Annotated in this window: 52 protein-coding genes and 1 pseudogene (1 of these 53 running past the window's edge); 22 read left to right on the top strand and 31 right to left on the bottom strand. The window is 62.4% G+C overall.

Annotated elements, in window-relative coordinates:
- Positions 1–20: 20 nt before the first annotated feature.
- Positions 21–593 (bottom strand): HutD family protein, encoded by a 573-nt coding sequence (locus APH28_RS12715; RefSeq protein ID WP_060509800.1) that lies wholly within the window; start codon positions 591–593, stop codon positions 21–23.
- Positions 590–1300, bottom strand: coding sequence for a histidine utilization repressor (gene hutC / locus APH28_RS12720; RefSeq protein WP_177326729.1), 711 nt, complete (start codon positions 1298–1300; stop codon positions 590–592). The genes APH28_RS12715 and hutC overlap by 4 nt, the downstream gene beginning before the upstream one ends.
- A gap of 145 nt (positions 1301–1445) precedes the next feature.
- Between hutC and APH28_RS12725 the strand changes: the two genes are divergently transcribed.
- Complete coding sequence (locus APH28_RS12725) at positions 1446–2810, top strand: formimidoylglutamate deiminase (RefSeq protein WP_060509802.1); 1365 nt, start codon at positions 1446–1448, stop codon at positions 2808–2810.
- A 34-nt stretch (positions 2811–2844) separates the two neighbouring features.
- Here the strand turns inward: APH28_RS12725 and APH28_RS12730 are convergent, their stop codons facing one another.
- Both APH28_RS12730 and bamE read right to left on the bottom strand, forming a co-directional pair.
- Positions 2845–3417, bottom strand: coding sequence for a lipocalin family protein (locus tag APH28_RS12730; protein WP_060509804.1), 573 nt, complete (start codon positions 3415–3417; stop codon positions 2845–2847).
- Entirely contained in the window at positions 3414–3668 is a 255-nt protein-coding gene (bamE, locus tag APH28_RS12735) for an outer membrane protein assembly factor BamE (protein WP_027921036.1), read from the bottom strand. Before bamE ends, APH28_RS12730 begins: the two co-directional genes overlap by 4 nt.
- A 223-nt stretch (positions 3669–3891) precedes the next feature.
- Here bamE and APH28_RS29490 point away from each other — a divergent pair.
- Positions 3892–4929, top strand: a pseudogene (locus tag APH28_RS29490) (cache domain-containing protein); the annotation flags it as partial.
- Positions 4930–5058: 129 nt separating this feature from the next.
- Entirely contained in the window at positions 5059–5784 is a 726-nt protein-coding gene (locus tag APH28_RS29495; protein WP_371263082.1) for a methyl-accepting chemotaxis protein, read from the top strand.
- A gap of 88 nt (positions 5785–5872) precedes the next feature.
- On the opposite strand, the gene APH28_RS12745 is transcribed toward APH28_RS29495, so the two are convergent.
- From APH28_RS12745 to APH28_RS12755, 3 genes are all read right to left on the bottom strand, one after another.
- The gene (locus tag APH28_RS12745; RefSeq protein WP_060509808.1) at positions 5873–6469 is read right to left on the bottom strand and encodes a DUF924 family protein; all 597 of its coding nucleotides are present in this window, start codon (positions 6467–6469) and stop codon (positions 5873–5875) included.
- A gap of 3 nt (positions 6470–6472) precedes the next feature.
- The gene (locus APH28_RS12750; RefSeq protein WP_060509810.1) at positions 6473–7483 is read right to left on the bottom strand and encodes a class 1 fructose-bisphosphatase; all 1011 of its coding nucleotides are present in this window, start codon (positions 7481–7483) and stop codon (positions 6473–6475) included.
- Positions 7484–7728: 245 nt separating this feature from the next.
- The gene (locus APH28_RS12755) at positions 7729–10179 is read right to left on the bottom strand and encodes a glycogen/starch/alpha-glucan phosphorylase (RefSeq protein ID WP_060509812.1); all 2451 of its coding nucleotides are present in this window, start codon (positions 10177–10179) and stop codon (positions 7729–7731) included.
- 185 nt (positions 10180–10364) lie between these two features.
- Between APH28_RS12755 and APH28_RS12760 the strand changes: the two genes are divergently transcribed.
- On the top strand, positions 10365–10769 hold the full coding sequence (locus APH28_RS12760) for a YkgJ family cysteine cluster protein (RefSeq protein WP_003249225.1): 405 nt from the start codon (positions 10365–10367) through the stop codon (positions 10767–10769).
- Positions 10770–11097: 328 nt separating this feature from the next.
- Here the strand turns inward: APH28_RS12760 and typA are convergent, their stop codons facing one another.
- Positions 11098–12918, bottom strand: a complete 1821-nt coding sequence (gene typA / locus APH28_RS12765) for a translational GTPase TypA (RefSeq protein WP_060509814.1) — start codon at positions 12916–12918, stop codon at positions 11098–11100.
- Between the two features lie 128 nt (positions 12919–13046).
- Positions 13047–14501 (bottom strand): tRNA uracil 4-sulfurtransferase ThiI, encoded by a 1455-nt coding sequence (gene thiI, locus APH28_RS12770; RefSeq protein WP_060509817.1) that lies wholly within the window; start codon positions 14499–14501, stop codon positions 13047–13049.
- 489 nt (positions 14502–14990) lie between these two features.
- Between thiI and glnA the strand changes: the two genes are divergently transcribed.
- The 4 genes from glnA (at position 14991) to ntrC (ending at position 19852) form a co-directional block, all read left to right on the top strand.
- Positions 14991–16397: a type I glutamate--ammonia ligase gene (gene glnA, locus APH28_RS12775; RefSeq protein ID WP_060509819.1), complete on the top strand. Its 1407-nt coding sequence runs from the start codon at positions 14991–14993 to the stop codon at positions 16395–16397.
- 150 nt (positions 16398–16547) lie between these two features.
- Positions 16548–17087, top strand: coding sequence for a chorismate mutase (locus APH28_RS12780; protein ID WP_060509821.1), 540 nt, complete (start codon positions 16548–16550; stop codon positions 17085–17087).
- A 246-nt stretch (positions 17088–17333) separates the two neighbouring features.
- The gene (glnL, locus tag APH28_RS12785; protein ID WP_060509823.1) at positions 17334–18419 is read left to right on the top strand and encodes a nitrogen regulation protein NR(II); all 1086 of its coding nucleotides are present in this window, start codon (positions 17334–17336) and stop codon (positions 18417–18419) included.
- Positions 18416–19852, top strand: coding sequence for a nitrogen regulation protein NR(I) (gene ntrC / locus APH28_RS12790; RefSeq protein WP_060484298.1), 1437 nt, complete (start codon positions 18416–18418; stop codon positions 19850–19852). The genes glnL and ntrC overlap by 4 nt, the downstream gene beginning before the upstream one ends.
- 304 nt (positions 19853–20156) lie before the next feature.
- Here ntrC and APH28_RS12795 read toward each other — a convergent pair whose 3' ends face one another.
- A complete protein-coding gene (locus APH28_RS12795) occupies positions 20157–20594 on the bottom strand; it encodes a hypothetical protein (protein ID WP_060509826.1) in 438 nt (145 codons plus the stop codon).
- On the opposite strand from APH28_RS12795, the gene trmL reads away from it, so the two are divergent.
- Entirely contained in the window at positions 20593–21054 is a 462-nt protein-coding gene (gene trmL / locus APH28_RS12800) for a tRNA (uridine(34)/cytosine(34)/5-carboxymethylaminomethyluridine(34)-2'-O)-methyltransferase TrmL (RefSeq protein ID WP_054884254.1), read from the top strand. The genes APH28_RS12795 and trmL overlap by 2 nt on opposite strands.
- Positions 21055–21215: 161 nt before the next feature.
- Here trmL and secB read toward each other — a convergent pair whose 3' ends face one another.
- From secB to APH28_RS12815, 3 genes are read right to left on the bottom strand one after another with little or no spacing between them, the layout of a single operon-like run.
- Positions 21216–21701 carry a protein-export chaperone SecB gene (gene secB, locus APH28_RS12805; RefSeq protein WP_012312355.1) on the bottom strand — a complete coding sequence of 162 codons (486 nt, stop codon included), beginning with the start codon at positions 21699–21701 and terminating at the stop codon, positions 21216–21218.
- Positions 21702–21741: 40 nt separating this feature from the next.
- A complete protein-coding gene (gene grxC, locus APH28_RS12810) occupies positions 21742–21996 on the bottom strand; it encodes a glutaredoxin 3 (RefSeq protein WP_060509828.1) in 255 nt (84 codons plus the stop codon).
- A 1-nt stretch (position 21997) separates the two neighbouring features.
- Positions 21998–22411 (bottom strand): rhodanese-like domain-containing protein, encoded by a 414-nt coding sequence (locus APH28_RS12815; protein WP_060509831.1) that lies wholly within the window; start codon positions 22409–22411, stop codon positions 21998–22000.
- A 206-nt stretch (positions 22412–22617) separates the two neighbouring features.
- Here APH28_RS12815 and gpmI point away from each other — a divergent pair, with 206 nt between their 5' ends.
- From gpmI to APH28_RS12840, 5 genes are all read left to right on the top strand, one after another.
- Positions 22618–24153, top strand: coding sequence for a 2,3-bisphosphoglycerate-independent phosphoglycerate mutase (gpmI, locus tag APH28_RS12820; RefSeq protein WP_060509833.1), 1536 nt, complete (start codon positions 22618–22620; stop codon positions 24151–24153).
- Positions 24154–24294: 141 nt separating this feature from the next.
- A complete protein-coding gene (locus APH28_RS12825; protein WP_060509835.1) occupies positions 24295–25596 on the top strand; it encodes a murein hydrolase activator EnvC in 1302 nt (433 codons plus the stop codon).
- A 78-nt stretch (positions 25597–25674) separates the two neighbouring features.
- The gene (locus tag APH28_RS12830) at positions 25675–27009 is read left to right on the top strand and encodes a S41 family peptidase (protein ID WP_060509837.1); all 1335 of its coding nucleotides are present in this window, start codon (positions 25675–25677) and stop codon (positions 27007–27009) included.
- An 8-nt stretch (positions 27010–27017) separates the two neighbouring features.
- The gene (locus APH28_RS12835) at positions 27018–27785 is read left to right on the top strand and encodes a divergent polysaccharide deacetylase family protein (protein ID WP_060509839.1); all 768 of its coding nucleotides are present in this window, start codon (positions 27018–27020) and stop codon (positions 27783–27785) included.
- A 77-nt stretch (positions 27786–27862) separates the two neighbouring features.
- Complete coding sequence (locus APH28_RS12840) at positions 27863–29257, top strand: trypsin-like peptidase domain-containing protein (protein WP_060509840.1); 1395 nt, start codon at positions 27863–27865, stop codon at positions 29255–29257.
- 72 nt (positions 29258–29329) lie between these two features.
- On the opposite strand, the gene APH28_RS12845 is transcribed toward APH28_RS12840, so the two are convergent.
- Complete coding sequence (locus APH28_RS12845) at positions 29330–31276, bottom strand: BCCT family transporter (RefSeq protein ID WP_256249311.1); 1947 nt, start codon at positions 31274–31276, stop codon at positions 29330–29332.
- Positions 31277–31810: 534 nt separating this feature from the next.
- Between APH28_RS12845 and betI the strand changes: the two genes are divergently transcribed.
- The 7 genes from betI to trxC all read left to right on the top strand — a co-directional run bounded on the left by betI (position 31811) and on the right by trxC (position 43051).
- Positions 31811–32467, top strand: a complete 657-nt coding sequence (betI, locus tag APH28_RS12850; protein ID WP_060509844.1) for a transcriptional regulator BetI — start codon at positions 31811–31813, stop codon at positions 32465–32467.
- Between the two features lie 37 nt (positions 32468–32504).
- Positions 32505–33977 (top strand): betaine-aldehyde dehydrogenase, encoded by a 1473-nt coding sequence (gene betB / locus APH28_RS12855; RefSeq protein ID WP_060509846.1) that lies wholly within the window; start codon positions 32505–32507, stop codon positions 33975–33977.
- A 78-nt stretch (positions 33978–34055) separates the two neighbouring features.
- Positions 34056–35753 carry a choline dehydrogenase gene (gene betA, locus APH28_RS12860; RefSeq protein WP_060509848.1) on the top strand — a complete coding sequence of 566 codons (1698 nt, stop codon included), beginning with the start codon at positions 34056–34058 and terminating at the stop codon, positions 35751–35753.
- Between the two features lie 254 nt (positions 35754–36007).
- Positions 36008–37750 (top strand): potassium/proton antiporter, encoded by a 1743-nt coding sequence (locus APH28_RS12865; protein WP_060509850.1) that lies wholly within the window; start codon positions 36008–36010, stop codon positions 37748–37750.
- 35 nt (positions 37751–37785) lie between these two features.
- On the top strand, positions 37786–41094 hold the full coding sequence (gene mscK / locus APH28_RS12870; protein WP_060509852.1) for a mechanosensitive channel MscK: 3309 nt from the start codon (positions 37786–37788) through the stop codon (positions 41092–41094).
- 45 nt (positions 41095–41139) lie between these two features.
- On the top strand, positions 41140–42600 hold the full coding sequence (gene selO, locus APH28_RS12875) for a protein adenylyltransferase SelO (protein WP_060509854.1): 1461 nt from the start codon (positions 41140–41142) through the stop codon (positions 42598–42600).
- Between the two features lie 16 nt (positions 42601–42616).
- The gene (trxC, locus tag APH28_RS12880) at positions 42617–43051 is read left to right on the top strand and encodes a thioredoxin TrxC (RefSeq protein WP_060509856.1); all 435 of its coding nucleotides are present in this window, start codon (positions 42617–42619) and stop codon (positions 43049–43051) included.
- A 3-nt stretch (positions 43052–43054) separates the two neighbouring features.
- Here trxC and APH28_RS12885 read toward each other — a convergent pair whose 3' ends face one another.
- The 4 genes from APH28_RS12885 to APH28_RS12900 all read right to left on the bottom strand — a co-directional run bounded on the left by APH28_RS12885 (position 43055) and on the right by APH28_RS12900 (position 45548).
- Positions 43055–43411, bottom strand: coding sequence for a type II toxin-antitoxin system HigA family antitoxin (locus APH28_RS12885; RefSeq protein ID WP_060509864.1), 357 nt, complete (start codon positions 43409–43411; stop codon positions 43055–43057).
- Positions 43401–43709, bottom strand: coding sequence for a type II toxin-antitoxin system HigB family toxin (locus APH28_RS12890; protein ID WP_060509866.1), 309 nt, complete (start codon positions 43707–43709; stop codon positions 43401–43403). The genes APH28_RS12885 and APH28_RS12890 overlap by 11 nt, the downstream gene beginning before the upstream one ends.
- 71 nt (positions 43710–43780) lie before the next feature.
- On the bottom strand, positions 43781–44554 hold the full coding sequence (locus tag APH28_RS12895; RefSeq protein ID WP_060509868.1) for a ParA family protein: 774 nt from the start codon (positions 44552–44554) through the stop codon (positions 43781–43783).
- A 94-nt stretch (positions 44555–44648) separates the two neighbouring features.
- Entirely contained in the window at positions 44649–45548 is a 900-nt protein-coding gene (locus tag APH28_RS12900) for a LysR family transcriptional regulator (protein ID WP_060509870.1), read from the bottom strand.
- A gap of 107 nt (positions 45549–45655) precedes the next feature.
- Between APH28_RS12900 and APH28_RS12905 the strand changes: the two genes are divergently transcribed.
- Positions 45656–46900 carry an MFS transporter gene (locus APH28_RS12905; protein ID WP_060509871.1) on the top strand — a complete coding sequence of 415 codons (1245 nt, stop codon included), beginning with the start codon at positions 45656–45658 and terminating at the stop codon, positions 46898–46900.
- 12 nt (positions 46901–46912) lie between these two features.
- On the opposite strand, the gene gspM is transcribed toward APH28_RS12905, so the two are convergent.
- The 13 genes in view from gspM to gbpA are tightly spaced (at most 57 nt apart) and all read right to left on the bottom strand, a layout consistent with a single transcriptional unit that may run on beyond the window.
- On the bottom strand, positions 46913–47383 hold the full coding sequence (gene gspM, locus APH28_RS12910) for a type II secretion system protein GspM (RefSeq protein ID WP_082432291.1): 471 nt from the start codon (positions 47381–47383) through the stop codon (positions 46913–46915).
- Positions 47380–48492: a type II secretion system protein GspL gene (gene gspL, locus APH28_RS12915; RefSeq protein WP_060509876.1), complete on the bottom strand. Its 1113-nt coding sequence runs from the start codon at positions 48490–48492 to the stop codon at positions 47380–47382. The genes gspM and gspL overlap by 4 nt, the downstream gene beginning before the upstream one ends.
- Complete coding sequence (locus APH28_RS12920) at positions 48485–49318, bottom strand: general secretion pathway protein GspK (protein ID WP_060509878.1); 834 nt, start codon at positions 49316–49318, stop codon at positions 48485–48487. The genes gspL and APH28_RS12920 overlap by 8 nt, the downstream gene beginning before the upstream one ends.
- A 20-nt stretch (positions 49319–49338) precedes the next feature.
- Complete coding sequence (gene gspJ / locus APH28_RS12925; RefSeq protein WP_060509880.1) at positions 49339–49920, bottom strand: type II secretion system minor pseudopilin GspJ; 582 nt, start codon at positions 49918–49920, stop codon at positions 49339–49341.
- Positions 49907–50290: a type II secretion system minor pseudopilin GspI gene (gene gspI, locus APH28_RS12930; protein ID WP_060509882.1), complete on the bottom strand. Its 384-nt coding sequence runs from the start codon at positions 50288–50290 to the stop codon at positions 49907–49909. The genes gspJ and gspI overlap by 14 nt, the downstream gene beginning before the upstream one ends.
- Positions 50268–50732: a type II secretion system minor pseudopilin GspH gene (gene gspH / locus APH28_RS12935; RefSeq protein ID WP_060509884.1), complete on the bottom strand. Its 465-nt coding sequence runs from the start codon at positions 50730–50732 to the stop codon at positions 50268–50270. The genes gspI and gspH overlap by 23 nt, the downstream gene beginning before the upstream one ends.
- Positions 50729–51175: a type II secretion system major pseudopilin GspG gene (gspG, locus tag APH28_RS12940; RefSeq protein WP_060509886.1), complete on the bottom strand. Its 447-nt coding sequence runs from the start codon at positions 51173–51175 to the stop codon at positions 50729–50731. Before gspG ends, gspH begins: the two co-directional genes overlap by 4 nt.
- 1 nt (position 51176) lies before the next feature.
- Positions 51177–52382 (bottom strand): type II secretion system F family protein, encoded by a 1206-nt coding sequence (locus APH28_RS12945; RefSeq protein ID WP_060509888.1) that lies wholly within the window; start codon positions 52380–52382, stop codon positions 51177–51179.
- 2 nt (positions 52383–52384) lie between these two features.
- Complete coding sequence (gene gspE, locus APH28_RS12950) at positions 52385–53848, bottom strand: type II secretion system ATPase GspE (RefSeq protein WP_060509890.1); 1464 nt, start codon at positions 53846–53848, stop codon at positions 52385–52387.
- Positions 53849–53850: 2 nt separating this feature from the next.
- Positions 53851–55686, bottom strand: a complete 1836-nt coding sequence (gspD, locus tag APH28_RS12955) for a type II secretion system secretin GspD (protein ID WP_060509892.1) — start codon at positions 55684–55686, stop codon at positions 53851–53853.
- Positions 55683–56159, bottom strand: coding sequence for a hypothetical protein (locus tag APH28_RS28595; RefSeq protein ID WP_156340881.1), 477 nt, complete (start codon positions 56157–56159; stop codon positions 55683–55685). Before APH28_RS28595 ends, gspD begins: the two co-directional genes overlap by 4 nt.
- A 22-nt stretch (positions 56160–56181) precedes the next feature.
- Complete coding sequence (locus APH28_RS12965; RefSeq protein ID WP_060509897.1) at positions 56182–56694, bottom strand: cytochrome b/b6 domain-containing protein; 513 nt, start codon at positions 56692–56694, stop codon at positions 56182–56184.
- A gap of 57 nt (positions 56695–56751) precedes the next feature.
- Positions 56752–57671: the 3' portion of an N-acetylglucosamine-binding protein GbpA gene (gene gbpA / locus APH28_RS12970; protein WP_060509898.1), read on the bottom strand. The gene runs 550 nt beyond the window's last position; 920 of the gene's 1470 nt are visible here — the last part of the coding sequence; its start codon lies beyond the right edge, outside the window — the gene reads right to left on this strand; the stop codon is at positions 56752–56754.

The following is a 57671-nucleotide window of genomic DNA, read 5'->3' on the forward strand; positions in this document are numbered from 1 at the left end:
GCGCAGCAGCCCCAGCTACCTCAACGTGGAATGAGCTCGATCAGGCAGAACCGCCCGTGCACATCCAGCCCCAGCAACCCATCATTGCCCTCAAGCCGCAGGCAGTCATACAGACCCAGCCGCTGTGGCTCATGCCCAGCCATCGCCACTTCTACCTGATTGCTCGCAGCAAACAGCAGCACCGTCGACGCCGAGCTGTACAACCGACTGGTGCCGTCGAACCACTGCAAGCGCGCCCGATAGCGCTGCGGCGCATAGATCAGGTTGAAATCACGGATCGCCCCACCCAGCAGCTTGCAGCTGACCTGGCTCTCGCCACTGAAGGCGAACGCATCGAACGGCAGCAACGGTCGGCTGGCCTGGTCGTCGACCAGCAAACGCATGCCATCACCCTGCAGCACGGTGATGATCCGCTGGTAGCCGGCAAACACGGAAAACCCGCCCGACTCCTCGATATCGGCAATCGACAGGCGCCAGCCGAAGCCGTCCAGCCCCTCGCCGTTGTCGCGGGTGATCTCTTCGGTGAAGCCGCCACCATTCTTCCAGGGCATGCGCGGGTAATCCTGCGCACGCAGCAACTGCAACTGGGTCATTTACTGAAACGTCCTTCAAGGCGATGACGGGAGCCAGGGTGGATCAGCCGCGCCGCCGTCACGGGCTGGCGGCCGGACCAGGTACGCCGGCGGATCAGCAGGCAGGGCTCGCCGCGCTCGATCTGCAGCAGGCGGCACTCTTCGGGCTCAGCGAGAATCGCCTCGACCACGTGCTCGCCCTCGGTCAGCGGTGCGACCTGAGAGAGATAGGCGTAGGGCGTCTGGCGGGTGAAGTCCTGCTTGAGGTAGTCGGGGGCAATGGCCGCATTGACGTAGCGATCCTCGATCTGCACCGGCACGCCGTTCTCGTAATGCACGATCAGCGAGTGGAATACCCGCTGCCCTTCACGCATGTCCAAGGCCAGGGCGCGCTCGGAACCCGCGGCTTCCTCGGCCAGCTTGATTACCTGGCAGCTATGCTGGTGGCCACGGCCAGCGATTTCGTCGGCGATGTTGTTGACTTCGAACAGCGCCGAGCGGCTCTTGGGCTCGGCAACGAAGGTGCCCACACCCTGCATGCGCACCAGCAGGCCCTCAGCGGTGAGTTCACGCAAGGCGCGGTTGATGGTCATGCGGCTGAAGCCCAGCTCGCTGACCAGTTCGCTTTCCGAAGGCACCCGGTGATGCGGTGGCCAGCTGCCGTTTTCGATCTGCTGGATGATCATCTGCTTGACCCGCGCATACAGCGGCGCCGGGCCCTCGCCCATCTGGGCAACCAGCGCGGAGACAGGAGGTGTCGGCACGGCGTTGAGTCCTTAGGCAATGGAATGAGCGGTAGCTTGCCGCAGTTTACCCGGCAGGCAAACGCCTGTATATGTATATACAAGCTAAACAATAACAGGATTTTTGCCGATGTCCGCCTATTTTGCCGAACGCGCCCTGCTGCCAACGGGCTGGGCCAGTAACGTCCGCTTCGAAGTGTCCAGTGACGGCTTGCTCAGCCGGATCGAAGCCGACGCTTCGGCCGACGGCGCCGAGCGCCTGGCCGGGCCGTTGCTGCCAGGCATGCCCAACCTGCACTCGCATGCGTTCCAGCGTGCCATGGCGGGGCTGGCGGAGGTGGCGGGCAACCCCAACGACAGCTTCTGGACCTGGCGCGAACTGATGTATCGGCTGGTCGGCAAGATCACCCCGGAGCAGCTGCAGGTCATCGCCCGCCAGCTGTACATCGAGATGCTCAAGGCCGGCTACACCTCGGTGGCCGAATTCCACTACGTGCACCATGACCAGGCGGGCAAGGCCTACGCAGACCCGGCCGAGCTGTCCCGGCGCATCAGCGCGGCCGCAGCCAGCAGCGGCATCGGCCTGACCTTGCTGCCCGTGCTGTACAGCCACGCCGGCTTCGGCGGCCAGGCCCCGAACGAAGGGCAGCGGCGTTTCATCAATACCACCGAACAGTACCTGCAGTTGCAGGCACAACTGGCGCCAGTGCTGGCGGCGCAACCCGCGCAACAGCTGGGCCTGTGCTTCCACTCGCTGCGCGCGGTCACGCCCGGCCAGATCGCAGAGGTACTGGCTGCCGGCAACCCGCAATGCCCGATTCATATCCACATTGCCGAACAACAGAAGGAAGTCGATGACTGCCTGGCCTGGAGCGGGCTGCGGCCGTTGCAGTGGCTGTATGAACACGTCGATGTCGACCGTCGCTGGTGCCTGGTGCACGCCACCCATGCCGAGGCCGACGAAGTCACGGCCATGGCACGCAGTGGCGCAGTGGCCGGGCTTTGCCTGACCACCGAAGCCAACCTGGGCGACGGTATTTTCCCGGCAGTGAACTTCCTCGCTCAGGGCGGGCGCATGGGTATTGGTTCGGACAGCCATGTGTCGCTGAGCGTGGTCGAGGAACTGCGTTGGCTGGAATATGGCCAACGCCTGCGGGATCAGCGGCGCAACCGCTTGTATCGGAGTGACCAGCCAATGGTCGGGCGCACGCTCTACGACGCAGCGTTGGTCGGTGGGGCACAGGCGCTGGGGCAGCCGGTTGGCGAGCTGGCGGTGGGCAAACGGGCCGACTGGCTGGTACTGGATGGGCAGGATCCGTACATCGCCATGGCCGAGGGCGACGGGATACTCAACCGTTGGCTGTTCGCGGGCGGCGACCGTCAGGTGCGAGATGTGATGGTCAACGGGCAGTGGGTGGTGCGTCAGGGGCAGCACGCCCATGAAGAGGAAAGCCGGCAGGCGTTTGCCGCAGTGTTGCGAGCGCTACTGGGCTGAATGCAGAGGGGCCGCTAAAGCGGCCCCCGTCATTTCAATGCATCTTCACGATCTGCTTGTCCGGCGTGCGCCAGATCAGCCGGCTGGTGTCATAGCCCTGCTGACGGGCCTTGGACATCAGGCTCTCGCGCTCCCACACCGGCAGGGTTGGCGTGCGCGACAGGATCCACAGATACTTGCGGTCGGGGCTGCCGACAATCGCCGTGCGGTAGCGATCATCCACGTACAGGATCCAGTATTCGCCCTTGGCCACGCCCGGTACCAGCCGGGTGAACCAGTTATCGAACTCGACCCACAGCCTGTCGGTATGCCCCGGCTGCTGGATGTTGGCGTGCCCTTCGGCGCGCAGCCATTCATCCCCCAGGGTGCGGCAGCGGTTGAGCACGCCATACGAGCCATCAGGCTTGAGGTTGTAATGCGCTTCGGACTGCGCACACCCGGCCTGGTATTGCATTGGCAGGCGTGCCAGCTCGTACCACTTGCCCTGGTAGCGTTTGAGGTCGACATCACCTGCGGTCTTCGGCGCCAGCGGGTCGTTGGCGGAGGTGGCGCAGCCACCTAGCAGCATCACCAGGCACAACCCCAGCAGCAGGTGCACACGCCTCATTTAAGACCCTGCCCGGAGTAGATCAGTACCTTGTCGGCCGCATATTGCACGCTGATGAAGCTCTTCTCGTCCCCCCAGGTACAGCTGCTCATGCCCAGCGCGCCGGAGCATTCGGTGGGCGTGCCGAGCAGTTGCTCGACCTCGGCCTTGTTCATGCCGGCCTTGAGCTTGGAATAGTTTTCCTGATTGATCTTGCTGCACGCAGTCAGGACGACGCACAAGGACAACAGGGCGAGGGAACGCAACGACATGAAGGCACACTCCTGGAAAATAGTCACAGGCGAGAGCCTGCAGTGACCTTCGACGGGAAAAACCCTCCCTGGTTCCCTGACAACAACGCTTTCGTCGTACACCGTTGGTCGGCTGGGCCTGCGCAAACGATTAATGTTTTAACGCGCTGCGTCGACACAGCGAGCACGCTGTGACGCATTGCCACAGCGCCCTCCTATGCCTTGCCTTGTGCAGACCAGAAAAATGACCAAGAACCTCAAGTTCAGCCACAAGATCCTGCTGGCCGCCGCCCTCGTGGTGGCCGTCGCCTTTACCTGTTTCGTGCTCTTCAACGACTACCGACAACGCCAGTCCCTGCGCAGCGACACGCAGACCAACCTGCAGGACCTGGGCAGCCTCACCGCCGGCAACATCCGCAATTGGCTCGACAGCCGTATCCAGCTGCTCGACTCCCTGGCCCAGCAAGTCGCTGTCGATGGGCCGGGCAAAGCCAGCCTGGACCGTAGCCTGGCCTTGCCGGTGTACGGCAAGAACTTCCAGCTCACCTACTTCGGCGGCCAGGACGGCAGCATGCAGTCGGTACCGGTGGGTAACCGCGCCGCCGACTACGACCCACGGGTGCGGGGCTGGTACAAGGCGGCCAGCGCCAGCGGCCAGACCATCGTCACCGAGCCCTACATCTCGGCCTCGGCCGGCAAGCTGGTGATCACCCTGGCCACCCCGGTGCAGCAAGCGGGCCGGCTGATCGGCGTCAGCGGCGTCGACACCGACCTGCAGACCATCAGCAACCTGATCAACGCCCTGAACTTCGACGGCCAGGGCCATGCCTTCATCGTCAACGGCGAAGGCAAGATCCTCATCCACCCGAAAGCCGACCTTGCCCTGAAAACCCTGGCCGACGTCTACCCGCGAGACACGCCGCGCATCGGCAGCGGCCTGAAGGAAGTCGAAGTGGACGGCCACAAGCAGTTCATCAGCTTCACCCACGTCGACGGCGTGCCGTCGGCGGACTGGTACGTGGCCCTGGTCCTCGACCAGGACGCCGCGTTTGCCATGCTGGGTGAGCTGCGCACCTCGGCCATCGTCGCCACCCTGATCGCAGTAGTGGTGATTATCGCCCTGCTCGGCTTGCTGATCCGCGTGCTGATGGAGCCGCTGCACCTGATGGGCCGCGCCATGCACGACATCGCCGAAGGCGAAGGCGACCTGACCCGGCGCCTGAGCATCCACGCCCAGGATGAATTCGGCAGCCTTGGCCAATCCTTCAACCGCTTCGTCGAGCGTATTCACGAGTCGATCCGCGAAGTGGCCTCAGCCACCGGCCAGGTCAACGCCGTGGCTGCCCAGGTGGTGAGTGCTTCGAATGCTTCGATCAGCAATGCCGACCAGCAGTCCAGCCGCACCAGCAGCGTGGCGGCCGCCATCAATCAGCTAGGCGCCGCCGCCCAGGAAATCGCCCAGAACGCCGCGCTGGCCTCGCAGCACTCCAGCGAAGCACGCGGCCTGGCCGAGGATGGCCAGCAAGTGGTCGGGCGCACCATCGATGTGATGAATCAGCTGTCGGCGCGGATCAGTGACTCGTGCGGCAACATCGAGACACTCAATGCTCACACCGCCAACATCGGCCAGATCCTCGATGTGATCAGCGGCATCTCCCAGCAGACCAACCTGCTGGCGCTCAACGCCGCGATCGAAGCGGCCCGCGCTGGCGAGGCCGGGCGTGGCTTTGCCGTGGTAGCCGACGAAGTGCGCAACCTCGCGCACCGTACCCAGGAATCGGCACAGCAAGTGCAGCGCCTGATCGAAGAGCTGCAAGCCGGCGCGCAAATGGCGGTCAGCACCATGAACCAGAGCCGCGAGCACAGTGACCACAGCGTGGGCATCGCCAACCAGGCCGGCGAACGCCTGGGCAGCGTGACCCAGCGCATTGGCGAGATCGATGGCATGAACCAGTCAGTGGCCACCGCCACGGAAGAGCAGACAGCCGTGGTCGAGTCGATCAATGTCGACATCACCGAGATCAATACGTTGAATCAGGAAGGGGTGCAGAACCTGCAGAGCACCTTGCGTGCCTGCACCGACCTTGAACATCAGGTCGAGCGGTTGAAGCACCTGGTGGGCAGTTTCAGGATCTGACAATTGCGGCGCCTGCTTCGCGGGGCAAGCCCGCTCCTACAGGGGATTCCTTGTAGGAGCGGGCTTGTCCCGCGAAGAGGCCCTCAAATTAGAACCTGGACCCAGGCTCCAACAGGAAGTCCATCTCTTCGCTGGTACTCGGCCGCCCCAGCACCAGATTGCGGTGCGGGAAGCGGCCAAACCGGGCAATCACCCGCTGGTGCTGTTCGGCGTAATCGAGGAAGCCTTCGAACAAGCGCTGGTTATCCTCCGGCTGCTCTTCCAGCAGCACCTGGTATCGCTCGACGCACAGGTTCTGCCAGTCCAGCACCTCGGCATGCTCCAACACCAGCAGCACGAACACCCGCTGGATCGGCAGCAACTGGTAATCCCAGTTCTTCTGCAACCCCTGCATGGCCACCACCTGGGCACGCCGGTCGCCTTCGAAGGCGCGCGGCGTGTCGCGGTAGAGCATGCGCGGCAGCTGGTCCAGCAGGATCAGCAAGCCGAGCCAGCCCTGCGGGCTCTGCTGCCACTCGTCGAGCCCACCCGCCAGGGCGTGCTCGACCAGGTCGCCAAACAGCGCCTGGGCTTCGGCATCGTGATGCTTGCCGAACCACAGCGTGCTCTTCTCGTCAGCCACGGCCTGGGGACTGGTGCCCCAACCGAACCACCATTCCAGCAACGGCTGCCAAGGTGCGAGCATGATTTACTCCTTGTGGTACGCGGTGACGCGCTCAACCTCTTCCTTCGAGCCGAGGATCACCGACACACGCTGGTGCAGGCTGTCCGGCTTGATGTCGAGGATGCGATCGTAACCGTTGGTGGAGGCGCCGCCAGCCTGCTCGATGATGAACGACATCGGGTTGGCTTCGTACATCAGGCGCAGCTTGCCCGGCTTGCTCGGCTCGCGGGCATCGCGCGGGTACATGAACAGGCCGCCACGGGTCAGGATACGGTGCACGTCGGCCACCATCGAGGCGATCCAGCGCATGTTGTAGTTCTTCTTCAGCGGGCCGGTCTCGCCAGCCAGCAGTTCGCCCACGTAGCGCTGCACCGGGGCTTCCCAGTGACGCTGGTTGGACATGTTGATGGCGAACTCGGCGGTGCTTTCCGGTACGCGGATGTTTTCGTGGGTCAGGACGAAGCTGCCCAGCTCGCGGTCCAGGGTGAAGCCCTTGACGCCGTTGCCCAAGGTCAGGATCAGCATGGTCTGCGGGCCGTAGATGGCATAACCGGCGGCGACCTGCTCGGTGCCTGGCTGCAGGAAGGCGTTTTCGTTGAGGGTTTCGTTCTGGCTCAGGTACTCGTTAGGGCAACGCAGTACCGAGAAGATGGTGCCGACCGAGACGTTGACGTCGATGTTGGACGAGCCGTCCAGCGGGTCGAAGACCAGCAGGTAGGCGCCTTTCGGGTACTTGCCCGGGATCTGGTAGGCGTTGTCCATTTCCTCGGAGGCCATGCCGGCCAGGTGGCCGCCCCACTCGTTGGCTTCGAGCAGGATGTCGTTGGAGATCACGTCCAGTTTCTTCTGGACTTCGCCCTGCACGTTTTCAGTGCCCATGCTGCCCAGCACGCCGCCGAGGGCGCCTTTGGACACGTGATGGCTGATTTCCTTGCACGCACGCGCCACCACTTCGATCAGGAAGCGCAGATCGGCAGGGGTATTGTTGCTGCGGGTCTGCTCAATCAGATAGCGACTCAGGGTAACGCGGGACATGTATGGCTCCGAAAGGATGGGGGAGATAAAAACCCCCGCAGTTTACAGGGAGAGTTGCAGGCTAGCGAGTGATGAGACTCGCCACGGCTCTCTGACGGCACAATAGGTCGGTAGTTCAGCAAGCGCCAGGCCGATGGTCAGGTTGTGGACCCATTCGCGGGCACGCCCGCTCCCACAGGTGTCTCGCGAGCTCCAAGGCCTGCGCTGTTCCTGTGGGAGCGGGCGCGCCCGCGAAGTGCCTCACATCAATCCAACGCCTTCCAGATCTCGGTGGCATATTCACGGATGGTCCGGTCCGAGGAGAACCAGCCCATCCGCGCCGTGTTCAGCACCGCCATGCGCCACCATTCCTGCGGCGTGTGCCACAGCTCCTCGACCCGCCGCTGGGCATCCCAGTAGGCATCGAAGTCGGCGCACACGAGGAAGCGGTCGTAGCCGACCAGCCCATCGATCAGCCCCGCATAGCGCGATGGATCGTCCGGCGAGAACACCCCGCTGCGGATCGCCTGCAGCACATCGTTCAGCCGACTTGAAGCAGCAATCGCCGCATTCGCGCCGAAATCCCCCGCCTTGTGCCGCGCCTCTACTTGCTGCGCGGTCAGGCCGAAGATGAACATGTTGTCTGCCCCCACCTGTTCACACATCTCGACGTTGGCGCCGTCGAGCGTGCCGATGGTCAGCGCGCCATTGAGGCCGAACTTCATATTGCTGGTGCCAGACGCCTCGTAGCCGGCCGTGGAGATCTGTTCCGAGAGGTCCGCCGCCGGGATGATGCTTTCGGCCAGGCTGACGTTGTAGTTGGGCAGGAACACCACCTTGAGCAGGCCACGCACAGTCGGGTCGTTGTTGACCACCCGGGCGATGTCGTTGGCCAGCTTGATGATCAGCTTGGCCTGGTGATAACTGGCCGCGGCCTTACCGGCAAAAATCTTCACCCGCGGCACCCAGTTGGTAGCGGGGTCGTTGCGCATGGCCTGGTACAGCGCCACGGTGTGCAGCAGGTTGAGCAACTGGCGCTTGTACTCGTGGATGCGCTTGACCTGCACGTCGAACAGCGCCTCAGGGTTGACCGTAACGCCAATCCGGTCCTGGATGATGCTGGCCAGGGCGCGCTTGCTGTGCAGGCGCTGGGCAGCAAACTGCTTGCGGAAGCTGGCCTTGTCGGCGAACGGCACCAGCCCGGCCAGGCGCCCTTCCGGGTCGTCCTTGAGTTCAGGCCCAAGCGCTTCGACCAACATCTCGGTCAACTGCGGGTTGGACTGGTACAGCCAGCGGCGGAAGGTGATGCCGTTGGTCTTGTTGTTGATCCGCTGCGGGTAAAGCTTGTGCAGCTCGGCGAACACCGTGCTCTTCATCAGTTTGCTGTGCAGCGCCGACACGCCATTCACGCTGTGCGAACCGAGGAATGCCAGGTTGCCCATGCGCACCCGGCGGCCGTTGTCCTCTTCGATCAGCGACACCGCACGCAGCACGTCGAAGTCGTGCAGGCCTTTGGCGCGCAGGCTGTCGATATGGTAGGCGTTGATCAGGTAGATGATCTGCATGTGCCGCGGCAACATGCGCTCCATCAGCGCCACCGGCCAGGTTTCCAGGGCCTCGGGCAGCAGGGTGTGGTTGGTATAGGCCAGGGTGCCGACTGTCAGCTCCCAAGCCTTGTCCCAAGGGATTTCGTGCTGATCGACCAGCAAGCGCATCAGCTCGGCGACGGCGATCGACGGGTGCGTGTCATTGAGCTGGATGGCAGCGGCATCGGGCAGGTTGAGCAGGTTCTGGTGCATGTTCAGGTGGCGACGCAGCAGGTCTTGCAGCGACGCCGAAACGAAGAAGTACTCCTGGCGCAGGCGCAGTTCCTGGCCGGCCTCGGTGCTATCGGCCGGGTACAGTACCCTCGAGATACTCTCGGCCCGCGCCACTTCGGCAACGGCGCCCAGGTGGTCACCGGCATTGAAGCGTTCAAGGTGCAGCTCTTCCAGTGCCCGCGCCCGCCACAGGCGCAAGGTGTTGACGCTGGCCCCGCGCCAGCCGACCACGGGCGTGTCATAGGCTACCGCCCGCACCGTCTCCCCCGGCGTCCACACCTGGCGTTGCTGGCCGTGACTATCGAGCACCGTTTCGACGCTACCACCGAAACTGATCGGGTAGATGACCTCGGCCCGCTCGAACTCCCAAGGGTTGCCGAAATCCAGCCAGTTTTCGGTCTGTTCCTGCTGCCAGCCATCGACCACCGCCTGACGGAACAGGCCATGTTCGTAACGGATGCCGTAACCATGGGCGGCGATGCCCAGTGTCGACATGCTCTCCATGAAGCAAGCCGCCAGGCGGCCAAGGCCACCGTTGCCAAGCGCGGCATCCGGCTCAAGCAAGCGAATGCGCTCCAGATCGACGTTCAGGCCTTCAAGCGCATCGCGGGCGATATCCAGCAAGCCGAGGTTGCTCAGGCTGTCGTAGAGCAAACGGCCAATGAGAAATTCCAGGGAGAGGTAATAGACCCGCTTCTGGCTGCGCCGGTAAGCCCGGCGGGTGTGGTCCATCCAGTGGTCGACCATGTGATCGCGTGCGGCCAGGGCGATGGCTTCGAACCAGTCGTGGTCGAAGGCATGCTCCGGGTCCTTGCCGACCGCGTAGGTCAGCTTATCCAGTACAGCAGCGCGAAATTCCGCGACTTCGGCGTCACGAGCTTCAGGTTCCTGGGACATGCGGCATCCTCGGGCAAGTTGACGAAAGCGGAGGCAGATTGATCAGCCTAGACGCTTCGACCAAGAGCGGCAGCCCGTGTTCGCGGTTTTCATTAACCTTTGCGCATTCGGTCAAAAGGTTGTTCATAAATTGAACAATTCCGGTATGATCGCGCGCCCCAAGACCGTGATTCACCCCCATAACGATGAAAACGACCCTGATCGCGGCGGCCGAAGTCGACCGCCTGGAGACCTGGCAGCGCTACACCAGCAACATGTGCCATGGCTGCCATTCGACCTGTTGCACCCTGCCGGTGGAGGTGAAGATCAAGGATCTGATCCGCATTGGCGTGGTGGACGAGTTCGAGAAAGACGAACCGCCGAAGAACGTGGCCAAGCGTTTGCAGAAGGAAGGCATCATCGAGCGCTTCAACCAGAAGTCGGGGATCTTCACCCTGACCCGGATGAGCAACGATGACTGCATGTACCTGGATCGCAAGAGCCGGCTGTGCACCATTTATGACAAGCGGCCGGATACCTGCCGGAATCACCCCAAGGTCGGGCCGCGGCCGGGATATTGTGCTTATAAGCCGAAGGTGGTTGGGCGGTGATTCGCCTTGTGAACGGGTGATGGCCAGCGGGTGCATGCCCTGGTTGTGATGGTGTGGCGGCGCTCGATCTCATAGGCGCTGAAAATGTCGAGGCGGCCCCATGGTGGCCCACCTGCAACCTCACTCCGTCTACAACCGCCACCCTTTCGTGTGGAAACGAACGGGTGATGTCAATGACATGAGAGCCAACCCGCGCACTACCTCAGCGCATTGGCCAAAGCCCTGCTGGACGACGCCGAACTGGGCACGCCCCGCTGAGCATTCCCCAGACAAACAAAAACGCCCCCGGCCTTTCGACCGGGGGCGTTTTCATTCAGCCTGAGCTAACTCAGTTCTTGGCTTTCTTGGCAGCGCGGGTACGCTCGCCTTCGTCCAGGATCTTCTTGCGCAGACGGATCGACTTCGGCGTCACTTCGCACAGCTCGTCGTCCTGGATGAATTCCAAGGCCTGTTCCAAGGTGTGGCGAACTGGCGGAACCAGGGCGATGACTTCGTCTTTGCCCGAAGCACGCATGTTGTCGAGCTTCTTGCCTTTGGTCGGGTTCACGCCCAGGTCGTTGTCACGGCTGTTCAGGCCGATGATCTGACCGTTGTAGATCTCCTGACCGTGTTCAACGAACAGCTTGCCGCGAGCCTGCAGGGTTTCCAGCGAGTAGGTCAGCGCCTTGCCAGTTTCAACCGAAACCAGAACACCGTTCAGACGGCCGGACATCTGGCCCGACTTCATGGTGTCGTAGCGATCGAAGATCGAGGTCAGGATGCCTGCACCGTTGGTCAGGGTCAGGAACTGGTTACGGAAACCGATCAGACCACGGGCCGGGATGTTGTACTCCAGGCGAACACGGCCTTTGCCATCCGGCACCATGTTGGTCAGGTCGCCTTTACGCAGGCCCATCTCTTCCATGACCTTGCCCTGGGATTCTTCAGGGATGTCGATGGTGACGTTTTCGAACGGTTCCTGCTTCACGCCGTCGACTTCGCGGATGATCACTTCAGGACGGCCTACAGCCATCTCGAAGCCTTCACGGCGCATGGTTTCGATCAGAACGGACAGGTGCAGCTCACCACGGCCCGATACCTTGAACTTGTCAGGGGAATCGGTTTCCTGAACGCGCAGAGCAACGTTGTACAGCAGCTCCTTGTCCAGACGGTCCTTGATGTTACGGCTGGTCACGAACTTGCCTTCTTTACCGCAGAACGGCGAGTCGTTGACCTGGAAGGTCATCGAAACGGTCGGCTCGTCAACGGTCAGCGGCTTCATCGCTTCTACCGCGTCCGGGGCACACAGGGTGTCGGAGATGAACAGCTCGTCGAAACCGCTGATGCAGACGATGTCGCCAGCCTGGGCTTCTTCGACGTCGATGCGGTGCAGGCCGTGGTGGCCCATCAGCTTGAGGATACGGCCGTTACGCTTCTTGCCGTTGGTGTCGATGGCGACAACCGGGGTGTTCGGCTTGACGCGACCACGGGCGATACGGCCAACGCCGATAACACCGAGGAAGCTGTTGTAGTCCAGTGCGGAGATCTGCATCTGGAACGAACCGTCACGGTCAACGTCCGGCGCCGGTACGTTGTCGATGATCGACTGGTACAGGGCGGTCATGTCTTCGCCCATGGCGGTGTGGTCCAGACCGGCGATGCCGTTCAGGGCCGAGGCGTAGACGACTTTGAAGTCCAGCTGTTCGTCGGTGGCACCGAGGTTATCGAACAGGTCGAAGATCTGGTCCAGAACCCAATCAGGACGCGCGCCCGGACGGTCGACCTTGTTGATTACGACGATTGGCTTCAGGCCGGCTTCGAAGGCCTTCTTGGTCACGAAGCGAGTTTGCGGCATCGGGCCGTCTTGGGCGTCGACCAGCAGCAGCACGGAGTCGACCATCGACATTACACGCTCAACCTCGCCACCGAAGTCGGCGTGGCCGGGGGTGTCGACGATGTTGATGTGGTAGCCGTTCCAGTTGATGGCGGTGTTTTTCGCCAGAATGGTAATACCGCGCTCTTTTTCCTGGTCGTTGGAGTCCATGACGCGCTCGTCGTTGAGCTCGTTACGCTCCAGGGTGCCGGACTGACGCAGGAGTTTGTCGACCAGGGTGGTTTTACCATGGTCAACGTGGGCGATGATGGCGATGTTACGCAGATTTTCGATCACAACTGTATCTCGATCAGAGGATTCGGTTGCCACCTAGTGTAGGTGGCGAATATGTACGCTTTTAGGCTCAGCGGGCCCGATGGTCGGGAGGGCGATGGCGGATGCTGCCGCCATACAGCCCTGGCGTCTTATGTCGGACGATAAACACGCACATTGGCATGTCCCTCACTGAGCAGGTGGTGTGCGTGCAAACGGCTCATCACACCTTTGTCGCAATACAGCAAGTACTGGCGCGTAGGGTCCAGGTGCTTGAACTTGCTGTTGATGGCATAGAACGGCATGGCCTGGACTTCGATACCCTCCAGGGCCAGAGGTTCGTCTTCCTGGGCATCGGGGTGACGAATGTCGATGACGATCTGGCCTGGCAGTGCCTCGGCCACTTCTTCGATTTCGATGTCCTTGCCCAGCTCGTCGATCACGTGGTCGATGGAGATGAACTTGGCGCGTTCCAGGGCGCGCTCCAGCACGGCCATGTCGAACTGCTTTTCTTCGTGCTCCATGCGGTGACGCTTGGCATGGGTGGTCGGGTTCACCGAGATCACGCCGCAGTATTCCGGCATGTGCTTGGCGAAGTCGGCGGTGCCGATTTCGGTGGCCTGGTCGATGATGTCCTGCTTGTGGCTGGCCAGCAACGGGCGCAGCACCAGCTTGTCGGTCGCCGAATCGATGATCGACAGGTTCGGCAGGGTCTGGCTAGACACCTGGGAAATCGCCTCGCCGGTGACCAGCGCGTCGATCTGCAGGCGGTCGGCCATGTGCGCGGCACCGCGCAGCATCATGCGCTTGAGGGTCACGCCCATGTAGCTGTTGTCGACCTTGTTGAGGATCTCGCCAACCACTTCTTCGAACGGCACGCTGATGAACAGCACGCGCTGGCTGCTACCGTACTTTTTCCACAAGTAGTGGGCCACTTCCATCACGCCCAGCTCGTGGGCACGGCCGCCGAGGTTGAAGAAGCAGAAGTGGGTCATCAGGCCGCGGCGCATCATCTGGTACGCCGCCACGGTGGAGTCGAAACCACCGGACATCAGCACCAGGGTCTGCTCCAGGGCACCCAGCGGGTAGCCGCCGATGCCGTTGTGCTGATTGTGGATCACGTACAGGCGCTGGTCGCGAATCTCCATGCGCACCACGACTTCAGGCGTCTTCAGGTCGATGCCGGCGGCGCCGCACTGCTGGCGCAGCTGGCTGCCGACGTAGCGGTCGACGTCCATCGAGGTGAAGTCGTGGTGACCGCCGCGCTTGCAGCGCACCGAGAAGCGCTTGCCGGCCAGCAGGTGGCCGAAGTGCTGTTTGCACTTGGCGACGATGTCGTCAAAGTCGCCCAGCGGGTATTCCTCGACCTGCAGGAAGTGAGTAATGCCCGGGGTGCAGGTAAGGCGCTCGATCATCTCGCGCTGGACCTTCTCGTCCTCGACGCGGGTGACCACCTCGAGATTGTCCCAGACACCATCGACCGCGAGCTCTGGATCGAGATCCTTGAGCACGTTGCGGATGTTCTTGCCGAGCTGGCGGATGAAGCGCTTGCGCACCGGCCGGCTCTTGATGGTGATTTCTGGGAAGACTTTGACGATAAGTTTCATTGGTTAACAGCGCGCGCAGGGCCTGCCGAAAATGAGGGGCGCGAATTATATCGGAAATTGCTCAGGATTTGACCAACTTTTGATCAGAAGCTTTGAGATAAATGCAGGAGCCAGCTTTTGCGCTGCCTTGTTCCGGCCCTTTCGCGGGTAAACCCGCTTTCACAGGGGCGCGCCAAGCCGAAGCCAGTGCAGTACCGGTGGGAGCGGGTTCACCCGCGAAGAGGCCCTCAAAAAAAGCACACCTTCAAAAGCGTGCACTTATTTGGTGCTCACCGCTCATTTTCTGCCTCCTAAGGGTGCACTTTTATCGGCTGCCGGCCCAGCAAATGCCCACAAACGCCCCTTTTTATCCCGCCCTCGCCATTTTCGGGCACTGGCATGCAATTTGCTCCCTTGTGAGGCAGGTAAGCTTGGCCGACTATCCGCGCCCGGCAACACCCTTTTTCCAGAGCAGCGGCCCACCGCGCTCTAGACCCTCCGGAGGACAACATGTCGAAGTCGGTTCAACTCATCAAAGATCATGACGTCAAGTGGATTGATCTGCGTTTCACGGACACCAAGGGCGTACAGCATCACGTGACCATGCCGGCGCGTGATGGCCTGGACGAAGACTTCTTCGAAGTCGGCAAGATGTTCGACGGCTCCTCCATCGCTGGCTGGAAAGGCATCGAAGCGTCCGACATGATCCTGATGCCGGTTGACGAAACCGCCGTTCTGGACCCGTTCACCGAAGAACCGACCCTGATCATCACCTGTGACATCGTCGACCCGTCGAGCATGCAGGGCTACGATCGCGACCCACGTGCGATCGCCAAGCGCGCCGAAGAGTACCTGAAGAGCACCGGCATCGGTGACACCGTATTCGCAGGCCCCGAGCCAGAGTTCTTCATCTTCGACGAAGTGAAGTTCAAGTCGGACATCTCCGGCTCGATGTTCAAGATCTTCTCCGAGCAAGGCTCGTGGATGTCCGATGCTGACGTCGAAGGCGGCAACAAAGGCCACCGTCCAGGCGTGAAAGGCGGCTACTTCCCAGTTCCGCCGTTCGACCACGACCACGAAATCCGTACCGCCATGTGCAACGCTCTGGAAGAAATGGGCCAGATCGTTGAAGTTCACCACCACGAAGTGGCGACTGCCGGCCAGAACGAAATCGGCGTCAAGTTCAACACCCTGGTGAAGAAGGCTGACGAAGTACAGGCCCTGAAATACGTCGTGCACAACGTTGCCGACGCCTACGGCCGTACCGCTACCTTCATGCCGAAGCCACTGTACGGCGACAACGGCTCGGGCATGCACGTGCACATGTCGATCTGGAAAGAAGGCAAGAACACCTTCTCCGGTGAAGGCTATGCCGGCCTGTCCGACACCGCCCTGTACTTCATCGGCGGCATCATCAAGCACGGTAAGGCCCTGAACGGCTTCACCAACCCGTCGACCAACTCGTACAAGCGTCTGGTTCCAGGCTTCGAAGCGCCGGTAATGCTGGCCTACTCGGCTCGCAACCGTTCCGCCTCGATCCGTATTCCTTACGTCGGCAGCCCGAAAGCCCGCCGTATCGAAGCACGCTTCCCGGACCCATCGGCCAACCCGTACCTGGCCTTCGCGGCCCTGCTGATGGCTGGCCTGGACGGCATCCAGAACAAGATCCACCCTGGCGATGCTGCCGACAAGAACCTGTACGACCTGCCGCCAGAAGAAGCCAAGGACATCCCGCAAGTCTGCGGCAGCCTGAAAGAAGCGCTGGAAGAGCTGGATAAAGGCCGTGCGTTCCTGACCAAGGGCGGCGTGTTCTCCGACGACTTCATCGATGCCTTCATCGAGCTGAAGAGCGAAGAAGAGATCAAGGTCCGTACCTTCGTACACCCGCTGGAATACGAGCTGTACTACAGCTGCTGATCTGATTGGCGCCTTGCGCCGATGACGTGATCAAGACGGCCTCCTTCGGGAGGCCGTTTCTGTTTCTGCCTTCAGCAACTTCGGAAGGCTCCTACCCGCGTAATATGCCGACTCCTGCACACTCGGACCTTCACCTGACGGAGGTTCATCATGCGTCCTTTATCCCTCGTAGCAGCCATTCTCGCCCTGACCGGCTGCGCGGCATCAGAACCCACCCACCCTGCCTTCGAGCCGCTGCTTGCGGCCATGGAGCACCGCCTGGAGCTAGCGCAATCCGTGGCCTTGCACAAGTGGGACCACGGCCAGCCGGTCCAGGCAAGCGCGCGTGAACAGCAGGTGCTGGCGAATGTCCGTGCGGCCGCACCCGCCCATGGCCTGCCCGCGGAGCGCGCCGAAGCGTTATTTGCTGACCAGATCGAAGCCAACAAGCTCGTGCAGTACACATTGCTCTTCCATTGGCACCGCCTGGGCGCTGCGCCAGACACGCCACGCAGCGACCTGCAGCAGGAGATCCGCCCCCAGCTTGATGAACTGCAGACCCTGCTGCTCAAGCATCTGGCCGATTTTGAACGACTGAAACCGCAAGACTGCGCCGCCACGCTGGCCGCTGCCGTGGCCAGCCGCCCTGTCGACTACCTGACCCAGCGAGCCCTGATTCGCGCAACCGGGCAACTGTGTGATAAATCCTGAAACTTCTATGCTCTATATTGGTGCACAGAAAAGGCTGGCGCCCTTTCGTGCACCCCAAAACAGGTCACAAGAATCGTTAAACCAGGGCATTCTGGTCCGAATATGCGCATATTCAGGCCTTTATCAGCAAAATCCGCTTCTTTTCGGAGCCTTGGTTTGTTTCTTGCATTTTCCTGGGAAGAGACTGGCCCCCGCAGATCCACCGCGACCTGCCTGACAAGCGCCAAAAGAGGTCAACGACGCCTTATGACCATCAGCGATGCACAGCACCGTCTGCTTCTGGACAACCTGACCACCGCCACGCTCCTGCTCAACAGCGAGCTGCGCCTGGAATATATGAACCCGGCTGCGGAAATGCTCCTGGCCGTCAGCGGACAGCGCAGCCACGGGCAGTTCATCAGCGAACTGTTCACCGAATCGACCGAGGCGCTCAACTCGCTGCGCCAGGCGGTGGAACAGGCGCACCCGTTCACCAAGCGCGAAGCGCAACTGACCTCGCTGACCGGACAGGCCATCACCGTCGACTATGCGGTAACCCCAATCCTGCACCAGGGCAATACCTTGCTGCTGCTGGAAGTGCACCCGCGTGATCGCCTGCTGCGCATCACCAAGGAAGAAGCCCAGCTCAGCAAGCAGGAAACCACCAAGATGCTGGTGCGCGGCCTGGCCCACGAAATCAAGAACCCGCTCGGCGGCATCCGTGGCGCCGCACAGCTGCTGGCCCGCGAGCTGCCCGAAGAGGGCCTGCGCGACTACACCAACGTGATCATCGAAGAGGCCGACCGCCTGCGCAACCTGGTCGACCGCATGCTCGGTTCGAACAAACTGCCGTCGCTGGCCATGACTAACATCCACGAGGTACTGGAACGGGTCTGCAGCCTGGTCGAGGCCGAAAGCCAAGGTTGCATCACATTGGTGCGCGATTACGACCCGAGCCTGCCGGATGTGTTGATCGACCGCGAGCAGATGATCCAGGCCGTGCTGAACATCGTGCGCAATGCGATGCAGGCGATCAGTTCGCAAAACGAACTGCGGCTGGGCCGCATCACCTTGCGCAGCCGCGCTGTGCGCCAGTTCACCATCGGCCACGTGCGCCATCGCCTGGCGGCACGCATCGAGATCATCGACAACGGCCCGGGCATCCCCGCGGAACTGCAGGACACGCTTTTTTATCCCATGGTCAGCGGGCGCCCGGACGGTACCGGGCTCGGCTTGGCCATTACCCAGAACATCATCAGCCAGCACCAGGGCTTGATCGAGTGTGAAAGCCACGCAGGGCACACCGCCTTCTCGATCTTCCTGCCCCTGGAACAAGGAGCCACCGCCTCATGAGCCGAAGTGAAACCGTATGGATCGTCGATGATGATCGCTCCATCCGCTGGGTCCTGGAAAAAGCCCTGCAACAGGAAGGCATGACCACCCAGAGCTTCGACAGCGCCGATGGCGTGATGGGCCGCCTGGCGCGCCAGCAGCCGGACGTGATCATCTCCGACATCCGTATGCCCGGCGCCAGCGGCCTCGACCTGCTGGCGCAGATCCGTGAACAGCACCCACGCCTGCCGGTCATCATCATGACCGCCCATTCCGACCTGGACAGCGCCGTGGCCTCGTATCAGGGCGGTGCCTTCGAGTACCTGCCCAAGCCGTTCGACGTCGACGAAGCGGTGTCGCTGGTCAAGCGTGCCAATCAACACGCCCAGGAACAGCAAGGCCTGGATGTACCGCAAGCCCTGGCCCGCACCCCGGAGATCATCGGCGAAGCGCCGGCGATGCAGGAAGTTTTCCGCGCCATCGGCCGCCTGAGCCACTCCAACATCACCGTGCTGATCAACGGTGAATCCGGTACCGGTAAAGAGCTGGTAGCGCACGCCCTGCACCGCCACAGCCCACGCGCCGCATCACCGTTCATCGCCCTGAACATGGCGGCCATTCCGAAGGACCTGATGGAGTCGGAGCTGTTCGGCCACGAGAAGGGTGCCTTCACCGGCGCGGCCAACCTGCGCCGCGGCCGCTTCGAGCAGGCCGACGGCGGCACCTTGTTCCTCGACGAGATCGGCGACATGCCGGCCGATACCCAGACCCGCCTGTTGCGGGTATTGGCCGATGGCGAGTTCTACCGTGTCGGCGGCCATGTGCCGGTGAAAGTCGATGTACGCATCATCGCGGCGACCCACCAGAACCTGGAATCGCTGGTAACAGCCGGCAAGTTCCGTGAGGACTTGTTCCACCGCCTGAACGTAATCCGCATCCATATCCCACGCCTGGCCGACCGCCGCGAGGACATCCCGGCACTGGCTCGTCACTTTCTCGGCCGTGCCGCCCAGGAGTTGGCTGTCGAGCCGAAGCTGCTCAAGCCGGAAACCGAAGAGTTCATCCGCAACCTGCCGTGGCCGGGCAACGTGCGCCAGCTGGAGAACACCTGCCGCTGGATCACCGTGATGGCCTCCAGCCGCGAAGTGCTGATCGGCGACCTGCCGCCGGAGCTGCTGAACCTGCCGCAGGACGCCGCACCGGTGACCAACTGGGAACAGGCCTTGCGTCAGTGGGCGGACCAAGCTTTGGCGCGCGGGCAGTCGAATTTGCTCGACAGCGCGGTGCCCAGCTTCGAGCGGATCATGATCGAGACCGCGCTCAAGCACACGGCCGGGCGCCGACGTGATGCAGCGGTACTGCTGGGCTGGGGGCGCAACACCCTCACCCGCAAGATCAAGGAATTGGGGATGAATGTGGACGGCGGGGATGAAGACGAGGGTGAGGATCACTGACCTTTAGCGGATCACCTGCAAGGACCCTGGGGCTGCGCAGCCGCCCCAGCGATTTTAGCCTTCCCCATGCACCGATCCTGTGCCCGATGCACCTCACGAAGGCACAAACCCCCTCAAAACCCGGCCAATTCACCCTGAAAGCCCAGTATTCACGGGCTTTTCAAAACTGGCACGCCCCCTGCAATAGCTAATACATACCCAGTTTCGGGGGCCCTGGTACAGGCAGGCCGGGTGACCCCTCTTTTATTCGCAGCAACGCCGCTTTTGGGGACCTTGGTACAGGCAGGCCGAGATATCCCCTCTTTTATTCGTGCAGCTTCACCTGCACTCGCCAACGCCCAGCGTCCTCTGCACCGGCCCATTCGCCGTGCAGGGGACGCGCGGCGATCACCGTCAGCAACAACCCCTTGTCGCTCTTCTGCAATCGCCAGCCGACCGGTCTGCCCTGCAGGTCCAACTGGCCACGCTGCGCCTTGCCCTCAGCCTCGAACAGCAAGGCCACGGTACCTTCCACGTTTTCACCGTGCAGCTTGGGTTCTTCGTTGAACCAGAGGTCCAGGCCATCCTGCACCACCTCTACCCGCTCCAGCACATGTTCATCAGGCGCAGTAAGGCGCCCGATCATCAGGCCCACCAATATGCCGAAAAGCGCCAGGGACAGCAGCATGCGTGGCCAAGCCTTCGAACGCAGGTCAGGTTCGGAGGTAGAATGCTCGTCATCTTCACGTTTGGAGCCGTGCATGTTTCACGTCATCCTTTTTCAACCAGAAATTCCGCCGAATACCGGCAACATCATCCGCCTCTGCGCCAACAGCGGTTGTGCCCTGCACCTGATCGAACCGATCAGCTTCGAACTGGACGACAAGCGCCTGCGCCGTGCCGGGCTGGATTACCACGAGTATGCCACGCTCAAGCGCCACGAAAGCCTGGCCGGATGCTTGGAAAGCCTGGGCAATCCACGGCTGTTCGCCTTTACCACCAAGGGCTCGCATCCGTTCCATGAAGTGGCTTATCAGCCCGGTGATGCGTTCCTGTTCGGGCCTGAGAGCCGTGGGCTGCCGGCCGAGGTGCTGGACAGCCTGCCGGCCGAGCAGCGCCTGCGCCTGCCGATGCGGCCGGGGTGCCGTAGCCTGAATCTGTCCAATACTGTGGCAGTGACCGTCTATGAGGCCTGGCGGCAGAACGGGTTTGCCGGGAGCTGATCTTTAGCCTGTACCGGCCCTTTCGCGGGCTCGCCCGCTCCCACAGGGACCGCACAAAACTTGAAGGTTGTGCAGTACCTGTGGGAGCGGGCATGCCCGCGAAGAGGCCGGTACAGGCAAAAAAAAGCGCCCCGAAAGGCGCTTTTTTCATACCGGCAGAATTACTGCACGGTCGGCGCTTCGCCAGCTTCCTGCATGCGCTGCATCTCTTGTGCGTACAGGGCGTCGAAGTTGACCGGCGACAGCATCAGGGCCGGGAACGAACCGCGGGTCACCAGGCTGTCCAGGGTCTCACGGGCGTATGGGAACAGAATGTTAGGGCAGAACGCGCCAAGGGTGTGGCTCATCGACGAAGCGTCGAGGTTCTTGATCAGGAAGATACCAGCCTGCTGAACTTCAGCGATGAAGGCCACTTCGTCACCGTTCTTCACGGTCACCGACAGGGTCAGCACCACTTCGTGGAAGTCGCCTTCCAGGGCCTTCTGCTTGGTGTTCAGGTCCAGGGCAACGCTCGGCTCCCAGGTCTGACGGAAGATCTGCGGGCTCTTCGGGGCTTCGAACGACAGGTCACGCACGTAGATGCGCTGCATGGAGAACTGAGGGCTGTTGTCTTCTGCAGCAGCGCCGTTGGTCTGTTGGTCAGTCATGGCAGATCCTTAATCCTAATGTTTTTGAATGCAGTGCAAATCAGGCCGACAGCAGCGCGTCGAGCTTGCCGGCGCGCTCCAGGGCATAGAGGTCATCGCATCCACCGACGTGGGTGCCGCCAATCCAGATCTGCGGTACCGAAGTACGGCCGGCCTTCTGGCTCATCTCGGCACGAACTTGCGGCTTGCCGTCGACCTTGATTTCCTCGAAGGCCACGCCCTTGCTTTCAAGCAGGTACTTGGCGCGCATGCAGTAGGGGCAGTAGTCGCTGGAGTAGACGATGACGGGCTTCATATCACTTCACCAGGGGCAGGTTATCGGCTTTCCAGCTGGAAACGCCACCGCTCAGCTTGGCAGCAGTGAAACCAGCTTTGATCAGCTCGCCGCAGACCGCACCGGACTGCTGGCCCATCGCGTCGACGACGATCAGGGTCTTCTCTTTGTGCTTCTCGAGCTCGGTCATGCGGTTGGCGACCTTGTCCTGCGGAATGTTCAGCGCACCGACGATGTGGCCGGCGGAATATTCTTTGGACGGACGAATGTCGATGACCAGTGCCTTGTCGGCATTGACCAGCGCGGTCAGCTGGCCGTTGCTCAGGCTCTGGCCGCCACGGCGCAGTTCATTGACAAGCAGTGCAACCAGCAGAACCACGAAGATCGCCACCAGGATGTAGTGATCTGTCGCGAATTGAATCAGGTGAGCAACCATCAGCGGTGTTCCAGGCGATTGAAAATGCCGGCCAGTATACACAGCCCCCCAGTGCCACCAAAGCCCGACGGGCGGGTGGCAAAGGTAGCTTCATGTTACCGGGCCGCCTGCGCCGGTCGGGCGACAGGACGATTATTCGCCGTTGATGGCGCATTTGCCCTAAAATGCGTGTCTTTATCATCTTTGAACAACCGTGAGTTTGATTGATGACGAGTACGCCCAAACCCCTGGTCCTGATCATCCTGGATGGATTCGGCCACAGCGAAAGCACCGAATACAACGCCATCTATGCCGCCAACACACCGGTCTATGACCGCTTGCGCGCCACCCAGCCGCATGGCCTGATTTCCGGATCAGGGATGGACGTCGGCCTGCCGGACGGGCAGATGGGCAACTCCGAAGTCGGTCACATGAACCTCGGCGCCGGGCGCGTCGTCTACCAGGACTTCACCCGGGTGACCAAGGCCATCCGCGACGGTGAGTTCTTCCAGAACCCGGTACTCACCGGCGCTGTGGACCAGGCAGTGGGCAACGGCAAGGCCGTGCACATCCTCGGCCTGCTGTCCGACGGTGGTGTACACAGCCACCAGGACCACCTGGTGGCCATGGCCGAGCTGGCCGCGCAGCGCGGCGCCGAGAAGATCTACCTGCACGCCTTCCTCGATGGCCGTGACACCCCGCCACGCAGCGCTCAATCGTCGATCGAACTGCTCGATGCAACCTTCGCCAGACTCGGCAAGGGCCGCATCGCCAGCCTGATTGGCCGCTACTTCGCGATGGACCGCGACAACCGCTGGGACCGCGTCAGCGCTGCCTACAACCTGATCGTCGATAGCGTTGCCGAATACACCGCCGACACTGCGCAGGCAGGCCTGGAAGCAGCCTACGCCCGCAACGAGAACGACGAGTTCGTCAAAGCCACGCGCATTGGCGAAGCGGTCAAGGTCGAGGACGGCGATGCCGTGATCTTCATGAACTTCCGCGCCGACCGCGCTCGCGAGCTGTCGCGCGCCTTTGTCGAACCGGACTTCAACGAGTTCCCGCGCGCCCGCCTGCCGAAGATGGCCGCCTACATCGGTCTGACCCAGTACTCGGCCAAGATCGCCGCGCCGGCAGCCTACGCACCGTCCAGCCTGAACAACGTGCTGGGCGAGTACCTGGCGAAAAACGGCAAGACTCAGCTGCGCATCGCCGAAACCGAGAAATATGCGCACGTCACGTTCTTCTTCTCCGGTGGCCGCGAAGAGCCGTTCGAAGGCGAAGAGCGCATCCTGATCCCGTCGCCGAAGGTCGCCACCTACGACTTGCAGCCTGAAATGAACGCGCCTGAAGTGACCGACCGCATCGTCGAAGCCATCGAGCAGCAGCGCTTTGACGTGATCGTGGTCAACTACGCCAACGGTGACATGGTCGGCCATACCGGCGTTTTCGAGGCTGCGGTCAAAGCAGTCGAGGCCCTGGACACCTGCGTCGGGCGCATCGTCGAGGCGCTGGCCAAGGTCGACGGCGAAGCCCTGATCACCGCCGACCACGGCAACGTCGAGCAGATGGAAGACGCGTGCACCGGCCAGGCGCACACGGCACACACCAGCGAGCCGGTGCCGTTCATTTACGTCGGCAAGCGCAAGCTGCAGGTCCGCGAAGGCGGCGTGCTGGCCGACGTGGCGCCGACCATGCTGAAGCTGCTGGGCCTGGAAAAGCCGGCAGAAATGACCGGTACTTCGATCCTGGTCGACGCCTGATTCAGTGTGCGGGGGCCGCTTTGCAGCCCCTTTACAGATGAATTCCGGACAAACGCCCCGCTGCCCCGGCAGCGAGGCGTTTTTTTTGCCTGCCCGCACGGGCATACTAGGCCAGTCTCCATCCTTGGTACGCCAAACCCCATGCTACGCGCCCTGATCCCTTTAGCCCTGTCCTGCCTGCTCAGCCCGGCCTTTGCCGATGAGCGCGCACAGACCCAGCAGCAACTGGACGCCACCCGCCAGGACATTGCCGAGCTCAAGAAGACGCTGGGCAAGCTCCAGGAAGAAAAGGCCGGTGTGCAAAAAGACCTCAAGGCCACTGAAACCGATATCGGTAACCTGGAGAAGCAGGTGGAGGCCCTGCAACAAGAACTAAAAAAGACCGAGGGCGAGCTGGAGCGCCTTGATACCGAGAAAAAAAAACTCCAGAGCGCCCGCGTTGAACAACAACGGCTGATCGCCATCCAGGCCCGTTCGGCCTACCAGAACAACGGTCGCGAGGAATACCTCAAGCTGCTGCTCAACCAGCAGAACCCTGAGAAATTCGCTCGCACCCTGTCCTATTACGACTACCTCAGCAAAGCGCGCCTCGAACAGCTCAAGGCGTTCAACGAGACCCTGCGCCAGCTGGCCAATGTCGAGCAGGACATTTCCCGCCAGCAGGCGCAACTGCTGGCCCAGCGCGCCGACCTCGACACCCGCCGCCAGGCGCTGGACAGCGAGCGCAGCAAGCGCCAGCAGGTCCTGGCCAAGCTCAACAGCGACGTGAAAGACGGCGACCAGAAGCTGCAGGCCCGTCAACAGGACCAGGCCGACCTGGCCAAGGTGCTCAAAACCATCGAGGAGACCCTGGCCCGCCAGGCTCGCGAAGCCGAAGAAGCGCGCAAGAAAGCCTTGCTCGCTCAGCAGGAAGCCGAGAAGCGCCGGCAGCAGGAGGCCCTCGCCGCCCGCGCAGACAAAGACAGAGAGGATGCCGAGCCGCCGAAAAAGGCCCGCACCACCCTCGGCCCGCTGGCTTCCAGTGACGGCGCCAGCTATGGCGGTGCATTTTCTGCTGCGCGGGGAAAACTTCCTTGGCCGGTCAATGGTCGATTGCTGGCACGCTTCGGTGATGCCCGCGGCAATGATGTCCGGGCCAAGTGGGACGGCGTGATGATCAGCGCCAGCCCCGGCACCCAGGTCCATGCCGTGCACGGCGGCCGCGTGGTATTTGCCGACTGGTTGCGTGGCGCTGGACTTCTGGTCATTCTCGACCATGGTAATGGTTACCTGAGCCTGTACGGCCACAACCAGAGCCTGCTCAAGAGCGCCGGTGACATCGTCAAGGCCGGCGAAGCCATTTCCACCGTTGGCGACAGCGGTGGCCAGGACAGCGCAGGCTTGTACTTCGCCATTCGCCAGCAGGGCCGGCCGACCGACCCTTCGCAGTGGTGCCGCGGCTGACACATACATACGGCATAGCGCCAGGCGCTGCGCCGATGCTCCGCAGGGAGCGTTTACAGGATCAGGAGTTCGTTCGACATGCTGCACTCGCCTCGCCTCACCCAGCTGGCCCTGACCATCGCGCTGGCGATTGGTGCGCCCCTGGCCAGCGCCGCGGAGCCGGCGAAAGCCTCGCCAGCCAAGCCTGCCGCCGTGCCGGCCACCGAGGTGACCGCCAAGTCGCCGCTGCCGCTGGAAGAGCTGCGCACCTTTGCCGAGGTCATGGACCGCATCAAGGCGGCTTACGTCGAACCTGTGGACGACAAGACCCTGCTGGAAAATGCCATCAAGGGCATGCTGAGCAACCTTGACCCGCACTCGGCCTACCTCGGCCCCGAGGACTTCCAGGAGCTGCAGGAGAGCACCAGCGGAGAATTCGGCGGCCTCGGCATCGAAGTGGGCCAGGAGGACGGCAATATCAAGGTGGTATCGCCAATCGACGACACTCCAGCCTCGCGGGCCGGCGTGCAGGCCGGCGACCTGATCGTCAAGATCAACGGCGCGCCAACCCGCGGCCAGACCATGACCGAAGCCGTCGACAAGATGCGCGGCAAGATTGGCGAGAAGATCACCCTGACCCTGGTACGAGACGGCGGCAACCCGTTCGACGTGACCCTTGCCCGCGCGGTGATCCAGGTCAAGAGCGTGAAAAGCCAGCTGCTGGAAAGCGGTTACGGCTACATCCGCATCACCCAATTCCAGGTCAAGACCGGTGACGAAGTCGGCAAGGCCCTGGCCAAGCTGCGCAAGGACAACGGCAAAAAGCTGCGCGGGGTGATCCTCGACTTGCGCAACAACCCCGGCGGCGTGCTGCAGTCAGCGGTGGAGGTGGCCGACCACTTCCTGACCAAAGGCCTGATCGTCTACACCAAGGGCCGCATCGCCAACTCCGAGCTGCGCTTCTCTGCCGACCCGGCCGACGCCAGCGAAGGTGTGCCGCTGGTCGTGTTGATCAACGGTGGCAGCGCCTCGGCCTCGGAAATCGTCGCCGGCGCCCTGCAGGACCATAAGCGCGGCGTGCTGATGGGTACCGACAGCTTCGGCAAGGGTTCGGTGCAGACCGTACTGCCGCTGGCCAACGACCGTGCGCTGAAGCTCACCACCGCGTTGTACTACACCCCCAACGGCCGCTCGATCCAGGCCCAGGGCATCGTCCCCGACATCGAAGTGCGCCCGGCCAAGCTGACCGCCGACGCCAGCGACAACGACACCTTCAAGGAAGCCGACCTGCAGGGCCACCTGGGCAACGGCAACGGCGGCGCCGAGCGCCCTACCGGCAGCAGCAAGCGCCAGGAGCGCCCGCAGGACAGTGACTACCAGCTGAGCCAGGCGCTGAGCCTGCTCAAGGGCCTGAACATCACCAAGGGCGACTGAAGCTCCCCATGCGTTATCTGCTGTGTCTGCTGTTCTGCCTGATGGCCGGGGTCGCGCAAGCGGCGCCGGCCGGCAAGGCCTACCTGAGCATCATCATCGACGACCTGGGCCAGAGCCCCGAGCGTGACAGCCGAACACTTGCCCTGCCCGGGCCGGTGACCATGGCGATCATGCCCGACACCCCACATGCCAGCGACTTTGCCCGCCAGGCCCACAAGGCTGGCAAGACGGTGATCCTGCACATGCCCATGGACCCGGCCACCGGGCCTTATGCCTGGCACCCCGGCATCCCCATCGAAGAGCTGGCGCGACGACTGGACGCCGCGCTGCTCAAGGTGCCCTACGCTGCTGGTATCAACAACCACATGGGCAGCCGCATGACGGCACAACGCGAGCCGATGGCCTGGCTGATGGGCGAGCTGCAGCGGCGGCACCTGTTCTTCGTCGACAGCCGCACCAGTGCCGCCACCGTGGCGGCAGCCGAAGCACAGGCACAGGGGCTGGCGCATATTTCGCGGGATGTATTCCTCGACGATGTACGCACCACCGAGGCAATTGCCGCGCAGCTTCAACAAGGCATTGCCCTGGCCCGCAAACAAGGCTCGGCAGTACTGATCGGGCATCCCTACCCGCAGACGCTGGAAGTGCTTGAGCGCGAACTGCCACGCCTCAAAGGCCAAGGCATCGAACTGATCAGGCTCAAGCAGATGATTGCCGTACGCAGCAACCTGGCGATGCCGGGGCACGGCAAGAACGGGCGCTACGCCAACCGCTGAAAAAAAGCTCACCTATCTACCGCCAAACGCGCCGATAGCCGCTTCACCCTTCGTCCTCCATCTCTAGGAGGTACGACATGCAAAAGCCATTACGCCTCGCCCCGCTGGGCCTGATCCTGGTCAGCCAGCTGGCTGACGCCACGCCCCCTCCCACGACGCCCCTTACCCTGTATAACAGCCTCGGCCAGAACTCGGAATGGACCGGCGTCGGCCGGCTGATCTGGAACAACCGGCATTGCATTGGCACGCTACTGGACAGCCGCGACGCCACCCTCGGCACAAACGGGCCGGCCTACATGCTGACGGCCGGCCACTGCGCCGGCGGCGTCAATGGCAAGGTCATTGTCGACCAGCCAATTACCGGCAGCATTGCATTCAACTACTTTGTCGATACGCAAGATCAGCGCCACACCGTGCCCTTGAAACGAACGCTATGGAGCAGCCTGCAAGGTGTCGATCTGGCGCTACTGGAACTGGATGCCACATTGGAGGAGCTGCTGGCACAAGGCGTCACACCCCTCAAACTGGGCCCATCCCCCGCTTCGGGAAGCGCGGTTCAGGTCATCGGCGAAGCCAGTTCGATTGGCAAAGGGCTGCGCTTGTCCACCTGTACGGAGCGCTTCCACAGCACAGCCAGTGTCGACAACTGGGTGTGGCGCAACGTCAGGCGTAACGATTGCCAAGGCCTTGATACAGGCGCTTCCGGCAGCCCGGTCATAGACGTGGGTAGCCATCGGCTGGTCAGCATCGCCAATAGCCTGCATGACTCCGAAGTCGGCGCAATCCCGCTCAGCCGCCTTCAGGGCTGCTTCAGCGCAGGTCGAGCGGACCTTGAACTTGAGACCTGCCAGTTGCTGCCAGCCTTTCAGCTCGAACCGCAGGGTAATGGTTTCAAAGCCCTGACCAAGGCCCGAAGCATGGCCGATGGTTCTCTTGAGCCCGCACGCTGGGGCTTTGAGTTTCTCATCGACACACCGCGCTACCGCTACAAGGCCACTACCGATGCACTCGCCTGCGAGGACCCGGTGGGTTACAGCGGCACCATCCCTGCGAGCGAGGCCATGATCAACGACCCGATCGGTCCTGCGCCCGGTACTCATTACCTGTGCCTGGTCGGCGTACAGTCGCCAGAGCAGCTGCCTTCTCGTGCGCTCATGGCCAACAGCCTGAGTATTGAAGTGAATTTGCTGCCACCCGGCAGGCCTCAGGCCCAGGTGCTGACCGAGCACTTGCCGGACGGCGGCATACGCATCAACTGGCTGAAAGATCCCGATACCGTGTTCTATCGGGTCAAGCGTGGCGCGCCGGCAACCACGGACTGCAATGACCACTCGGGTTACCGCCTGCTGCGGGCGAACAGCCGCGACATCCCCAGCAGCGCATTACCCGTGAAACTCTGCAGCGTCGCCATCGACGTGATCGGGCAGAACTCCGAGTTTCGCACCGACCTGTTGCAGGCTGATGCGCCTTGATAGCACCTGCTCTTGAACTGAAAAGGGCCCTGTTCCTGCGAACAGAGCCCTTCTTCATGACGTCAGCTCAAGTCAGCTGTACACACGGCCCAGCAACTGCCGGTGGCTTTCGAACTGATCCAGCACATCACGCACGATCTGCTCAGGCGCAAAGCCCATCAGGTCGTACTCTTGGCTGCCGTCGTGCAGGTACACCTCGGCACGGTAGAAGCGCTGGCGCACTTCCGGCTCGCCTTCCACCGGTGCTTCGCTCGGCGCGGCCATGTAGCCGTCCAGGCTCACTTCGTAAACGAACGGGTTGCCCTCGTCCATCATCACTCGCAGGCCCATCATGTTGCGCGACTGGCCAACACGGGTTTCCACTTCGAAGCCCAGGGTCTGCAGCTGCGCGGCGGCTTCTTTCAGCGCCGGGCTGACCTGCTTGTCCATGAAGCGCTGCACCACGGCCTGGGTCGGCTGCAGGTCCAGCTGGCTCAGGCGTTCGGTGAAGCCGCGGCGGCCACGGGCGGCCAGCTCGGCACGCTCCTGCTCGACCGCTACATCCTGCTTCATGGCCTTGTACAGGCCGAACATGAACAGCACCAGCACCACCGAGAACGGCAGCCCCGCCAGAACCACCATGGTCTGCATGGCTTCGAAGTTGCCGGCGAACAGCAGGCCGATGGTGACGAGGGTGATGATCACCGACCAGAACACCACCATCCAGTGCGGAGCGTCCTCGTCGACCTTGCCGCCTTTGCACGACAGGTTGGCCATCATCACCGCGCCGGAGTCGGCCGGAGTGAGGAACAGCACGAAGCCGACGAATACGGCCACGCCGATCACGATCTTGGCCGCCGGGAAATATTCCAGCAGCTGGTAGATCGACATCGACGGCTGTTCAAGCGCAGTCTTGCCCAGCTCCACCGCGCCCTGGTTGATTACCAGGTCCAGCGCGGTGTTGCCAAAGATCGACAGCCAGGCCAGGGTGAAGCCCAGCGGGATCAACAGCACGCCGCTGACCAGCTGGCGCACGGTACGGCCCTTGGAGATACGGGCAATGAACATGCCGACGAACGGGCCCCAGGAGATCCACCAAGCCCAGTAGAACACGGTCCATAGACCGAGCCAGCGCTCGGACTTTCCGGCTTCGCCTTCATATACGTAGAGGTCGAAGGTCTTCAGCACGATACCGTTGAGATAGTCGCCGATGTTCTGCACGAAGCCGTTGAGCAGGTGCAGGGTCTCGCCGCCCAGCAGCACGAAGATCAGCAGACCACTGAACAGCATGATGTTCAGGTTGGACAGGCGACGAATGCCGTTCTCCACACCCGATACAGCCGCGACGGTGGCCACGCCGGCCATCACCAGAATCACCACCAGCAGGTTGGTCTTGCTGTGGTCCATGCCGAACAGGTATTCCAGGCCGGAAGACACCTGCATCGAACCGATACCCAGGTTGGTCACCAGGCCCAGCAAGGTGACGAACATGCCGAAGATGTCTACGGCATTGCCGGCAGCGCCTTTGACCCAGCGCTCACCGACCAGGGGGTACAGCGCCGAGCGCAGCGCCAGCGGCTGGTTGTGGCGGTAGGCGAAGTAACCCACGGCCAGGCCCACCAGGGCGTAGATCGCCCAGCCGTGCAGGCCCCAGTGCAGGAAGGTCAGCTGCAGGCCCTGGCGCGCGGCCTCGAGGCTGGCAGAGCTACCTTCCGGCGGATTGAAATAGTGGTCCAGCGGTTCGGAGGCGCCAAAATACAGCAGCGAGATACCGATACCGGAGGAGAACAGCATGCCGGCCCAGGCGCCGTAGCTGAAGTCAGGCTGGTCGTCTTTACCGCCGAGCTTGAGCTTGCCGTAGTCGGAGAAGGCCAGGTAGATCACGAACAGCAGGTAGCCGCCGATCACCAGCATGTAGTACCAGCCGAAGGTGCGCGTCAGCCATTTCTGGGCCACGCCCAGCACCTGGCCGGCGGTTTCGGGTACAGCGATCAGCAAGGCAGTCAGAACGAGGATCATCAGCGCGGAGGTGAAGAACACCACGCGGTTGACCCGTACCCTCTCGGCGGGGGGCTTGGTAAGTGAGGCAGAACTCATTGCACGAATGCTCCGGGCAGTACGGCTGTGGAGGCTAATCAGTCTTTCCCGAGCAATTGGTGGAATATCCCCACTGCATCAGGTGTTATAAAAGCACCCTGGAAACCGCGATCCCGAATCGATACGTTGCAAAAAAACAGACAGGTGGCCTGCTGAAAATGCCACGCCTCAGCGGAGGTGCGCGCATTCGTCACAGATCACCCCGCCCGCTCCAAGGGCCTGTCGCAGGGCCAGTGACCGTACGGCAGAATCTGCATTTCGCATCGCTCATGCCCGTCAACGCCTTGTATTCCGGGGGTTACGCGATTTCCTGGGGTGTCAATCCGTGCCTTGTTGACCGCTTGAAAAAGTGTCAATGGCACAAATTGTCGCAGAGCTTATTCTTTATTGATTGAACGTTCAATCAAAACAAAATAGACTGGCCTTCGCCGAGTCAGCCGCCTGTCGTCTGCTCGCAGGGCCTGAGGAGATAGCAAGATGCCCAAGGTCGGTATGCAACCCATCCGCCGCCAGCAGTTGATCGAAGCCACATTGCAGGCGGTCGATCAGGTCGGTCTGGGGGACGCCAGCATTGCGCTGATTGCCCGTTTGGCCGGTGTGTCGAACGGCATCATCAGTCACTACTTTCGGGACAAGAACGGCCTGATCGCAGCGACGATGGGTTACATCATGAACATGCTCAACGAAGGCGTTAGAGCACGTCGCCAGGCCCTGACGGACGACAGCCCGCGTGCCCACCTGAAAGTGATCATCGAAGGCAACTTCGATGCCAGCCAGGTGAACGGCCCGGCAATGAAAACCTGGTTGGCCTTCTGGGCTTCCAGCATGCACCAGCCCGATTTGCACAGGTTGCAGCGGATCAACGATCACCGCCTGTATTCCAACCTGTGCTGCCAGTTCCGCCGCGCCCTGCCGCTCTACCATGCGCGCAAGGCAGCCCGCGGCCTGGCAGCCCTGATCGACGGTCTGTGGCTGCGTGGCGCTCTGTCGGGAGATGCATTCGACACCGACCAGGCAATACGGATTGCATACGAATACATGGATCTACAACTGGCTAAACAGCACACCCTGGACACCAACGACCAGGCCGCTGATCAAGCACGCACGGCCCTTGCCCACCCGGCAGGAGCGTGACGCGCAGCCAACCACACACTGCACTTGCGAGGACACTATGGCCCGTTTCGGAACGCAAAAACTCTACATTGATGGCGCTTACGTCGACGCTGGCAGCGATGCCACCTTCGAAGCCATCAACCCGGCTACCGGCGAAGTCCTCGCCCACGTGCAACGTGCTACCGAGGCTGACGTCGAGAAGGCCGTGGAAAGCGCCGAGCGCGGCCAGAAGGTCTGGGCGGCAATGACCGCCATGCAGCGTTCGCGCATCCTGCGCCGCGCCGTCGACATCCTGCGTGAGCGCAACGACGAGCTGGCCATGCTGGAAACCCTGGACACCGGCAAGTCGTACTCCGAAACCCGTTACGTCGACATCGTCACCGGCGCCGACGTGCTGGAGTACTACGCTGGCCTGGTACCAGCCATCGAGGGTGAGCAGATCCCGCTGCGCGAATCGTCTTTCGTCTACACCCGCCGCGAGCCGCTGGGCGTGACCGCCGGTATCGGCGCCTGGAACTACCCGATCCAGATCGCCCTGTGGAAATCCGCCCCGGCCCTGGCCGCTGGCAACGCGATGATCTTCAAGCCTTCGGAAGTCACTTCGCTGACCACCCTGAAACTGGCCGAGATCTACACCGAAGCCGGCCTGCCAAATGGCGTGTTCAACGTCCTGACCGGCAGCGGCCGCGAAGTCGGCACCTGGCTGACCGAGCACCCACGCATCGAGAAAGTCTCCTTCACCGGCGGCACCACCACCGGCAAGAAAGTCATGGCCAGCGCCTCGAGCTCGTCGCTCAAGGAAGTCACCATGGAACTGGGCGGCAAGTCGCCACTGATCATCTGCGCCGACGCCGACCTGGACAAGGCCGCCGACATCGCCATGATGGCCAACTTCTACAGCTCCGGTCAGGTCTGCACCAACGGCACTCGCGTGTTCATCCCGGCTGAAATGAAGGCGGCCTTCGAAGCCAAGATCGCCGAGCGCGTTGCCCGCATCCGCGTTGGCAACCCGGAAGACGAGAACACCAACTTCGGCCCGCTGGTCAGCTTCCAGCACATGGAAAGCGTGCTCGGCTACATCGCCAAGGGTAAAGAAGAAGGTGCCCGCGTGCTGTGTGGCGGCGAGCGCCTGACCGAAGGTGATTTCGCCAAGGGTGCCTTCGTGGCCCCGACCGTGTTCACCGACTGCACCGACGACATGACCATCGTCAAGGAAGAGATCTTCGGCCCAGTGATGAGCATCCTCACTTACGAGACCGAAGAAGAAGTCATCCGTCGCGCCAACGACACTGAATACGGCCTGGCCGCCGGTGTCTGCACCAACGACATCTCCCGCGCCCACCGCATCATCCACCAGCTGGAAGCCGGTATCTGCTGGATCAACGCCTGGGGCGAATCGCCAGCCGAAATGCCGGTTGGCGGCTACAAGCAGTCCGGCGTCGGCCGTGAGAACGGTGTCAGCTCGCTGGCTCAATACACTCGCATCAAGTCGGTCCAGGTCGAGCTGGGCGGCTACAACTCGGTCTTCTAAGGCCCAGTCCCGCCACGCCCGTGCCACTGCGCACGGGCGTTCCCGCTCCCTGATCACCGCCAACACGAGGGTACTTCCATGTCCCAAGAATTCGATTACATCATTGTCGGCGCAGGCTCCGCCGGTAACACCCTGGCCACCCGCCTGACCGAAGACGCCGGCGTCAGCGTGCTGCTGCTGGAAGCCGGTGGCCCCGACTACCGCTTCGACTTCCGCACCCAGATGCCAGCCGCCCTGGCCTTCCCGCTGCAGGGCCGCCGCTACAACTGGGCCTACGAGACCGATCCGGAGCCACACATGGACGGCCGCCGCATGGAATGTGGCCGCGGCAAGGGCCTGGGTGGCTCGTCGCTGATCAACGGCATGTGCTACATCCGCGGCAACGCCATGGACTTCGACGGCTGGGCAGAACTGCCAGGCCTGGAAGACTGGACCTACCTTGACTGCCTGCCGTACTTCCGCAAAGCCGAAACCCGCGACATCGGCCCGAACGACTACCACGGCGGCGAAGGCCCGGTCAGCGTGGCCACGCCGAAAGCCGGCAATAACCCGCTGTTCCACGCCATGGTCGAAGCCGGCGTGCAGGCTGGTTACCCGCGCACCGAAGACCTCAACGGCTACCAGCAGGAAGGCTTCGGCCCGATGGACCGTTCGGTGACCAAGAACGGCCGCCGTTCCAGCACCGCCCGCGGCTACCTGGACCAGGCCAAGAAGCGCCCGAACCTGACCATCGTCACTCACGCCCTGACTGATCGTGTGCTGTTCGACGGCAAACGTGCCATTGGCGTGACCTACCTGGTCGGCGACAGCGAAGAGCGCGTCGAAGCCCGTGCCCGCAAGGAAGTGATCGTCAGCTCCGGCGCCATCGCTTCGCCGCAGCTGCTGCAGCGCTCCGGCGTTGGCCCGCGTGCCCTGCTGGAAAGCCTCGATATCCCGGTCGTGCACGACCTGCCAGGCGTCGGCGAAAACCTGCAGGACCACCTTGAGCTGTACCTGCAGTACGCCTGCACCCAGCCGGTGTCGCTGTACCCATCGCTGCTGTGGTGGAACCAGCCGGCCATCGGTGCCGAGTGGATGTTCAAGGGTACCGGTATCGGCGCCAGCAACCAGTTCGAGGCCGGTGGTTTCATTCGCACCCGCCCTGAATTCGAATGGCCGAACATTCAGTACCACTTCCTGCCGGTCGCAATTAACTACAACGGCTCCAACGGCGTGAAGGAACACGGTTTCCAGGCGCACATGGGCTCCATGCGTTCGCCAAGCCGTGGCCGCATCCAGGCCAAGTCGAAGGACCCGCGCCAGCACCCGAGCATCCTGTTCAACTACATGGCCACCGAGCAGGACTGGCAGGAATTCCGTGACGGTATCCGCCTGACCCGCGAAATCATGGCCCAGCCAGCGCTGGACCCGTACCGCGGTCGCGAGATCAGCCCGGGCGAGCACGTGCAAACCGATGAAGAGCTGGACAAGTTCATCCGCGAGCACGCCGAAACCGCCTTCCACCCGTCCTGCTCGTGCAAGATGGGCACCGACGACATGGCCGTGGTCGATGGCGAAGGCCGCGTGCATGGCATGAAGGGCCTGCGCGTGGTCGATGCGTCGATCATGCCGATCATCATCACCGGCAACCTCAACGCCACCACGATCATGATCGCCGAGAAGATCTCGGACAAGATCCGCAACCGCAAGCCGCTGCCGCGCAGCACCGCCAAGTACTACAAGGCCAACGGTGCACCGGTGAAGGGCAAGCCGATGCGTGAGGTGAAGCAGGGCTAAACCTGCACCGGCCTTTTCGCGGGGCAAGTCGGACCGCCGCACCGCCGCTCCTACAGGTATCGCATTCCCCTTGTAGGAGCGGGCTTGCCCCGCGAAGAGGCCCACCCAGGCAGCACATCAAAAGGCACCCTCCGCGGTGCCTTTTGCACATCTGCAGAAACGCTTTACAGCCTGCCAATTCATCGGGTTAGAATCGATTGGCACGCGACTTGCCAGTCAAGCCCCCTTCCCGCGATATCCCGGAGTACCTGCCTTTGGATGCAAGCACCATCAACAGCCTGTTCTTGATCGGCGCATTGCTGGTGGGCGCAAGTATTCTGGTCAGCTCGCTGTCGTCGCGACTGGGCATCCCTATTCTGGTCATCATCCTCGCCGTCGGCATGGTCGCCGGTGTCGATGGTGGCGGCATCATCTTCAACAACTACCCGACCGCCTACCTGGTGGGCAACCTGGCATTGGCCGTGATCCTTCTCGACGGCGGCCTGCGCACGCGGGTGGCGAGCTTCCGCGTGGCGCTGTGGCCGGCGCTGTCGCTGGCCACTGTCGGCGTGATGATCACCACCGCGCTCACCGGTATGGTCGCCGCCTGGCTGTTCAACCTGAGCCTGATCCAGGGCCTGCTGATCGGCGCCATCGTTGGTTCCACCGACGCCGCAGCGGTGTTCTCGCTGCTCGGCGGCAAAGGCCTGAACGAGCGGGTTACCGCCACCCTGGAAATCGAATCGGGCAGCAACGACCCGATGGCGGTGTTCCTCACCGTCACCCTGATCGACATGATCGCCAGCGGCCAGACCGGCCTGCACTGGAGCCTGCTGGGCCACTTGCTGCGCGAGTTCGGTATCGGCGGCCTGCTGGGCCTGGGCGGTGGCTGGCTCATGCTGCAGCTGGTCAACCGCATCAACCTGGCCGGCGGCCTGTATCCAATCCTGGTGGTGGCCGGAGGCCTGGTGGTGTTCTCGCTGACCAACGCCCTGCACGGCAGCGGCTTCCTCGCCGTGTACCTGTGCGGCCTGGTGCTGGGCAACAAGCCGATCCGCAGCCGTCACGGCATCCTGCACATGCTCGACGGCATGGCCTGGCTGGCGCAGATCGGCATGTTCCTGGTGCTGGGGCTGCTGGTCACGCCCCACGACCTGCTGCCGATCGCCCTGCCGGCGCTGGGCCTGGCGCTGTGGATGATCCTGGTGGCACGGCCGCTGTCGGTGGTTGCCGCACTGCTGCCGTTCAAGGCCTTCCACGGCCGCGAAAAGGGCTTCATCTCCTGGGTCGGCCTGCGCGGCGCGGTACCGATCATTCTGGCGGTGTTCCCGCTGATGGCCGGCCTGCCGGACGCCCAGCTGTTCTTCAACCTGGCGTTCTTCATCGTGTTGGTATCGCTGCTGGTGCAAGGCACCAGCCTGCCGTGGATGGCCAAGCTGCTGAAGGTCACCGTACCGCCAGACCCGGCACCGATTTCCCGCTCGGCCCTTGAAGTGCACGTTACCAGCGAGTGGGAGCTGTTTGTCTACCGCCTGGGCGCGGAAAAGTGGTGCATCGGCGCTGCCCTGCGCGAGCTGAAGATGCCCGAAGGCACGCGTATCGCCGCATTGTTCCGCGGCGAGCAACTGCTGCACCCGTCCGGCAGTACGGTGCTTGAAGTAGGCGACATGCTCTGCGTGATCGGCCACGAACATAACCTGCCGGCACTGGGCAAACTGTTCAGTCAGGCGCCCCAGCGTGGCCTGGACCTGCGCTTCTTCGGCGACTTCGTGCTCGAAGGCGATGCAGAGCTGGGTGCGGTGGCTGCTCTTTATGGCCTGAAACTGGACGGCCTGGACGCGAAAATGCCACTGGCGCAGTTCATCCGACAGAAGGTCGGAGGCGCTCCAGTAGTAGGCGACCAGGTCGAATGGCACGGCACGATCTGGACCGTGGCGACCATGGACGGGAACAAGATCCAGAAAGTCGGCGTCAGATTCCCCGAGGGAACGCGACCCGGACCAGGATTGTTCCTCTAAACTCCGTCTCTGCCTGATCCACAAGTAGTCTGCCTATGTCCCTGCGCGTGTACCTTCGCACAGCCCTGCTCGGGTTGTGCCTGTCCCTTTCTGTCGCGGCCAACGCGGCAGAAGCCCCGACCACTGCCAGCATCCAGAACAGCCTCGACAAGATCGCCGAGCGCAAGCTGCCCGAAGCCGACCAGAAGGCCCTGCAGCAGGTGCTCGAGCAGACCTTGACCTTGCTCAACAGCAAGGAAGACAGCGAGAAGAAGCTGGCCGCGCTCAAGCAGCAGCTGGCCAGCGCCCCCAAGGAAACCAGCGACAGTCAGAAAGAACTGGCCAGGCTCAAGGAAAGCAAGGCGCAGCCGGTCGCCCAGCGCTATGCCAGCCTGACCGTGCCGCAGCTCGAGCAGATGCTCAGTGAGCGCAATACCCAGCAGGGCGAGCTGCAGAAGGCGCTGTCCGAAGCCAATAGCCTGATCATCAACTCGCAGACCCGCCCCGAGCGCGCCCAGGCCGAGATCAGCAACAACCAGACACGCACCCAGCAGATCAACAGCAGCCTAAAAAGCGGCAAGGACGGTGGCAAGCCGATCAACGCCGACCAGCGCAACCAGCTCAATGCCGAACTGGCCTCGCTCAACGCGCTGACCCTGCTGCGCCGCCAGGAACTGGCCGGCAACGGCCTGCTGCAAGACCTCGGCAACGCCCGCCACGACCTGCTGATCGAACGTGCCGCGCGCCTGGAGCAGGAAATCCAGGACCTGCAGACGCTGATCAACGAAAAGCGCCTGGCCCAGTCCCAGCAAACCGTCACCCAGCAGTCGATCGAAGCGCAGAAGGCCGGCGGCAGCAGCCTGCTGGCCACCGAGAGTGCGGCCAACCTCAAGCTCTCCGACTACCTGCTGAAAAGCACCGACCGCCTCAACGAACTGACCCAGCAGAACCTGCGCACCAAGCAACAGCTCGATAGCCTGACCCAGGCCGACCAGGCGCTGGATGAGCAGATCAACGTGCTCAAGGGCAGCTTGTTGCTGTCGAAGATCCTCTACAAGCAGAAACAGGCACTGCCGCACCTGAAGCTCGACCGCGACCTGGCCGACCAGATCGCTGACATCCGCCTGTACCAGTTCGAGATCAACCAACAGCGCGAGCAGATGAGCAACCCGGTGACCTACGTCGACAAGCTGCTGGCCAACCAGCCGCAGGAAGACGTCACACCGCAGCTGCGCAAGGCTTTGCTGGAAGTGGCGATCACCCGCAGCGACCTGCTCGAACGCCTGAACCGCGAACTGTCGGCACTGCTCAACGAATCGATCACCCTGCAGCTCAACCAGAAGCAGCTGCTGGGCACCGCCCAGGGCCTGCGCAACACCCTCGACGAGCAGATGTTCTGGATCCCCAGCAACAAGCCGCTGGACTGGGACTGGTTGCGCCTGGTGCCGGAGCGCTTCCCCGAACAGGTCGCCAGCCTGCCCTGGGGCTCGGGCATCAAGGAGCTGGCTGACGGTCTGAGCCAACGGCCGCTGCTGTTCCTGCCCCTGCTGCTGGCGATCGGTGGCTTGCTGTGGCGGCGCAAGTACCTGTACCAGCGGCTGGGCAAGGTGCACCAGGACATCGGCCACTTCCGCCGTGACAGCCAGTGGCACACGCCCCAGGCCATCCTGATCAACATCCTCCTGGCGATGCCGGTGAGCCTGGGGCTGGCGCTGTGCAGCTATGCCCTGCAGATCGACGCTCGCGGGCAGAACGCCAACCTCGGCGCGGCATTGTGGCAGCTGGCCCAGGCCTGGCTGGTGTTCTATACCGCTTACCGCATCCTTGCCCCCGGCGGCGTGGCGGAAATCCACTTCCGTTGGCACAAGCCGCAGGTCGAGTTCTTGCGGGGCTGGGTACGTCGGCTGGGTACCGTGGTGCTGGCGCTGGTCGGCGTGGTGGCCGTCGCCGAGCACCAGCCTTCGTCGCTGGCCGACGACGTGCTCGGTATCGGTGTGGTGCTGACCTGCTACGCGCTGATGGCCTGGCTGCTCAGCCGCCTGCTGCTGAGCAGCCCGGCGCACCGCGACACCTCGCTGTTTCGCAAGGCCGTCGGGGTGGCCTTCACCGCCCTGCCGATCGCGCTGTTCGTAGCCGTATGCTTCGGCTACTACTACACCGCGCTGAAGCTTACCGACCGGCTGATCTACACTCTCTACCTGCTGCTGTTCTGGCTGGTGATCGAGGCCGCCTTTGTCCGTGGACTGTCAGTGGCGGCGCGGCGCCTGGCTTACCAACGCGCGCTGAGCAAGCGCCAGGCCGCCAAGGAAGGGCTGGATGGCGAAGTCATCACCGAAGAGCCGACCCTGGACATCGAACAGGTGAACCAGCAGTCGCTGCGCCTGATCCGCCTGGCCCTGCTCGGCGGCTTCATCGCCGGCCTGTACTGGGTCTGGTCGGACCTGATCTCGGTGTTCGCCTACCTCAACAACTTTGTCCTGTACGAGTACACCAGCGGCACCGGTGCCGCTGCCAGCATGGTGCCGATCAGCCTCGGCGACCTGCTCGGCGCGCTGGTGATCGTCGGCATCACCTTCGCCCTGGCCGGCAACTTGCCAGGCCTGCTTGAAGTGCTGGTGCTGTCGCGCCTGAACCTGGCACAAGGCAGCGCCTACGCCACCACCACGCTGCTGTCGTACACCATCGTCGGTGTCGGCATCGTCAGCACCCTGTCGACCCTCGGGGTCAGCTGGGACAAGCTGCAGTGGCTGGTAGCAGCGTTGTCGGTGGGCCTGGGCTTCGGCATGCAGGAGATCTTCGCCAACTTCATCTCCGGCATCATGATCCTGTTCGAGCGCCCGGTGCGGATCGGCGACACCATCACCATCGGCAACCTTTCCGGTACGGTGAGCAAGATCCGCATCCGCGCCACCACCATCACCGACTTCGACCGCAAGGACATCATCGTCCCCAACAAGACCTTCATCACCGGCCAGCTGATCAACTGGTCGCTGACCGACACGGTTACCCGGGTGACGCTGAAGCTGGGCATCGACTACGGCTCCGACCTTGACCTGGTGCGCGACCTGCTGCTCAAGGGCGCCCACGAGAACCCGCGGGTACTCAAGGACCCGGAACCGATCGTGTACTTCCTCAACTTCGGCGAGAGCTCGCTGGACCACGAGCTGCGCATGCATGTGCGTGACCTGGGCGACCGCAACCCGACGCTGGACGAGATCAACCGCTACATCAACCGCGAGTTCAAGGCCCACAACATCAAGATCTCGGTACGCCAGGTCGAGGTGTTCCTGATGGATCCGAAAGGCGGCAAGCAGCAGCTGATTCCGATGGAGCAACCTAAACCGGATGGCACTGCTTCGGCCTGAGTGGGCTCGAATGCTTTACTCTGTGCTGAATCTCAGGAGCAGCCCGTGAAAGCCCTCGACCAACTCACCTTCGACAACCGCTTCGCCCGCCTGGGCGATGCGTTCTCCACCCAGGTCCTGCCCGAGCCGATCGCCGAGCCGCGCCTGATAGTGGCGAGCGAGTCGGCCATGGCGCTGCTCGACCTCGACCCGGCCCAGGCCAATGAGCCTGTGTTCGCCGAGCTGTTCAGCGGCCACAAGCTCTGGGAAGAAGCCGACCCGCGGGCGATGGTCTATTCCGGCCATCAGTTCGGCTCCTACAACCCACGCCTGGGCGATGGCCGCGGCCTGCTGGTGGCCGAAGTGCTGAACGACCAGGGCGAGCACTGGGACCTGCACCTCAAGGGCGCTGGCCAGACGCCGTATTCGCGCATGGGCGACGGCCGTGCCGTGCTGCGCTCGTCAATTCGCGAGTTCCTCGCCTCCGAAGCCCTGCACGCCCTCGGTATCCCCACGAGCCGTGCACTGTGCGTGATCGGTTCGAGCACCCCGGTGTGGCGCGAAACCCGAGAGAGTGCGGCAATGCTCACCCGCCTGGCACAGAGCCATGTGCGTTTCGGGCATTTCGAATACTTCTACTACACCCAGCAGCCGGAACAGCAACGTGTGCTGATCGACCACGTGCTGGAGCAGCACTACCCCGAGTGCCGGGATGCCGAGCAGCCTTACCTGGCCATGTTCCGCACCCTCGTCGAGCGCAACGCCGAGCTGATCGCCCGCTGGCAGGCCTATGGCTTCTGCCACGGGGTGATGAACACCGACAACATGTCGATCCTCGGCATCACCTTCGATTTCGGCCCCTTCGCCTTCCTCGACGACTTCGACGCCAACTTCATCTGCAACCATTCCGACGACCGTGGCCGCTACAGCTACGCCAACCAGGTGCCGATTGCCCACTGGAACCTCAGCGCCCTGGCCCAGGCGCTGACCACGGTGATCGAGGTGGAACCGCTGAAGGAGGCGCTGGGCCTGTTCCTGCCGCTGTATCAGGCCCACTACCTCGACCTGATGCGTCGACGCCTGGGCCTGACCACCGCAGAAGACGACGACATGGCGCTGGTCGAGCGCCTATTACAGCGCATGCAGAGTGGCGGCGTGGACTACAACCTGTTCTTCCGAAAGTTAGGGGAGCAACCCATCGCCGAAGCGCTGAAGGTGGTACGCGACGACTTCATCGACCTTGCTGGCTTCGATGCCTGGGGCGCGGATTATCTGGCACGCTGCGAGCGCGAGGCGGGCAATGCCGAAGGCCGTCGTGAGCGGATGCATGCCGTGAACCCGCTGTACGTGCTGCGCAACTACCTCGCGCAGAAGGCCATCGAAGCGGCCGAAGCGGGGGATTACAGTGAAGTACGCCGCCTGCATCAAGTGCTAAGCAAGCCGTTCGAGGAGCAAGCCGGCATGCAGGCCTATGCCGAGCGCCCACCTGAGTGGGGCAAGCATCTGGAAATCAGCTGTTCTTCATAATCTTCAAGGAACCGACATGTCCGATCCACTGGTAATCCCTTGCCCACACTGCAACGGCCTCAACCGCCTGCCGGCAGAGCGCCTGGGTGATGCCCCTAAATGCGGCCGCTGCAAAAAGGACGTGTTGCTCAGCACGCCATTCGAGCTCAGCGAGGCCAACTATGCCAGCCAGATCAAGGGCGATCTGCCGCTGCTGATCGATGTCTGGGCCGACTGGTGCGGCCCCTGCAAATCCTTTGCCCCGACCTTCGAACAGGCCGCCCGCCAACTCAGCGGCCGCTGCCGCCTGGCCAAGCTCGACAGCGAAGCCAACCGCAACCTGGCCGGGCAACTGGGCATCCGCTCGATTCCTAGCTTGATCCTGTTCAAGAACGGCCGCGAAATTAGCCGCCAGGCTGGAGCGTTTCCACTGCAGTCGTTGCTGGAGTGGGTGCGTAGCCAAGGGGTCTAGTTTTCAAACGCCTGCCAATAGGGACTCGTAGGGAATGCGCAGACCATCATGCAGGCGCTTGATCATGGAAAGGCTTAGCCCGCGCTTTCCATTAAGAACTTCCGAGACCCGCCCGCTCGGACCGATGAAGGGTTCAAGATCTCGTGCCGTAAGCCCCTGTTGATCCATACAAAATTTGATGGCTTCAATCGGGTTTGCAGGATGAATCGGATAGTGCTGGTTTTCGTACACCTCGATCAGTGTCACCAGCACTTCCATTTCATCAGCTTCTGGCGTACCAGCTTGTGCCTGGAAAATAGCTTCTAGTCGCTGAAAGGCCGCTCGAAGATCGTCATCATTGCGGATTGGCTTAATATTCACAGATTGTCTCCACGTCAATCTCGTCATAGCGCCTGTGCGTGCCGACGAATTTCACCCAGGCAATACCGGCTCGATACTGCATTTCGACCACAAGCCGGTACTTGTTACCTCCGATGTTAAAGACCACGCGGTTGTTGCCACATATGCTGGCGTTGCCAATCTGATCCTTTACATCTTGAGGCGTTCGCCAGATGGCCTTGATGGCCATATCGTGCCAGCTTTGCAAGGGCGCCTTGGCATCTTCATACCCGGGTAATTCCCAGAACTTCACCAAGGTGCTTTTGGCAATGACGCGCATGCAAGCATATCTCCCGTTTTGGGAGATTATGCTCGGGGCCCGCGTATCGCGCAAGGGATTGAGTGTAACGCTTACTCGCAGCGCTCGAGCAAATCGTGCAACTCGACAAATTGCTGTGTCAGCTTGTGCCGCGGCTCCAGGTGAATCAAAGGCAGGCTTGCATGGTGCGATTCGCGCATCTTCACCGAGCTGCCCAGGTACACCGGCAGCACCGGCAGCCCTTCAGCCAGCAATTCGTCGAGCATCTGCTGCGGCAAGCTGGCACGGGACTGGAACTGATTGACCACGATGCCTTCGACCACCAGGTCTTCGTTGTGGTCGTCCTTGAGCTCATCGATCTCGGCCAGCAGGCCGTACAGCGCCTGACGCGAAAAACTGTCGCAGTCGAAGGGGATCAGTACGCGATCAGCGGCAATCAACGCCGAAACCGCGTAGAAATTGAGCGCCGGTGGCGTGTCGATGTAGATCCGCTCGTAGTCCTCGTCCAGCTCGTCGAGCAACTTACGCAGCTTGTTGATCTTGTGCTTGGCTTCCAGCTTGGGTTGCAGGTCGGCCAGCTCCGCCGTGGCGGTGACCACATGCAGGTTGTCGAACGGGGTTTCGTAGATATCAACCTTGTTCTTCTTGTTGAACGGCCCGCTGGACAGGCTCTGCTTGAAGAAGTCAGCAATCCCCATCGGGATATCGTCGCCGGTCAGGCCGGTCAGGTACTGGGTCGAGTTGGCCTGGGCATCCAGGTCGATCAGCAAGGTCCGATAACCTTCGCTAGCGCTCACTGCCGCCAGGTTGCAAGCAATGCTCGACTTGCCCACGCCACCTTTCTGATTGAACACCACGCGCCGCATGATTGACCTCCGTGTATCAACGAATGCCCGAGTATGTGGCGGCGCAGCGGCAATGACCAGTGCCATTTGCCCATTCGCAGGCGAGCCCGGAACATCACCCCTGGCCTGCCATCAGCCCGGTCAGCAACTCGGCAAACGCCCGGGCCATCGCTGAACTCCCACGCTCGCGCTGCACCAGCCACACGGCCGACATCGCCCCTTCATCCAGCAGCGTGCGGTACACCACGCCTTCGATGCGCATGCGCTGGAACGACGCCGGTAGCACCGAGATCCCAAGCCCCGCCGACACCAGGCCGATGATGGTCATCGCCTCTCCCGCCTCTTGGGCGAAATGCGGGCTGAACCCGGCCTGACGCGCCAAGCTCAACAATTGCGCATGCAACCCGCTGCCATAGCTGCGCGGGAAGAACACGAACGGTTCATGGGCCAGGGCAGCCATGTACACGCCCTGTTCCGTGCCTTCGGCCAACGGGTGCGAGGCATTGATCACTGCTACCAGCGGCTCGCGGAACAGCTCGGTGGCCACCAGGCCTTCCGGCAACGGCATCGGCCGCATCAGCCCGACCTCGATGGATTCGTCGAACACCCCTTCGGCGACATCCCGGCTGCTCATTTCCTTGAGGTTCAGGTGCACGGCGGGGAAGCGCTGACGAAAGGCATGAATGGCCTTTGGGATCTTCGACGTGAATGGCGCCGACGAGGTGAAACCGATTTTCATCTCGCCCAGTTCGCCCAACTGCGCGCGCCGGGCCACATCGGCCGCCTTCTCCACCTGCGCCAGCACTTGGCGTGCCTCTTCGAGGAACAGCCGGCCAGCCTCGCTCAGCTCGACCCGACGATTGGTCCGCTCGAACAGGCGAGCGCCCAGCTCCTGCTCCAATGCCTGGATCTGCTGGCTCAATGGCGGCTGGGAAATGCCCAGTTGCTGGGCCGCGCGGCCGAAGTGCAGCTCCTCGGCAACGGCGATGAAGTAACGCAGATGGCGCAGTTCCATTATCGGCTCCAATTAGGTCGTAGAACATCTCAAATAGGTCGAACAATATATTGGATCTAATCATTAGCCAGCTATATGCTTTTTTCATTGCGCCAGAGGTACCGTCCGTGAAAACTGCTGTAGCCCCCCTTCCTAACGGCCCAGAGCCTGCACCCCTGAACGAAATGTGGATCGAAAAAGGCACCCCCGCCTTCATGAAGACCGTGCTGGCTCTGTTCAGCGGCGGGTTCGCCACGTTCGCGCTGCTGTACTGCGTGCAGCCGATGATGCCGCTGCTGTCGAACGAGTTTTCCATCAACGCAGCGCAGAGCAGCCTGGTGCTGTCGGTATCGACTGCGATGCTGGCCTTCGGCCTTCTGATTACCGGCCCGATCTCCGACCGCATCGGCCGCAAGCCGGTAATGGTCTTTGCCCTGGTCTGCGCCGCCCTGTCGACCTTGGCCAGCGCGGTGATGCCGAGCTGGGAACTGGTGCTGGCCACTCGCGCCCTGGTGGGCCTGTCGCTGAGCGGCCTGGCGGCAGTGGCGATGACCTACCTGAGCGAAGAAATCCACCCGCAGCACATCGGCCTGGCCATGGGCCTGTATATCGGCGGCAACGCCATCGGTGGCATGAGCGGGCGGCTGATTACCGGGGTACTGATCGACTTCGTCAGCTGGCACACGGCAATGCTGACCATCGGCGGCCTGGCCCTGGTGGCGGCGCTGGTGTTCTGGAAAGTGCTGCCCGAGTCACGCAACTTCCGCCCGCAGCTGATGAGCCCGCGCAGCCTGCTGGACGGCTTCGTCATGCACTTCAAGGACGCCGGGCTGCCTTGGCTGTTCCTCGAAGCCTTCCTGCTGATGGGCGCCTTCGTCACCCTGTTCAACTACATCGGCTACCGCCTGCTGGCCGAGCCCTACCACATGAACCAGGCGCTGGTCGGGTTGCTGTCGGTGGTGTACCTGTCGGGTATCTACAGCTCGGCGCAGGTCGGCGCACTGGCTGACAAGCTGGGCCGGCGCAAAGTGTTCTGGGCCAGTATCGTCGTCATGGCTGGCGGCCTGCTGATGACCCTGGCCATCCCGCTGGCGATGGTGATCGTTGGCATGCTGGTGTTCACCTTCGGCTTCTTCGGTGCGCATTCGGTGGCCAGCAGCTGGATCGGCCGCCGCGCGCTGAAGGCCAAGGGGCAGGCTTCGTCGCTGTATCTGTTCAGTTATTACGCAGGGTCCAGTGTGGCCGGTACGGCAGGTGGAGTGTTCTGGCACCAATGGGGCTGGAACGGGATCGGCCTGTTCATCGGCAGCCTGCTGACCGTGGCGTTGCTGGTGGCCCTGCATCTGAGCAAGTTGCAACCCAAGGCAGTTTGAAAGGCCGAGGCATCATGCCTCGGCCAGCAGCATCACGAAGCGCGCCTGGAGCAGTTCGCCTTCGGCTTGAAGCTGTAGGCTGAGCGGTTTGCCACCCTCCTTCTCCAGTAGATGCAACCAGGCCAGCACGGCAGCAGCGGCCCCCTCCAGGCTGACGTCCACCTGCCCGGATCTGGCCTCCAGGCTGGTGATATGCAAGCCTGCAGCCTTGGCACGCTCGTTCAATCCGGCAGGTGTGTGCACCTCGACGGGGGTTGACGACCGAGGCGGCCCCTGCATGATTCGCTGCAGCTGGGCACCCAACTCATGTTCACGCGCCAGGTCTCGCTCAGCCTGTTGCAGGCGGACTTGGCCCGGCAGCCAGAGTAATTGGCAGATCACGATCAGGGTCAGGCCCCATAAAGCGGCCTTCAATAGCATGCGTCGCCCGGGTGACAGCAGTTGCCACTGGCGTAGCACCGCAAATTCTCTCCAATGCTTCATTCAGCCTCCCGCCAGGACAGAGTCGCCCGTACCCCTCGATCGGCCTGTCGGCCCTGTTCCATCCTCATACCGGGAACGCGTGCGCCAAGCCGTTCAAGATCGTCAAAGCCATGGGCGACGACCTCGACGCGCCAGCCTTGTTCAGGCGTCGATTCCGCCCGCTCGATCACCACATTGCCAACGCCGACCAGTTGCTCCGATAGCAGCGCCAGCTGCTCCACTGTAGTCGCCGGTGTAGGGCGGTGTTCGAGCAGCCTGATGCGCGTAGCCAGGTCACCACCCGGGGGCTGCTCAGGTGCCCAGCGCTGCAAAACCCGAACATTCTCGGCATGCAGCCTGGATGCTTGCTGCACAAGCCACTGCGCACGTACGTGATCGACCAGGCAAAGCATGAGCAATGCCAGCACCACGCCACTTGCCAGGCCTCGCCATGCCGGTCGCATTCGCCGCCGACGCAGTGCGCCTTGGCGCAGGTCCACAGCGCCAGCATTGCCTTGCACCATGATTTCCACTGCACTGGCGATCTGCTGATCACAGTCAGACGCGCCCGGCGAGCCTGCTTCGGCCATCCAGAGCATCGAAGCATATTTCTGCTTCATGACTTGTGCGGCCTGGGCACTTAGCGCCAGGCAAGTGCCTTCACTGCCCCTCAGCAGCCATCGCCCCTCGAACCACAGGGCGCATGCCCGCTCGCCACTCAGCAGGTCAGCATCGACGTGTACAGCCATGGGGTCGATGCCCTGGTGCTGAAGCTTCGACATCAGCGGGTGCAAGCAAGCCAGCGCTATCACCCATACCCTGCGCCGGCCCTCCTGATCTTCTGGCCCGAACGCCAAGTGCAGCGCCTCCAACGGTGCCGCCAGCTGTTCTTCCGCCGCATAACCCAATGCCTCGCGGCTGGGGCGCCTGCCCGGTATCGGCCCGATCACGCAGCAACCCGCCAGCTCCATCGGCAAGACGAGCACCACCGCAGCGGTGGCCAATTCTGGCGGCAAGTTGCCCAGCTGTGACCGGTACTGGTGCCCTTGGGCTGTGCGCACGAGCACCGGCCAAACTCCTTCGTCTTCGACCACGGCCCCGGCCAGCAGAAACAGGTAAACCTCACTCATCTTGCATGTGCTCCGGTTGTGCAGAAAAAAACCGACGCAGCACACGCACCTGATGTGTGTTCGGGTCGATTTCAAGGTCGCTGTACAGATAACCAACGTTGCCTTCCAACGCTGCTCGCACTTCCAGGCGGTACCAGCGGCTGGTCACCGACAACCCATGGCTGTCGATGCCAAGCCCCACCAGCTGCGGTTGCGCCAGAAATTGCTGAACGCTGGCATAGCCCTCTTCGGGCCGCTTGCCCACCACGCTCCGTGCAATGGACGCATCCACGCCTTCAAGGCCTTCGAGCACGCGCACCAGGGCGGTATTGATGTTGAGCCCCGCGTGGGTAGGCAGCGCCACGACCCATGGCTGCAAACGGGCCATCACCTGGGCATCGACGCCCGGCAAGGCGCGCAGCTGGCTGGGGTCAAGCATGCGCTGTCCGGCCAAGGGCTCCAGCAACGGCGCCTCGATCTGCAGGGCATGGCACAACCGCTGCCAGCGTTCGAGCAGCACCGGGTCGAGGGTTTTTCGTGCGGTCAGCGCAGCGATATTGAAACGCCCGGAAAGATCCTCCAGGCGCAGCCGAAGCTGACCCTGCTCAAGCTCCAGCAAACGGGTGTGCGCCCAAGGCTGACCGCCATGGGTCACTTGCAACAAAGCCGCGGCCTGCTGTGTCAGCTGCTTCAAGGCATGCTGCTCACCAGCATGGGCGAGCTGCAGCAAACGCGAGGCCTCGATCTGCTGCCGGAGACTGCCTAGCATGCCCTGGTGGCTACGCAACATGCTGGCGACCAACAGGGTCGACAGTGCCATTACCAACAGCACGGTGATGAGCGCCACGCCTTGTTGCCTCGCGTTTTTCACAGGCTTGCCCCCGCCAGAGGCAGTACTCGACGAATCCCCTGAAAGCGCCGGGTCGTCAGGGTGATTTCAAGTGCCTGGGGCGGTTGCGCAGCAGTCCAGCGGGTTACCCATCCGCTTTGTGCACCGTACAACTTCCAACGCAGGTCCTCGATACCTTCGAGAAGCCGCTGAGGGCGCCCCTGCCCGTGTTCCAGCGTCCGCCGCTGACGCCATAACACACCGTCCTCCAGCCAGTACTCGACAACCCTCAAATCGCTGCGCGGCAGCGATTGCCGATCACGCTCCGCACCAAGCAACCAGCCCACCCGCTGCGACGTCAGCAACACCCCATGATTCCCGCCCTTCTTGCTGATTGCGGGCCAATAACCTTGCAGCGCATCCCGCTGCATCACACTCATTGTCCGCCCCAAGGCACGTAGTTCTTCGGCCTGAGCCTGACGCGCAGCATCTGCCCGTACCAAGGCAGCCAACATTTGGCTGGTCCCCGTCGCCAGCAAGGCAAAGATGGCGATGGCTAGCAACAACTCCAGCAGGGTAAAGCCTTGCTGGATACGGGCTGGCGGCTTACTGCGCTGCATCGGCCACCTCCAGCCACCCCACAGCGTGGTGAAGCGGCTGCCGGTCCGATACCAGCCCGACGCTCACGCCAATTTCGACCAGTGCCAGCTCAGCCTGATGACGCCGCGACTCGACGATGAACCAGGTGCGCTGATCGAACTGAACCTCGTGGGGGCGGCGCAGTGTGGCCGCAGTCGCTTGCAAGCGAAGCTCGTTAAGGTGGTTATCGGCAATCCAGCTGGCAAACAGTCGATCACGCATACCCTGCGACTGCGCCAGCACCTGGTGGCTGGCAGTGGTCACCGCCGCAGCCAGCACGGCGAACACAGACAGCGCCACCAGCACTTCCAACAAGGTGAATCCACGTTCAGCGTTCGAGCCACGGGGCATTGAGGCCATCGCTTGATAGTTGGGCAAGGTCGACACCCCCCTCATGGAAAGACAACGAAAACGGGGTGTGCTCGTCGTTACGGGAAAACACCAATTGTGCGGTGTTTCCTGGCCCGGCGAGCGTCACCGGGAAGCCGTCGATACTCAGGCGCAGGTCCAGGCCAGTATCCCGGCGCTGCCCTGCCGCCACCCAGCTTGTGCCGGACGCCTTCATCAGCTGATAGCCGCGGGCGTCGAATTGCACACCCATTTCCTGCCCCTCCAGCACAGCTTGCTGCCTGGCATGCTCGACCAGTTGCAGCAAAAAACCGGCCTCCTGGCTGGCCAGGCGTTGCGGGTCGCGCCCCAACTGCAAACCCGCCATGCCCAAGACAACCCCTGCCAGCAACAGCACCAACATCATCTCGAGCAGGGTGAAGCCTTTCGTGCGGCGCGGACTCATTCGGCCCAGTTACCGATATCGGCATCCGCATCTTCACCACCAGGCTGGCCATCGGCGCCCAAGGAGAACAGGTCGTACCCCTGCCCCGATCGCGTACCGGGATTGCTGTATTGATAAGGCATGCCCCATGGGTCCAGCGCCTGGCTCTTCAGGTAGCCTTGGGCGTTCCACTGGCGTGGCAAGGGCGCAACGGTCGGGCGCCGGATGAGCGCCTCCAGGCCCTGGGCTGTGGTCGGATAGCGCCCATTGTCCAGGCGGTATATTTCCAGGGCCGTAGAGATTGACTGGATATCGGTACGCGCCGCCGTGAGCTTGGCATGGTCCGGGCGGCTCATCACATTGGGCAGCACCAACGCGCCGAGCACACCCAGAATGATGACAACCACCATGATTTCGATAAGCGTGAAGCCACGCTGCGCATGATGTGGAGCGCTAGAAGACATATCAGTTGACCAGTTGGTTGAGGTTGAGAATGGGCAGCAGGATGGCCAGTACGATGAACAGCACGACGCCCCCCATCAGCAAAAGCATCAGGGGTTCGCAGAGGCTCACCAGGAGGGTAATGCGACCAGCCAGTTGCCTGGCCTGAAGCTCGGCAGCACGTTCGAGCATGCTGTCCAGTTCCCCGGCACGCTCACCACTGGCGATCATGTGCAGCATCAGTGCGGGCATGCACTGGCTGCGTGCCAGGCTATGGGCCAGCGTTGCGCCTTCGCCTACTTCACGCACTGCGGTTTGCAAGCGCTCGCGTAAAACCAGGTTGCCCACCACGCCTGCAGCGATGTTCATGGCATCCACCAGCACAACACCGCTGCGGCCAAGAATCGCCAGGGTACTGATGAACCGCGTAGCGTCACTGGCACGGACGAAGCCGGCGTAACCTGGCAGCTGCAGCGCCATGGCATGCCATTGCCTTCGCCTCACAGGCGCGCGCAGCAGCACGGCAGCACCGGCAACGCCTGCCAGCAGCACCAGCAAGGCCAGCAACCCGAAGCGGCCAGACGCATCGCTGAGTGCAATCAGCACCTGGGTCGCCAGCGGCAACTGTGCCTGATCACGGGCAAATGCCTGCACTACGTCGGGCACTACATAGCCGAGCAGAAAGCCCACCACCAGCAGCGCGACGATCGTCAGTATCAGCGGGTAGAGCATCGCCAATTGCACCTTCTGGCGCAGGGCCTGCTGATCTTCGCCATGCGCTGCCAGGCGCTCCAGTACCCCTGCCAGATGCCCGGAACGCTCCGCCGCCTCGACCGTGGCGCGATAAACCAGCGGGAAAGCCAATGGGTAATGGGCCAGTGCATCGGCAAACGTATTACCTTCGGCGACTCGCTCAGCCACGCCGAGCATTATCTGCCTGGCCTGGCGCTGGCCACTTTGCGCTGCCACCGCCTGTAGCGCTTCGCTCAGCGGCATGCCCGCTTGCAATAGCGTCGCCAGCTGCCGAGTGAGCAAACAGCGGCGCGCCAGGGAAAGACGATTGCCTGCAGCCAGGACGGCAAAAGGCGAAGGCTTTACCAGCTCGATTGTCATGACCGACCAGCCCTGCTCGCGCAACTGCTGCCGGGCCTGACGCGCACTGGCCGCCTCAAGCGTGCCGCGCTGGCGAGCGCCATCCAGGCGTTGGGCCTGATACCGGAAGGCCGCCATGCTCAGCCCTGACCCGTCACGCGCAACAGCTCCTCAAGACTGGTCTGCCCTTGGCAGACACGCTGAACGCCATGTTGAAACAGGGTGGTCGTGCCCGGAGGAAGTAAATCCTGCATCTGTGCCAACGATGCGCGACCATGGATGGCCTGCGCCAGCTGCGGGGTAATGACGACCATCTCATGCAATGCCATGCGCCCGCTGTAACCCATCTGGCACAGCTCACAACCTACAGCCTGGTAAAGCTGCTGCGGCAGGTCGTCAGGGTTGCCCAAGGCGCTGGCGGCGGCGGCGTCCACCTCGTATGCGGCCTTGCAGTGCGGGCACAACACACGTAGCAGGCGCTGTGCCATGACACCGGCAAGGGAGGATGCCAGCAGGCAGGTATCCACCCCCATGTCCGCCAGCCGCGTGATGGCCCCCAAAGCACTGTTGGTGTGAAGGGTCGACAGCACCAGATGGCCTGTCAGCGATGCCTGCACGGCGATATCCGCCGTTTCCCGGTCACGGATCTCCCCTACCATCACGACGTCCGGGTCCTGCCGCAAAATCGCCCGAAGCCCACGGGCAAAGGTCATGTCGACCTTACTGTTGACCTGAGTCTGGCCGATGCCGGGCAAGTGGTATTCGACCGGGTCTTCGACGGTGAGTATGTTGCGCGACTCGCGGTTAAGTACCGAAAGCGCCGTATACAGCGTGGTGGTCTTGCCCGAGCCGGTCGGGCCTGTGACCAGGAAAATACCGTGGGGTTTGTCCAGCAACGCCAGAAACGCCTTCTGCACCGGGGGTTGCATCTGCATGTGCTGCACATCCAGGCGCACAGCCTGCTTGTCCAGCAAGCGCAGCACCACCCTTTCCCCATGGGCCGCCGGCAAGGTAGACACACGGACATCCACCTCATGACCGGTCAGCCGCAGGCTGATTCGGCCATCCTGCGGCACACGCTTTTCGGCTATGTCCAGCCGCGCCATGACCTTGATTCGCGACACCAGCAAGGCCGCGAGCGCTCTGGGCGGCGACAGCACTTCGCGCATGACTCCATCGACGCGCATGCGAACGCGCAGCTGCTGTTCGAACGTTTCCAGATGGATATCGGAAGCGCGCGATCTGACCGCTTCGCTGAGCAAGGCATTGAGCAAGCGGATGATCGGCGCATCATCCTGTTGATCGAGCAGGTCACTGGTCTGCGGCAGCTCCTCAGCCAGACGTGACAGGTCGATGTGTTCATCCAGCCCCTGGATGACCGACTGCGCGGCGTCCTGTGCACCGCCGTAGCAAGCGGCAAGGTACTCTGCAAACTGGTCGCCATTCACCAGGCGCAGAGGCCAGTGATGGCCAACGACACGCAGCGCCTCGGAAAGTGGCTCCAGCGCAGCATCGTCACGCATCAACAGGGCGGGCTCGGCTGCCTGCCGGTCCAGCAAAATGCCATGCCGCCGGGCGAAGCCGAATGGGAGCAAAGGGTTCAAGGCTATGGCTCCCGGCCTTCCGGCATCGGTCGCGCTTCGAACAGCCTGCGGGGGTCCTGAGGCACGCGCGTCGGGTCGGAGGCGCGAACATCATCGTAAGCACGATGCCCGAACTCAACCAATTCAGCCTGGGTACGCAAGATGGTAGGCCGCAGGAACACCATGAGATTGGTCTTTTCCTGGGTATCCCTGGTCCAGCGGAACAAGCCTCCCAGCAGAGGAATACGACTGAGCAACGGCACGCCACGCTGCTCTGTACGGACACTGTCCTTGATCAGGCCACCAATCACGATGATCTCGCCGTCCGCCGCGAGAATGGTGCTCTTGAGCGTTCGCTTGCTGGTAATCAGGTCACCTTCGAGCGTGCTGGGCGCCAGTTCCGAGCTCTCCTGCTCGACCTCAAGGCGCAGGCTTCGGCCTTCGTTGATGTGCGGGCGAACCTTGAGGCTGATGCCGATATCCTTGCGTTCCACAGTGGTGAACGGATTATCCGCGCCATTGCCCGACGTGGTGTATGAGCCCGTCTTGAACGGCACGTTCTGCCCCACCAGGATTTGCGCTTCCTGGTTGTCGAGCGTAAGCAGGCTGGGGGTGGACAGCAGGTTGCTACGGCTGTTGCTGGCCAATGCGGAAACCAGCAGGCCAAAGCGGTCAGAGCCTAGCGCCAGCGCCGCGCCGCTGGGCAGTGCCTTGTCCGCCCCCAGCACATCGGCCAACAGCGCACCGCTGTCCGGGAATGTCACCCCGCCCTTGAGGCTGCCGGTGTCCAGCCCCCACTGCAAACCCAAGGCCTCATTGATATCGCCACTGACTTCGACGATGGCCGCGTGTATCAACACCTGTGCGCGGGGCTGGTCCAGTTGCTCGATGATCTGCACCACATTTCCCAGCGTCTTGGGATCGCCCAGCAGCACCAAGGCGTTCTGGCTGGTATCCGCCTTGACCATGGCTCCGGATGCGAGCGTCTGGCCCAAGGCTTCTGTGCCCGGCTTGCCGTCCAGCCGCTTGCCCACTTCACCGAGCACCTCGGCCAGCTGCTCGGCATTACCATGCTGAAGGCGCACCACGCGCCAGTGATGCGAATTTTCAGGTGCCGGCACATCCAGCTCGCGGGCCAGTCGTGCCAACCGTTGGCGGGATTTTTCCGGCCCAAGCACGAGCAGGCGATTGCTGCGCGTGTCGGCCAATACCCGCACACCGCTGTCAGGGCTACCTGCCGAAGCTTCGACGACAGGCAATACATCGGCGGCTTGAGCTGTACGCAGCGTTACCAGTTCATAGTCATGCCGCTGACCGCTGTCCAGTTGGCCCACCAGGGCCTGCAGACGCTCGAGGTTGGCAGCCGAGTCGGTGACCACCAGGGCATTGGCGGAGCTTGACGGGCCGATGTAGCCATTGCTCGACACCAGCGGCCTCAACAGGCCGGCCAGGTCCGCAGCAGTGCTGCCAGACAGGCTGAACACGCGCGTGGTAAATGCGGAAGGGATCGCATCGGCCTGCTGGTTGGCCCAGGCTTTGGCTTCACTTGCCGGCAACACCAGCAAGCGGTCACCATCGTTCACTGCGGCAAAGCCTTGCGCATTCAGGACCGAGTAGAACAACCTTCGTACGCCCTCACGATCGTGCGCCTCACTGGACAGTACGGTGATACGCCCTTGTACACGTGGGTCAAGCACAATCGTCTGGTCAAGAATGGCCCCGACTTCGCGAACCACATCACGCACATCGGCATCGCTCATCGCCAATTGCCAGGTTGGCGCATCAGCCAGGGCCAGTGGGCAAGTCATGGTCAGGCAAGCCCCAAGTGAAGCTGCCCGCAGGTAACGTTGAAATCTCATTGCACCTCCCGCAACAGGCGGGGTGAATCGGAAGGGGCAGGAGCGCGCACGGCGCTACTGCCGGATTGAACGAAAACGCGGGCGCGGTCGCTGGACAGGGTCAGGGTTTCTTCGCGCCCGTCGACCCAAAGGGTGATTGCTCCCACCTCAATGCGGCGCAACACGCTGCCACCCGGCAAGCGGCTGCCCACGCTGTAGAAACTGTCGCCCTCGCGGCCTCCCACCAACGCTCGGGGTTGGCCGCGACTGGGTATGAAACAAGGCTTGAGCACCAATCCGGCCTGGCTTGCAAACCTTTGCCCGGGCTCGCTAAAGCCAAAAGCCAATGCCAGGGTCACCGTGGGTAATGGCTCTTGCACGGGTGATGCACTGGCAACGCTGTCTTGCCCGACAGGTTCGACCACGTCAGGGCGTGTGGCTTCGCGCCAGCCCAGCATGACCAACGTCAGCAGAGGGATTGCTACCCAGGACAAGACAGAAGAGTGCTTCATTGGCTCAGGGCAGCATTCGACTGATTACACGCCGCCCTGCAAATTCGTGCATGGCGACTGCCCCCACGTGCAAAGCCACGGCCAATGCCAGGCTGACGTTTGCTGCGATATGCAGCGTAAGCCAGGCACGTAGCCAAAATGGATCAGCCAGCCAGGGCGCGATTGCAAACCAGCCAAACACGTCGATCGCACGGTCCATCATCAGCACGCCTGAGGTCAGCACCAACGCGGTCAGCCAGTAAATGCCTTCATGAACAAAATGCGCCAGACGCCGTGCCAAGGGGTTTTCGTTCACCGCGCTCGGCCTGGGCTTCAGGTAGCGCATCAACCAACGCAACAGAAAGACCGGGATAAACAGCGTGGTCAGTCCAACATTCAGGAAACCGACCCATTGCGCGGTAGCGGGTTCGACAGTAAAGCCCGAGACGTAAAAGCCACTTACCAGCGCCCAGATGATCACCAGGGCAGAAACCCAGTGCAGCAGCATCTGCTGCCAGCAATACGTGTGTTGTTGCATAAGAATTACCGCGACACGGCCCGGCTTGCCCTATCGGGCCGCCGGGCCGCACTCCTTTTAGCGCTTGATCCAGGCGTCTTGCCAGTTGCTGCCTACACCAGGCTCATAATGGTTGGCACTGCCCGAGTAGCTCTTGCACCAGCCCTCAAACGGGAATGGTTTGCACTCGAACACCTCGCCGGTCTTGGGTTGCAGGACACGAGTGCCTTCTTTGTAACTTGCGATCGACTGAGGGAATTCGAAGTCGTAGTCTTCGCCACCTGCGGCTTTGAGCTGAACGACACGTTCTTCCTGCAGCAAAATGCGCCCCGTCTTGTTGACGCCAACCACCTTGAGCAGGTGTTCGCCCTCGACGCTGGTCACTGGTAGCGCAATGGGGCTGGTGGCGGCATCCACGTCCAGGCGAACGAAGCCGACCTGCTGGTTAGCGCTATCGAACAGCCGGGCGCTGACCTGCAGCTTGCGGTTGGTCATGACGGTGAAGTCAATATTCGTCTTGCCGTCAGTCAAGCTGTAATCAGGCTTGAGGTCATGCAGATGCATATAGCTGTCGTCGACCGGCACGCCTTCGATGTCCAGCTGATAACTGCTGATGCCCGTCTCTGGCTTGGCGAAGATGTTGTTGGCGCCCTGTACGGGCTTGATGTTGCCGTCGTTATCGAGCTGACCGGCCTGCACCAGCGACTGGGTTTCATTGATGCGCTTGGCCAGCTTGTAGGACCAATTGGGCGCAAGGCCTTCCTCCGCGCTCTCGATAGTAACCGTGACGCTGTATGGAGCGCTTTCCGAACCGGCCACGAACGCGCGGGCCTTCACCTTGTCGCCAACCTGCAGGTCACGGTGCGGGCTGATGCTACCCACCTGCGGCCACTCTGGAACCGGGCCGCCTTCTACCTGGATATCCACGTCCATGACGTTGTAGAACGCAGCGGCGGTATCGGCGACTGTCCAGGCACCCAGGATTATGTGCTGACCGG

This window comes from Pseudomonas sp. NBRC 111124, assembly GCF_001320245.1.
Taxonomy (GTDB): Bacteria; Pseudomonadota; Gammaproteobacteria; order Pseudomonadales; family Pseudomonadaceae; genus Aquipseudomonas.

Bases quoted from the DNA above. Each gene is read 5' to 3' on its own strand.
- APH28_RS12715 (WP_060509800.1), bottom strand. From the start codon at position 593: ATGACCCAGTTGCAGTTGCTGCGTGCGCAGGATTACCCGCGCATGCCC.
- hutC (WP_177326729.1), bottom strand. From the start codon at position 1,300: ATGGGCGAGGGCCCGGCGCCGCTGTATGCGCGGGTCAAGCAGATGATC.
- APH28_RS12725 (WP_060509802.1), top strand. From the start codon at position 1,446: ATGTCCGCCTATTTTGCCGAACGCGCCCTGCTGCCAACGGGCTGGGCC.
- APH28_RS12730 (WP_060509804.1), bottom strand. From the start codon at position 3,417: ATGAGGCGTGTGCACCTGCTGCTGGGGTTGTGCCTGGTGATGCTGCTA.
- bamE (WP_027921036.1), bottom strand. From the start codon at position 3,668: ATGTCGTTGCGTTCCCTCGCCCTGTTGTCCTTGTGCGTCGTCCTGACT.
- APH28_RS12745 (WP_060509808.1), bottom strand. From the start codon at position 6,469: ATGCTCGCACCTTGGCAGCCGTTGCTGGAATGGTGGTTCGGTTGGGGC.
- APH28_RS12750 (WP_060509810.1), bottom strand. From the start codon at position 7,483: ATGTCCCGCGTTACCCTGAGTCGCTATCTGATTGAGCAGACCCGCAGC.
- APH28_RS12755 (WP_060509812.1), bottom strand. From the start codon at position 10,179: ATGTCCCAGGAACCTGAAGCTCGTGACGCCGAAGTCGCGGAATTTCGC.
- APH28_RS12760 (WP_003249225.1), top strand. From the start codon at position 10,365: ATGAAAACGACCCTGATCGCGGCGGCCGAAGTCGACCGCCTGGAGACC.
- thiI (WP_060509817.1), bottom strand. From the start codon at position 14,501: ATGAAACTTATCGTCAAAGTCTTCCCAGAAATCACCATCAAGAGCCGG.
- glnA (WP_060509819.1), top strand. From the start codon at position 14,991: ATGTCGAAGTCGGTTCAACTCATCAAAGATCATGACGTCAAGTGGATT.
- APH28_RS12780 (WP_060509821.1), top strand. From the start codon at position 16,548: ATGCGTCCTTTATCCCTCGTAGCAGCCATTCTCGCCCTGACCGGCTGC.
- glnL (WP_060509823.1), top strand. From the start codon at position 17,334: ATGACCATCAGCGATGCACAGCACCGTCTGCTTCTGGACAACCTGACC.
- ntrC (WP_060484298.1), top strand. From the start codon at position 18,416: ATGAGCCGAAGTGAAACCGTATGGATCGTCGATGATGATCGCTCCATC.
- trmL (WP_054884254.1), top strand. From the start codon at position 20,593: ATGTTTCACGTCATCCTTTTTCAACCAGAAATTCCGCCGAATACCGGC.
- APH28_RS12795 (WP_060509826.1), bottom strand. From the start codon at position 20,594: ATGCACGGCTCCAAACGTGAAGATGACGAGCATTCTACCTCCGAACCT.
- secB (WP_012312355.1), bottom strand. From the start codon at position 21,701: ATGACTGACCAACAGACCAACGGCGCTGCTGCAGAAGACAACAGCCCT.
- grxC (WP_060509828.1), bottom strand. From the start codon at position 21,996: ATGAAGCCCGTCATCGTCTACTCCAGCGACTACTGCCCCTACTGCATG.
- APH28_RS12815 (WP_060509831.1), bottom strand. From the start codon at position 22,411: ATGGTTGCTCACCTGATTCAATTCGCGACAGATCACTACATCCTGGTG.
- gpmI (WP_060509833.1), top strand. From the start codon at position 22,618: ATGACGAGTACGCCCAAACCCCTGGTCCTGATCATCCTGGATGGATTC.
- APH28_RS12825 (WP_060509835.1), top strand. From the start codon at position 24,295: ATGCTACGCGCCCTGATCCCTTTAGCCCTGTCCTGCCTGCTCAGCCCG.
- APH28_RS12830 (WP_060509837.1), top strand. From the start codon at position 25,675: ATGCTGCACTCGCCTCGCCTCACCCAGCTGGCCCTGACCATCGCGCTG.
- APH28_RS12835 (WP_060509839.1), top strand. From the start codon at position 27,018: ATGCGTTATCTGCTGTGTCTGCTGTTCTGCCTGATGGCCGGGGTCGCG.
- APH28_RS12840 (WP_060509840.1), top strand. From the start codon at position 27,863: ATGCAAAAGCCATTACGCCTCGCCCCGCTGGGCCTGATCCTGGTCAGC.
- betI (WP_060509844.1), top strand. From the start codon at position 31,811: ATGCCCAAGGTCGGTATGCAACCCATCCGCCGCCAGCAGTTGATCGAA.
- betB (WP_060509846.1), top strand. From the start codon at position 32,505: ATGGCCCGTTTCGGAACGCAAAAACTCTACATTGATGGCGCTTACGTC.
- betA (WP_060509848.1), top strand. From the start codon at position 34,056: ATGTCCCAAGAATTCGATTACATCATTGTCGGCGCAGGCTCCGCCGGT.
- mscK (WP_060509852.1), top strand. From the start codon at position 37,786: ATGTCCCTGCGCGTGTACCTTCGCACAGCCCTGCTCGGGTTGTGCCTG.
- trxC (WP_060509856.1), top strand. From the start codon at position 42,617: ATGTCCGATCCACTGGTAATCCCTTGCCCACACTGCAACGGCCTCAAC.
- APH28_RS12890 (WP_060509866.1), bottom strand. From the start codon at position 43,709: ATGCGCGTCATTGCCAAAAGCACCTTGGTGAAGTTCTGGGAATTACCC.
- APH28_RS12895 (WP_060509868.1), bottom strand. From the start codon at position 44,554: ATGCGGCGCGTGGTGTTCAATCAGAAAGGTGGCGTGGGCAAGTCGAGC.
- APH28_RS12900 (WP_060509870.1), bottom strand. From the start codon at position 45,548: ATGGAACTGCGCCATCTGCGTTACTTCATCGCCGTTGCCGAGGAGCTG.
- gspM (WP_082432291.1), bottom strand. From the start codon at position 47,383: ATGAAGCATTGGAGAGAATTTGCGGTGCTACGCCAGTGGCAACTGCTG.
- gspL (WP_060509876.1), bottom strand. From the start codon at position 48,492: ATGAGTGAGGTTTACCTGTTTCTGCTGGCCGGGGCCGTGGTCGAAGAC.
- gspJ (WP_060509880.1), bottom strand. From the start codon at position 49,920: ATGCAGCGCAGTAAGCCGCCAGCCCGTATCCAGCAAGGCTTTACCCTG.
- gspI (WP_060509882.1), bottom strand. From the start codon at position 50,290: ATGCCCCGTGGCTCGAACGCTGAACGTGGATTCACCTTGTTGGAAGTG.
- gspH (WP_060509884.1), bottom strand. From the start codon at position 50,732: ATGAGTCCGCGCCGCACGAAAGGCTTCACCCTGCTCGAGATGATGTTG.
- gspG (WP_060509886.1), bottom strand. From the start codon at position 51,175: ATGTCTTCTAGCGCTCCACATCATGCGCAGCGTGGCTTCACGCTTATC.
- APH28_RS12945 (WP_060509888.1), bottom strand. From the start codon at position 52,382: ATGGCGGCCTTCCGGTATCAGGCCCAACGCCTGGATGGCGCTCGCCAG.
- gspD (WP_060509892.1), bottom strand. From the start codon at position 55,686: ATGAGATTTCAACGTTACCTGCGGGCAGCTTCACTTGGGGCTTGCCTG.
- APH28_RS12965 (WP_060509897.1), bottom strand. From the start codon at position 56,694: ATGCAACAACACACGTATTGCTGGCAGCAGATGCTGCTGCACTGGGTT.